This is a genomic window from Mycobacteriales bacterium, from assembly GCA_035533475.1.
Lineage (GTDB): Bacteria > Actinomycetota > Actinomycetes > DATLTS01 > DATLTS01 > DATLTS01.
Genome location: DATLTS010000025.1, coordinates 115343 through 171353, shown reverse-complemented (window position 1 = coordinate 171353; position 56011 = coordinate 115343). Strand labels below are relative to the sequence as shown.

61 protein-coding genes and 2 riboswitches (2 of these 63 cut by a window edge) are annotated in these 56011 nt (G+C 72.2%); of the genes, 32 read left to right on the top strand and 29 right to left on the bottom strand.

Features of this window, described 5'->3' with window-relative positions; all coding sequences use genetic code 11:
- The 4 genes in view from VNG13_05735 to VNG13_05720 are tightly spaced (at most 50 nt apart) and all read right to left on the bottom strand, a layout consistent with a single transcriptional unit that may run on beyond the window.
- Positions 1-548 carry the beginning of a cytochrome bc complex cytochrome b subunit gene (locus VNG13_05735; protein HVA60023.1) on the bottom strand. It extends 1081 nt beyond the left edge of the window, so 548 of the gene's 1629 nt are visible here — the first part of the coding sequence; the start codon lies at positions 546-548; its stop codon lies off the left edge, out of view.
- Complete coding sequence (locus VNG13_05730; GenBank protein HVA60022.1) at positions 545-1603, bottom strand: Rieske 2Fe-2S domain-containing protein; 1059 nt, start codon at positions 1601-1603, stop codon at positions 545-547. Before VNG13_05730 ends, VNG13_05735 begins: the two co-directional genes overlap by 4 nt.
- Positions 1600-2406 (bottom strand): cytochrome c, encoded by an 807-nt coding sequence (locus VNG13_05725; GenBank protein ID HVA60021.1) that lies wholly within the window; start codon positions 2404-2406, stop codon positions 1600-1602. Before VNG13_05725 ends, VNG13_05730 begins: the two co-directional genes overlap by 4 nt.
- A 50-nt stretch (positions 2407-2456) precedes the next feature.
- Positions 2457-2990 carry a heme-copper oxidase subunit III gene (locus tag VNG13_05720; protein HVA60020.1) on the bottom strand — a complete coding sequence of 178 codons (534 nt, stop codon included), beginning with the start codon at positions 2988-2990 and terminating at the stop codon, positions 2457-2459.
- 246 nt (positions 2991-3236) lie between these two features.
- On the opposite strand from VNG13_05720, the gene VNG13_05715 reads away from it, so the two are divergent.
- From VNG13_05715 to trpD, 3 genes are read left to right on the top strand one after another with little or no spacing between them, the layout of a single operon-like run.
- Entirely contained in the window at positions 3237-3416 is a 180-nt protein-coding gene (locus VNG13_05715) for a hypothetical protein (protein HVA60019.1), read from the top strand.
- A gap of 46 nt (positions 3417-3462) precedes the next feature.
- Positions 3463-3879 (top strand): hypothetical protein, encoded by a 417-nt coding sequence (locus tag VNG13_05710; protein HVA60018.1) that lies wholly within the window; start codon positions 3463-3465, stop codon positions 3877-3879.
- Between the two features lie 16 nt (positions 3880-3895).
- Positions 3896-4936, top strand: coding sequence for an anthranilate phosphoribosyltransferase (gene trpD, locus VNG13_05705; protein HVA60017.1), 1041 nt, complete (start codon positions 3896-3898; stop codon positions 4934-4936).
- A gap of 5 nt (positions 4937-4941) precedes the next feature.
- Here the strand turns inward: trpD and VNG13_05700 are convergent, their stop codons facing one another.
- From VNG13_05700 to VNG13_05690, 3 genes are read right to left on the bottom strand one after another with little or no spacing between them, the layout of a single operon-like run.
- Positions 4942-5223: an Lrp/AsnC ligand binding domain-containing protein gene (locus tag VNG13_05700; GenBank protein HVA60016.1), complete on the bottom strand. Its 282-nt coding sequence runs from the start codon at positions 5221-5223 to the stop codon at positions 4942-4944.
- Positions 5224-5248: 25 nt separating this feature from the next.
- Entirely contained in the window at positions 5249-5596 is a 348-nt protein-coding gene (locus tag VNG13_05695; GenBank protein ID HVA60015.1) for a hypothetical protein, read from the bottom strand.
- Between the two features lie 45 nt (positions 5597-5641).
- Positions 5642-7408: a DEDD exonuclease domain-containing protein gene (locus tag VNG13_05690; GenBank protein ID HVA60014.1), complete on the bottom strand. Its 1767-nt coding sequence runs from the start codon at positions 7406-7408 to the stop codon at positions 5642-5644.
- Positions 7409-7509: 101 nt separating this feature from the next.
- Between VNG13_05690 and VNG13_05685 the strand changes: the two genes are divergently transcribed.
- From VNG13_05685 to VNG13_05660, 6 genes are all read left to right on the top strand, one after another.
- Complete coding sequence (locus VNG13_05685; GenBank protein ID HVA60013.1) at positions 7510-9075, top strand: acyl-CoA carboxylase subunit beta; 1566 nt, start codon at positions 7510-7512, stop codon at positions 9073-9075.
- A 38-nt stretch (positions 9076-9113) separates the two neighbouring features.
- Positions 9114-9347, top strand: a complete 234-nt coding sequence (locus VNG13_05680; protein ID HVA60012.1) for a hypothetical protein — start codon at positions 9114-9116, stop codon at positions 9345-9347.
- A gap of 110 nt (positions 9348-9457) precedes the next feature.
- Complete coding sequence (locus VNG13_05675; GenBank protein HVA60011.1) at positions 9458-9649, top strand: hypothetical protein; 192 nt, start codon at positions 9458-9460, stop codon at positions 9647-9649.
- A 152-nt stretch (positions 9650-9801) separates the two neighbouring features.
- Positions 9802-9947: riboswitch (cyclic di-AMP (ydaO/yuaA leader) on the top strand.
- A gap of 83 nt (positions 9948-10030) precedes the next feature.
- A complete protein-coding gene (locus VNG13_05670; GenBank protein ID HVA60010.1) occupies positions 10031-10969 on the top strand; it encodes an NlpC/P60 family protein in 939 nt (312 codons plus the stop codon).
- A 52-nt stretch (positions 10970-11021) separates the two neighbouring features.
- Positions 11022-12203 (top strand): septation protein SepH, encoded by a 1182-nt coding sequence (sepH, locus tag VNG13_05665; GenBank protein ID HVA60009.1) that lies wholly within the window; start codon positions 11022-11024, stop codon positions 12201-12203.
- 52 nt (positions 12204-12255) lie between these two features.
- The gene (locus VNG13_05660) at positions 12256-13356 is read left to right on the top strand and encodes a glycosyltransferase family 4 protein (GenBank protein ID HVA60008.1); all 1101 of its coding nucleotides are present in this window, start codon (positions 12256-12258) and stop codon (positions 13354-13356) included.
- A gap of 3 nt (positions 13357-13359) precedes the next feature.
- Here the strand turns inward: VNG13_05660 and VNG13_05655 are convergent, their stop codons facing one another.
- The 3 genes from VNG13_05655 to VNG13_05645 are packed head-to-tail and all read right to left on the bottom strand — an operon-like array spanning position 13360 to position 17437.
- Positions 13360-14004 carry a response regulator transcription factor gene (locus VNG13_05655; GenBank protein HVA60007.1) on the bottom strand — a complete coding sequence of 215 codons (645 nt, stop codon included), beginning with the start codon at positions 14002-14004 and terminating at the stop codon, positions 13360-13362.
- A 2-nt stretch (positions 14005-14006) separates the two neighbouring features.
- Positions 14007-15650 carry a histidine kinase gene (locus VNG13_05650; GenBank protein HVA60006.1) on the bottom strand — a complete coding sequence of 548 codons (1644 nt, stop codon included), beginning with the start codon at positions 15648-15650 and terminating at the stop codon, positions 14007-14009.
- Positions 15647-17437 carry an AMP-dependent synthetase/ligase gene (locus tag VNG13_05645; GenBank protein HVA60005.1) on the bottom strand — a complete coding sequence of 597 codons (1791 nt, stop codon included), beginning with the start codon at positions 17435-17437 and terminating at the stop codon, positions 15647-15649. The genes VNG13_05650 and VNG13_05645 overlap by 4 nt, the downstream gene beginning before the upstream one ends.
- Positions 17438-17526: 89 nt before the next feature.
- On the opposite strand from VNG13_05645, the gene VNG13_05640 reads away from it, so the two are divergent.
- The 7 genes from VNG13_05640 (at position 17527) to VNG13_05610 (ending at position 22580) form a co-directional block, all read left to right on the top strand.
- Positions 17527-18087, top strand: a complete 561-nt coding sequence (locus VNG13_05640; protein ID HVA60004.1) for a hypothetical protein — start codon at positions 17527-17529, stop codon at positions 18085-18087.
- Between the two features lie 33 nt (positions 18088-18120).
- A complete protein-coding gene (locus VNG13_05635) occupies positions 18121-18888 on the top strand; it encodes a metallophosphoesterase (protein ID HVA60003.1) in 768 nt (255 codons plus the stop codon).
- 69 nt (positions 18889-18957) lie between these two features.
- Positions 18958-19389 carry an SRPBCC family protein gene (locus tag VNG13_05630; GenBank protein ID HVA60002.1) on the top strand — a complete coding sequence of 144 codons (432 nt, stop codon included), beginning with the start codon at positions 18958-18960 and terminating at the stop codon, positions 19387-19389.
- 26 nt (positions 19390-19415) lie between these two features.
- Entirely contained in the window at positions 19416-20606 is a 1191-nt protein-coding gene (locus VNG13_05625; protein HVA60001.1) for an ArsA family ATPase, read from the top strand.
- A complete protein-coding gene (locus VNG13_05620; protein HVA60000.1) occupies positions 20606-20902 on the top strand; it encodes a hypothetical protein in 297 nt (98 codons plus the stop codon). The genes VNG13_05625 and VNG13_05620 overlap by 1 nt, the downstream gene beginning before the upstream one ends.
- A 7-nt stretch (positions 20903-20909) precedes the next feature.
- Entirely contained in the window at positions 20910-21830 is a 921-nt protein-coding gene (locus VNG13_05615; GenBank protein ID HVA59999.1) for an ROK family glucokinase, read from the top strand.
- A 78-nt stretch (positions 21831-21908) separates the two neighbouring features.
- Entirely contained in the window at positions 21909-22580 is a 672-nt protein-coding gene (locus VNG13_05610) for an endonuclease/exonuclease/phosphatase family protein (GenBank protein ID HVA59998.1), read from the top strand.
- 19 nt (positions 22581-22599) lie between these two features.
- Here VNG13_05610 and VNG13_05605 read toward each other — a convergent pair whose 3' ends face one another.
- Genes VNG13_05605 through VNG13_05595 form a run of 3 tightly spaced genes read right to left on the bottom strand, consistent with a single transcriptional unit; the run spans position 22600 to position 25379 of the window.
- On the bottom strand, positions 22600-23835 hold the full coding sequence (locus VNG13_05605; protein HVA59997.1) for a TIGR00300 family protein: 1236 nt from the start codon (positions 23833-23835) through the stop codon (positions 22600-22602).
- Between the two features lie 4 nt (positions 23836-23839).
- Complete coding sequence (locus VNG13_05600; GenBank protein ID HVA59996.1) at positions 23840-24607, bottom strand: hypothetical protein; 768 nt, start codon at positions 24605-24607, stop codon at positions 23840-23842.
- 1 nt (position 24608) lies between these two features.
- Positions 24609-25379 (bottom strand): alpha/beta fold hydrolase, encoded by a 771-nt coding sequence (locus tag VNG13_05595; protein ID HVA59995.1) that lies wholly within the window; start codon positions 25377-25379, stop codon positions 24609-24611.
- Between the two features lie 174 nt (positions 25380-25553).
- Between VNG13_05595 and VNG13_05590 the strand changes: the two genes are divergently transcribed.
- Positions 25554-26297, top strand: coding sequence for a lysophospholipid acyltransferase family protein (locus VNG13_05590; GenBank protein HVA59994.1), 744 nt, complete (start codon positions 25554-25556; stop codon positions 26295-26297).
- A gap of 8 nt (positions 26298-26305) precedes the next feature.
- Here the strand turns inward: VNG13_05590 and VNG13_05585 are convergent, their stop codons facing one another.
- Positions 26306-27646: a 3-deoxy-7-phosphoheptulonate synthase class II gene (locus VNG13_05585; GenBank protein ID HVA59993.1), complete on the bottom strand. Its 1341-nt coding sequence runs from the start codon at positions 27644-27646 to the stop codon at positions 26306-26308.
- A gap of 25 nt (positions 27647-27671) precedes the next feature.
- Positions 27672-28697, bottom strand: coding sequence for a 6-phosphofructokinase (locus VNG13_05580; GenBank protein ID HVA59992.1), 1026 nt, complete (start codon positions 28695-28697; stop codon positions 27672-27674).
- Between the two features lie 76 nt (positions 28698-28773).
- On the opposite strand from VNG13_05580, the gene VNG13_05575 reads away from it, so the two are divergent.
- Both VNG13_05575 and glpK read left to right on the top strand, forming a co-directional pair.
- Positions 28774-29805, top strand: a complete 1032-nt coding sequence (locus VNG13_05575) for a septal ring lytic transglycosylase RlpA family protein (protein HVA59991.1) — start codon at positions 28774-28776, stop codon at positions 29803-29805.
- Between the two features lie 22 nt (positions 29806-29827).
- On the top strand, positions 29828-31300 hold the full coding sequence (gene glpK / locus VNG13_05570; GenBank protein HVA59990.1) for a glycerol kinase GlpK: 1473 nt from the start codon (positions 29828-29830) through the stop codon (positions 31298-31300).
- A gap of 6 nt (positions 31301-31306) precedes the next feature.
- Here glpK and VNG13_05565 read toward each other — a convergent pair whose 3' ends face one another.
- On the bottom strand, positions 31307-32668 hold the full coding sequence (locus VNG13_05565; protein ID HVA59989.1) for a hypothetical protein: 1362 nt from the start codon (positions 32666-32668) through the stop codon (positions 31307-31309).
- A gap of 29 nt (positions 32669-32697) precedes the next feature.
- Between VNG13_05565 and VNG13_05560 the strand changes: the two genes are divergently transcribed.
- Positions 32698-33771 carry a GntG family PLP-dependent aldolase gene (locus tag VNG13_05560; protein HVA59988.1) on the top strand — a complete coding sequence of 358 codons (1074 nt, stop codon included), beginning with the start codon at positions 32698-32700 and terminating at the stop codon, positions 33769-33771.
- A 4-nt stretch (positions 33772-33775) separates the two neighbouring features.
- Here the strand turns inward: VNG13_05560 and aroF are convergent, their stop codons facing one another.
- From aroF to VNG13_05545, 3 genes are all read right to left on the bottom strand, one after another.
- Complete coding sequence (gene aroF, locus VNG13_05555; GenBank protein ID HVA59987.1) at positions 33776-34789, bottom strand: 3-deoxy-7-phosphoheptulonate synthase; 1014 nt, start codon at positions 34787-34789, stop codon at positions 33776-33778.
- Between the two features lie 168 nt (positions 34790-34957).
- Positions 34958-36268: a type II CAAX endopeptidase family protein gene (locus VNG13_05550; GenBank protein HVA59986.1), complete on the bottom strand. Its 1311-nt coding sequence runs from the start codon at positions 36266-36268 to the stop codon at positions 34958-34960.
- A 59-nt stretch (positions 36269-36327) separates the two neighbouring features.
- Positions 36328-37230, bottom strand: coding sequence for a DMT family transporter (locus VNG13_05545; GenBank protein HVA59985.1), 903 nt, complete (start codon positions 37228-37230; stop codon positions 36328-36330).
- Positions 37231-37305: 75 nt separating this feature from the next.
- On the opposite strand from VNG13_05545, the gene VNG13_05540 reads away from it, so the two are divergent.
- Entirely contained in the window at positions 37306-37482 is a 177-nt protein-coding gene (locus VNG13_05540; protein HVA59984.1) for a hypothetical protein, read from the top strand.
- 10 nt (positions 37483-37492) lie between these two features.
- Here VNG13_05540 and VNG13_05535 read toward each other — a convergent pair whose 3' ends face one another.
- Positions 37493-37690 carry a hypothetical protein gene (locus VNG13_05535; GenBank protein ID HVA59983.1) on the bottom strand — a complete coding sequence of 66 codons (198 nt, stop codon included), beginning with the start codon at positions 37688-37690 and terminating at the stop codon, positions 37493-37495.
- 115 nt (positions 37691-37805) lie between these two features.
- Complete coding sequence (locus tag VNG13_05530; GenBank protein ID HVA59982.1) at positions 37806-38603, bottom strand: class I SAM-dependent methyltransferase; 798 nt, start codon at positions 38601-38603, stop codon at positions 37806-37808.
- A gap of 187 nt (positions 38604-38790) precedes the next feature.
- Here VNG13_05530 and VNG13_05525 point away from each other — a divergent pair, with 187 nt between their 5' ends.
- Complete coding sequence (locus VNG13_05525; GenBank protein ID HVA59981.1) at positions 38791-40209, top strand: EAL domain-containing protein; 1419 nt, start codon at positions 38791-38793, stop codon at positions 40207-40209.
- A 20-nt stretch (positions 40210-40229) separates the two neighbouring features.
- On the opposite strand, the gene VNG13_05520 is transcribed toward VNG13_05525, so the two are convergent.
- The 3 genes from VNG13_05520 to VNG13_05510 all read right to left on the bottom strand — a co-directional run bounded on the left by VNG13_05520 (position 40230) and on the right by VNG13_05510 (position 43952).
- Entirely contained in the window at positions 40230-41075 is an 846-nt protein-coding gene (locus VNG13_05520) for a deoxyribonuclease IV (GenBank protein HVA59980.1), read from the bottom strand.
- Between the two features lie 33 nt (positions 41076-41108).
- The gene (pknB, locus tag VNG13_05515) at positions 41109-42986 is read right to left on the bottom strand and encodes a Stk1 family PASTA domain-containing Ser/Thr kinase (protein HVA59979.1); all 1878 of its coding nucleotides are present in this window, start codon (positions 42984-42986) and stop codon (positions 41109-41111) included.
- Positions 42987-43061: 75 nt separating this feature from the next.
- The gene (locus VNG13_05510) at positions 43062-43952 is read right to left on the bottom strand and encodes a LysM peptidoglycan-binding domain-containing protein (GenBank protein ID HVA59978.1); all 891 of its coding nucleotides are present in this window, start codon (positions 43950-43952) and stop codon (positions 43062-43064) included.
- Between the two features lie 131 nt (positions 43953-44083).
- Here VNG13_05510 and VNG13_05505 point away from each other — a divergent pair, with 131 nt between their 5' ends.
- Complete coding sequence (locus VNG13_05505) at positions 44084-45100, top strand: NAD(P)-dependent oxidoreductase (GenBank protein ID HVA59977.1); 1017 nt, start codon at positions 44084-44086, stop codon at positions 45098-45100.
- On the opposite strand, the gene VNG13_05500 is transcribed toward VNG13_05505, so the two are convergent.
- The 3 genes from VNG13_05500 to thiO are packed head-to-tail and all read right to left on the bottom strand — an operon-like array spanning position 45097 to position 47224.
- A complete protein-coding gene (locus VNG13_05500) occupies positions 45097-45876 on the bottom strand; it encodes a thiazole synthase (GenBank protein HVA59976.1) in 780 nt (259 codons plus the stop codon). The genes VNG13_05505 and VNG13_05500 overlap by 4 nt on opposite strands.
- An 8-nt stretch (positions 45877-45884) precedes the next feature.
- Positions 45885-46085, bottom strand: coding sequence for a sulfur carrier protein ThiS (gene thiS / locus VNG13_05495; protein ID HVA59975.1), 201 nt, complete (start codon positions 46083-46085; stop codon positions 45885-45887).
- Positions 46082-47224, bottom strand: coding sequence for a glycine oxidase ThiO (gene thiO / locus VNG13_05490; GenBank protein ID HVA59974.1), 1143 nt, complete (start codon positions 47222-47224; stop codon positions 46082-46084). The genes thiS and thiO overlap by 4 nt, the downstream gene beginning before the upstream one ends.
- Positions 47225-47242: 18 nt before the next feature.
- Positions 47243-47355, bottom strand: a riboswitch (TPP riboswitch).
- A 37-nt stretch (positions 47356-47392) separates the two neighbouring features.
- Here thiO and VNG13_05485 point away from each other — a divergent pair.
- The 7 genes from VNG13_05485 (at position 47393) to metF (ending at position 54414) form a co-directional block, all read left to right on the top strand.
- On the top strand, positions 47393-49012 hold the full coding sequence (locus tag VNG13_05485) for a Gfo/Idh/MocA family oxidoreductase (protein HVA59973.1): 1620 nt from the start codon (positions 47393-47395) through the stop codon (positions 49010-49012).
- The gene (locus tag VNG13_05480) at positions 49009-49989 is read left to right on the top strand and encodes a Gfo/Idh/MocA family oxidoreductase (GenBank protein HVA59972.1); all 981 of its coding nucleotides are present in this window, start codon (positions 49009-49011) and stop codon (positions 49987-49989) included. Before VNG13_05485 ends, VNG13_05480 begins: the two co-directional genes overlap by 4 nt.
- A 12-nt stretch (positions 49990-50001) precedes the next feature.
- Entirely contained in the window at positions 50002-50346 is a 345-nt protein-coding gene (locus VNG13_05475) for an Rv2175c family DNA-binding protein (protein ID HVA59971.1), read from the top strand.
- 5 nt (positions 50347-50351) lie between these two features.
- The gene (gene thiE, locus VNG13_05470) at positions 50352-50984 is read left to right on the top strand and encodes a thiamine phosphate synthase (GenBank protein ID HVA59970.1); all 633 of its coding nucleotides are present in this window, start codon (positions 50352-50354) and stop codon (positions 50982-50984) included.
- 114 nt (positions 50985-51098) lie between these two features.
- A complete protein-coding gene (locus VNG13_05465; GenBank protein ID HVA59969.1) occupies positions 51099-52046 on the top strand; it encodes a polyprenyl synthetase family protein in 948 nt (315 codons plus the stop codon).
- Between the two features lie 53 nt (positions 52047-52099).
- The gene (locus VNG13_05460; protein ID HVA59968.1) at positions 52100-53338 is read left to right on the top strand and encodes an MFS transporter; all 1239 of its coding nucleotides are present in this window, start codon (positions 52100-52102) and stop codon (positions 53336-53338) included.
- A gap of 5 nt (positions 53339-53343) precedes the next feature.
- Positions 53344-54414: a methylenetetrahydrofolate reductase [NAD(P)H] gene (gene metF, locus VNG13_05455; protein ID HVA59967.1), complete on the top strand. Its 1071-nt coding sequence runs from the start codon at positions 53344-53346 to the stop codon at positions 54412-54414.
- Here metF and VNG13_05450 read toward each other — a convergent pair.
- Positions 54309-54785 (bottom strand): YbaK/EbsC family protein, encoded by a 477-nt coding sequence (locus VNG13_05450; GenBank protein ID HVA59966.1) that lies wholly within the window; start codon positions 54783-54785, stop codon positions 54309-54311. The genes metF and VNG13_05450 overlap by 106 nt on opposite strands.
- A complete protein-coding gene (locus tag VNG13_05445; GenBank protein HVA59965.1) occupies positions 54782-55432 on the bottom strand; it encodes a phosphatase PAP2 family protein in 651 nt (216 codons plus the stop codon). The genes VNG13_05450 and VNG13_05445 overlap by 4 nt, the downstream gene beginning before the upstream one ends.
- Positions 55433-55607: 175 nt before the next feature.
- On the opposite strand from VNG13_05445, the gene VNG13_05440 reads away from it, so the two are divergent.
- Both VNG13_05440 and VNG13_05435 read left to right on the top strand, forming a co-directional pair.
- Positions 55608-55883, top strand: coding sequence for a DUF6504 family protein (locus tag VNG13_05440; protein ID HVA59964.1), 276 nt, complete (start codon positions 55608-55610; stop codon positions 55881-55883).
- A gap of 12 nt (positions 55884-55895) precedes the next feature.
- Positions 55896-56011: the 5' end (the start) of an SAV_6107 family HEPN domain-containing protein gene (locus VNG13_05435; protein ID HVA59963.1), read on the top strand. Its footprint extends 301 nt past the window's final position; only the first 116 of its 417 coding nucleotides appear in the window; the start codon lies at positions 55896-55898; the stop codon falls past the right edge of the window.

Genomic DNA, 56011 nt, shown 5'->3' with positions numbered 1-56011 from the left:
AGCGGGATCGACTCGAGCACCGAGTAAGCGATCCGGATGCCCGTGCCGGAGAGCAGGTCGTCCGGCAGCGAGTATCCGGCGAACCCTTCCAGGATGGCCAGGGTCAGCAAACCGACACCGATCAGCCAGTTGATCTCCCGTGGCTTGCGGTAGGCGCCCGTGAAGTACACCCGCATGAGGTGCACGAAGATCGCGGATACGAAGATCAGGGCTGCCCAGTGGTGGATCTGCCGGATGATCAGGCCGGCCCGGACGTCGAAGCTGATGTGCAGCGTGGAGGCGTAGGCCTCGGACATCTTCAGCCCGCGAAGGGGCGCGTAGCTGCCGTTGTAGAACACCTCCTGGCTGCTGGCCCTGAAGAACAAGCTGAGGTAGGTGCCGGTGAGCAGCAGGATGACGAAGCTGTACAGGGCGATCTCGCCCAGCATGAAAGACCAGTGGTCCGGGAAGACCTTGTTGAGGTTGCGCCGGAGGAAGTTGGCGCTGCCGAAACGGTCGTCGACCACCCGCAAGGTCTTGCGGGTAGCGGTCTCCGCGGGCGAGGTCACCCGCGCTCCCAGAAGCTCGGTCCGCAGGGCTCGTGGAAGGGGCTCTGGGCCCGGAAGTAGCCGGCGGCGTCGAGCATGATCGGCAGCTGCGGCAGGGAGCGCGCCGCCGGCCCGAAGATGACCTTCGCGCCCTCGGTGGCGAGGAAGGTGGACTGGTGGCAGGGGCAGAGCATGTGATGCGTCTGCTCCTCGTACAGACCGATCGGGCATCCGGCGTGTGTGCAGATCTTCGAGTAGGCCACGTGGTCCGCGGCCGCCCACGACTCGCGGCCCGGCAGCGGCCGGTTCTCGCCGGGTCGTAGCCGGATCAGCAGGGTCGGGGTCAGTGCGTTGGCGTTCGTGTCGGTGCTGCCCTCGGGCATCACCGTGACGTACCCGCCCATCTCCAGGTCGCCGAGCATGATCGGTCGACCGGTGTTGATGTCGACCATCCGGTCGCCCGCCGTCCAGGCGGTCGTCCGCAGCGTGTCCTTCAGCGCCGGGCCCATGTCACGGAGAGCGACGATCGCCGGCAGCCCGAGGACGCCGAGCGCGAGCCCGGCGGAGCGCAGGACGAGGGGCCGGCGAGCGATGCCCATCGAGGTGGCGCCGTCGAGGACAACCTTCTCCGCCGCGAGCTCGTCCTCGGGCGTGGAGTGCATCGGCTCGCGCTCCTGGACGTACTTCACGTGCGGCATGAGCCGCTTCGCCCAGACGATGAACGCGGCCCCGGTCCCGCACAACGCCGCGCCCAGTGCGGCGCCCATGAGGAAGTTGACCCGGCGCAGGTGTGCCAGGTTGGCCCCGCTCACGCTGGTGAAAAACCAGATGGCACAGAAACCCAGCGAGCCGATCGCGGAGAGCAGGAACAGCGCCGCCACGATCCGTTCCCCGCGCTTGGCCTCGATCGGGTCGTCGTCGGTTCGCGAGTAGACGGTGACGTGCGCGAGCGGGTCGGGGGTTTGCGCCTCCGCCGCCCGGTTGGGCGCAGGCATGGGTGCCGCCGGCTCGGCGCGGCGGCCGATCCGGCGCAGCGGCCCCGGTCGGCGCACCGGTGGGGGCTGCTCGTCCGTCATGCCCGGGCCCCGATCCACACGGTGACCCCGACGAGGAGCCCGATCCCGGCGATCCAGCCGACCGCACCTTCCGGAATCGGCCCGATCCGACCGAGTCCGTTGCCCCCGGGGTTGGCCTCGTTCCGCGTGGTCATGAGGTAGTTGATGATCGAGAGCTTTTCGCGGCTGGAGAGTTGGCTGTTCGAGAACGGCGGCATCTGCTCCGGCCCGGTGAGCATGGCCTCGTAGATCTGGGTGGGCGTCGCCTGGCTGAGCGACGGTGCGTACGCCCCGTAGGTTAGGTCGCCCCCCGAGCCGATCGCGTTGTGACAGGCCGCGCAGTTCGTCCGGAACAGATCCCCACCGAGCGCCGGGTCCGTCGCCTGGTAGTTCAGGTCGCTGGGAATCGCCGGCCCGGGCGCTAGCGAGGCGACATAGGCGGCGAGCGCGTGGATCTGGTCCTGGCTGAACCGGGGCGGCTTGCGGGGCTCCTCGGCGGCCTGATGGGTGGCGGCGGGCATTCGGCCGGTCCCGACCTGGAAGTCGACCGCGGCCGCACCGACCCCGATGAGGCTCGGTGCGTTGCTTCCACCCTCCGCGTTGAGCCCGTGGCAGCTGGCGCAGCTCACTTCGTAGAGCTGACGCCCATAGCTAACGGTCTGCGCGCCGACACCGGGTAGGCGATTCGCGGCGTTCCCGCTGGGCGCGACCGCCGCGTAGAGGCCACCGAGGGCAGCGAGCGAGACGAGCAGGACCCCGTAGCTCGACAGCCGCCGGGACCGCCGGCCGCGGCCCGAAGCGTCTGCGGGCCGGCTGGACGTCACGGTCGGCTCCCCAGGTTCACGGGTCACGGCGGGCTCCCGACGGCTCGCGCTCAACGGATCAGGTAGATCGTGGTGAACAGTCCGATCCACACCACATCGACGAAGTGCCAGTAATACGAAACGACGATCGCGGTGGTGGCCTTCTCCGGGGTGAAACGTCCGAAACTGGTGCGCAGAAGGACGAAGACGAACGCGACCAGGCCGCCGAGCACATGCAGCCCGTGGAACCCGGTGGTCACGTAGTACACCGAGCCGTACGGGTGGCTGGCGAGCGAGAACTGGTTATGCACGAAGTATTCGTAGGCCTGGCCGCCGATGAACACCGACCCCATGAAGAACGTGACGATGAACCAGAAACGCAGGCCGGCAATGTCCCCACGCTCGGCCGCGAACACGCCCAGCTGGCAGGTGACGCTGGAGAGCACGAGGACGATCGTGAACGGGGCGGCGGCCTTGATATCGAGAACGACACCGTGCGCGGGCCACACCGTACTGACGCTGCGGACGGTGAAATACATCGCGAAAAGCGCGGCGAAGAACATCAACTCGCTGGACAGCCAGACGATGGTCCCGACGCTGGTCATGTTCGGGCGGGACAACGACCCGTGCGGGGGGGCGCCGTCGAGGGCGGCAGCGGTGGCCACGGCGTGCATTCAACCAGCCGCCGGTCGGGCCCGTGCCGCGACCCCCCGACGGAAGGTGCTCGGATTCGGCTCCGAATGATCGCGGACCGGACTGCGGAGCCCGAGGTCGGTGCCGGACGTCCGTTGACCTGCCCCGGTGCCGCTCCTAGGGTCGAGAGGGCGTACCGAGCCGGGACGGAGGGGCGGATGACCGTTGGCACCAGGCTGATCGGCTCGACGTCCAAGCCGGTCCCCAGGGCCGGCGACACCCGGCGTCGTTGCCCGGTGTGCCGCGAGCGGCTCTCCTCCTACAATCCCGGCCCGAATTGCTACGCGCACACCGCCGAGATCCCGTGGCGCGGCCCCGCGGTGAAACCCCGCTCCTAGACGTCGACCGGGCCGACCCTCCAGCCACGGTCGGTACCATGCCTCGGTGACCGAGGATCAGCCGGGCGGCGAGCAGCTCACCGTGCTCGTGTACAGCCACGATCCGGTCATCCGCGAGCAGGTGCGGCTAGCCGTCGGGCATCGTCCGGACCGGGCGCTGCCGCCGATCGCCTACATCGAGGAGGCGACCGGCGGCGGGGTCGTCGCCCGCTGCGATGCCGGCGGGATCGATCTCGCGATCCTCGACGGGGAGGCGTGGCCAACCGGCGGCATGGGGATCTGCCGGCAGTTGCGGGACGAGCTGGCGACGCCGCCGCCGGTTCTGCTGCTCACCGGCCGCCCGGACGACGCGTGGTTGGCCACCTGGTCGCGGGCCGAGGCAGCGGTCCCGCACCCGATCGACGCGGTCCGGCTGACCGCGGCGGTCACCGACCTGCTGCGGCGTTTTCCCGCCCGCCGCTGATTCGCCCGGGTCCCCTGTGCCCGGCTGGGCGGAACTGCTCGCGACCTTGATCGAGGGGCGCTCACTCGCGGCCACGGACACCACCTGGGCGATGCGCGAGATCATGAGCGGGGAGGCGACACCGGCCCAGGTCGCGGGGTTCGCGGTGGCCCTACGGGCCAAGGGCGAGACCGCCGAGGAGGTCGCCGGGCTCGTCGCGGCCATGCTCGCCGAGGTTGCTCCGCTCCGGGTGCCCGGTCCGGCCGTGGACACCTGCGGGACCGGCGGCGACCGTGCGCACACGGTGAACATCTCGACGATGGCGGCCGTGGTGGCCCGCGGCGCCGGCGCGACGGTGGTCAAGCACGGCAACCGGGCGGCTTCCTCCGCCTGCGGGTCCGCTGACCTGCTCGAGGCCCTGGGCGTCGTCGTCGACCTGGCGCCGGACGGCGTCGCGCGGTGCGTCGCCGAGACCGGCATCGGCTTCTGTTTCGCCCCGGTGTTTCACCCAGCGCTGCGGCACACGTCAGCGGCGCGCCGCGAGCTGGGTATCCCGACGGTGTTCAACTTCCTCGGGCCGTTGACCAATCCGGCGCTTCCGGGCGCGCAAGCCGTGGGGGTCTCGGATGCCCGGATGGCCGGCGTGGTGGCTGGGGTTCTCGCCGCCCGGGGGGTTGCGGCGCTGGTGTTCCGCGGCGAGGACGGTCTCGACGAGCTGACCACGACCACCTCGTCGCGGGTCTGGGTGGTGGCCGGCGGCGAGGTGGTCGAGGCGACGCTCGACCCCGCTCGGCTCGGGTTCGCCGCCCCGCCGCCCGGGGCTTTGACCGGGGGGAGCGCGGCGGACAACGCCGAGGTGGCGCGGGGCGTGTTCGGCGGGGCCAGGGGTCCGGTGCGCGACGCGGTCCTGCTCAACACGGCGGCCGCGCTCGTCGCCCTCGACGGCCCCCGGGTCGACAGCCTGCTCGAGCAGCTCGCCGACGGCGTGGCCCGGGCGACCGCCTCGGTCGACTCCGGGGCGGCGGCCGACGCGCTCGAACGGTGGGTCGCCGCCAGCCGCGACGCGGCCGACGCCTGAACCGGTCAGCCGTCGGAGCCGAGGGCGAAGGCGGCTTCGAGGTCGTGGCGACTGTAGGACCGGAAGGCGACGTGGGTTTCGGTGGAGGTGATGCCGGCCACCTTGTTGAGCCGGTCGGCGATCGCCTCGGCGAGCTCGTCGTGTTGCCGGACCCGGACCATGACGATGAGGTCGAACTCGCCGGTTACCGAGTACACCTCACTCACCGACGGCAGGGCGGAGATCGCTTCGGCCACCTCGGGGATCCGATCGACGGCGGCCTTGACGAGCACGATGGCGGTGATCATCGGTTCTCCTCGCGACGGACCGGCGTCACAGCAGCCGGCGCAGCTCTAGTAGGTCCCGGAAGCTCGCGTGTACGGCCACCCGGCCCCGGATCCACGCGCCGGGGAAGGCGGGCGGGTGCCGGCCGATCGCGACCAGGTCGTCGCTGGTCGCGGTGAAGCGGACGTGCGCCTGTTTCGCGTCCTCCATGGCGGCCGGTACCACTCCATGCAGACCGTCGCCATCCAAGCGGCCGACGTAGGCGAGGTCGAGGTCGGTGACGACTAGGGACAGCTGGCGCTCCGGGAGGTGGTTCCGGCGGACCTCCGGATCGAGCTGCTCCAACGCGTCGCAGAGCTGCCCGATCGCCCGTTCGCACTCCTTGCGCGTCGCCATCCCCGCCCACGCTACGACGCCGCCCGGTCTTCCGGTGCGGACTCCTCAGCGTTGCGGGCGGATCCGGCGACGGTCGGCGAGCGGATCCGCGGCTCCGGCCGCTCCGGCGAGCTGCTCCAGCCAGCCGCGCCAGCGCAGCGGGCCCTGGAGCGGGCACGCGTACACCCCGTCGAGCTGGACGAGCCGCGTCCCCGGCCGCTCCAGCCAGCTCAGGACACACTCCATCTCCTCGGCCGAGCCGTCGGCACCCGGCGGCCCGGCGGACGAGCCGTCACTCGTCCGTACCGCCGGGAGTGACGCGAGAAGCGCCGTCAAGTGCCGGGCCGGGGGTGACCCCGCGGGCGACGCATCCGCCGCGATCAGCCGGCCGGCCTCGACGACGGCGAAGTCGTAGCCGCCGTCGGCCGGTTGGGCGGCCACGAGCCGGCCCACGGCCAGCAGCCCGGTGAGCCGTTGCCGGCGGACGGCGGCGCGCAGGAAACAGGCGAGCCGGTCCCGGGCGGAGCCCGCTTCCTCGAAACGCTCGGCCGACACCAGCTCTCGGATCCGGGCCCGCGTGGCATCGATCACCGGCTCGGGGTCCGCGCGCATCGCGCCGGCGACCGCGTCGACGAGCGGCCGGTAGTCCTCGACCTCGAGCTCGCCGTCGCACGGCGCCGGGCACCGGCCGAGGTCGGCGAGGGCGCAGCGGGGGCGCGGGCGCCCCCGGGCGAGCCGAGGCGTGCAGCGGCGGAGCGGGAAGGTCTCGTGCACCGCGTCCCGGGCCAGCTCCGCGGCCCGGGCGGACGGAAATGGGCCGAGCCAGACCGTGTCCGTCGCCGGCGACCGGCGCAGGATGCTCAGCCGAGGGAACGGCTCGTCGGTGAGAACGAGGTAGCTGGCGCGCTCGGGGAAGCGCGAGCGCTTGTTGTACGGCGGTTTGTGTTCGGCGATCAGGCGCAGCTCCCGGACATCGGCCTCGAGACCGTGCGCGCAGGGCAGGTAGTCCACCCGCTCGGCGATCCCGACCATTTCCGCGATCCGGGCCCTGCGCTCGGAGCCGGCGAAGTAGCTGCGGACCCGGGTGGCCACGTCCCGGCTCTTGCCGACATAGAGGATGCGGCCCCGTCCGTCGCGGAACATGTAGACCCCGGGGGCATGCGGTAGGCCTTCGGCGAGCCGGCGCTTGCGTCGAAGGGCCGGCGTGACCAGCGAGGAGAAGGCGCGCAGCTCCTCGAGCGTGTGCACGCCGAGGCCGCCGAGCCGGGCGATCAGCCCGTGCAACACGTCGACCGTTGCCCGGGCGTCGTCGAGGGCCCGGTGGGTGGGGGTGGCGGAGGTCCGGAAGAGCCGGGCCAGCGTCGCGAGCCGGCAATCCGGCGCCTCGTCGCGGGTCAGTACCCGCCGGGCGAGCCGGGCAGTGTCGACCGAGTCGAAACCTGGCCAGGCCAGGTCGAGGCGGCTGCAACCGGCCCGGAGGAACCCGAGGTCGAACGGCGCGTTGTGTGCGACCAGAACCGACGTTCCGGCCCAGCCGAGAAAATCCGGGAGCACGGCGGCCAGTCCGGGCGCCGTGGCCACCATCGCCTCGGTGATCCCGGTGAGTACCGCGATGAATGGGGGGATCGAGGTCTGCGGGTTGACCAGGGTGTGGAACTCGCCGAGCGGTTCCCCGCCACGGACCTTCACCGCCCCGATCTCGGTGATCGCGGCGGCGGCCGGGGACCCGCCGGTCGTCTCGAGGTCGACGACGACGAAGGTGACGTCGACGAGCAGTGTGCCGAGATCGGCGAAACTGGCCTGCCGGGCGACCGTCTGCTGCCCCGTCGTCATGCCTGCCGACGCTAGGCCTCAGCACCGACATTTCCGGTCGGCGACACACCTGTCGCGACCCGGGTCACCGGGCCGAGGCCCGGGTCCGGACAATCTGGCCCATGACCGATGACACGCTCCGCCAGCGAGCCGAGCAGCTGGCGGGGATCCGGGCGGACTTCCTCGGCATGGGCGGCCCTGATCTCGTCGCCCGCCAGCACAGCCTGGGCAAGCTCACCGTCCGGGAACGGCTCGATCTGCTCTTCGATCCGGGCAGCTTCGTCGAGACCGGCCTGTACGCGCAGGCGGTCGACTCGCCGCAGTCACAGAACAAGCGCACCCCCGGCGACGGGTGTCTCACCGGAGTCGGCAAGGTCGACGGCCGGCTGGTATCCGTCGTCGCCTACGACTTCACCGTCCTTGCCGGTTCGATCGGCATGCACGGCGAGCGCAAGGCGGCTAGGGCCCGGGACTTCGCGGTCAAGCACGGCACTGCGATCGTCTACCTACTGGACTCCGCGGGGGCCCGGGTCACCGAGAGCGTCGGTGCGGCCTTCGCTGGGGCGGGCGACCTGTTCCGCGAGATGACGACGATGAGCGGGGTGATCCCGCAGGTGGCGGCGATGCTGGGCCCCTGCTCGGCGGGGACCGCTTACATCCCCGCGCTGTGCGACTTCGTGCCGATGGTGAAAGGCACCAGTTCGATGGCGCTCGCCGGGGTGCACCTGGTCCGGGCGGCCACCGGAGAGGAGGTCACCGAGGAGGAGATGGGCGGCTCGGGGGTGCACAACAAAATCTCCGGGGTCGCCGACCGGGAGTGCGCGGACGACGCCGAATGCCTGGCCGTCGTCCGCGAGTACCTGTCGTTCTTCCCCAGCCGGTACGGGGACGCCCCGCCGACGCAGCCGAGCGACGACCCGGTCGACCGCCGGGCGGAGGAGCTTTACGAGATCGTGCCGGCGAACCCGCGCCAGGCCTACGACATGCGCAAGGTCATCCGGCTGCTCGTCGACGACGGCCGCTTCTTTGCGATGAAGCCGGACTGGGCGAGATCGGTCCTCACCGGGTTCGCGCACATCGACGGTCGGCCGGTGGGGATCCTCGCCTCGCAGCCGATGGTCATGGCTGGTTCCCTCGGGATCGACGCCGCCGACAAGGCTGCCCGGTTCATCAACCTCTGCGACTCCTTCGACCTGCCGCTGGTGTTCCTCGTGGACGTGCCGGGCTTCGTGGTCGGCAAGGAGGTCGAACACAAGGGGATCATTCGGCACGGCGCGAAGATGCTGTTCAACGTCAGCGAAGCGACCGTACCCAAGATCACAGTCGTGCTACGCAAGGCGTATGGGGCGGGGTACTTCGTTATGGCTGGGAGGCAGTACGAGAGCGACCACCTGATTGCGTGGCCGTCCGCGGAATTCTCCGTCATGGGGCCCGAAGGCGCCGTGAACATCTTGTTCCGCAAGCAGTTGGCCGCGGCCGGGACGGAGTCCGAGCGGGAGGCGCTGCGCGCGGAACTCGTCGCCGGGGTACGCGCCCAGATCGATCCGATGCTCTCGGCGAAGATGGGGTTCGTCGACGACATCATCGACCCGGCTGACACCCGGCGGCACATCGCCACGGGCCTGGAGCTCGCGGCCCGCAAGCGCGTGCTGCGGCCGGCCCGCAAGCGCGGCGTCGTCCCCGTCTGACCCCACCCGCGCGTCGCGCAGACTCGGAGGAGCGTTCCGTGCCGATTCCGGTGCCCGGCGAGCACGAGCGTTGGCGGTGCACGCTGTGCGGCAACCTCACCCGCTTCGACGTCACCCGAACGACCCGGACCCGACAGTACGTTCACGTCGAGCTCTCCGGGCAGCCCACGGTCGAGGAGGAGCAGGTTCTCGCCGACCGGGTCGAGCACGTTCGTTGTCGCTGGTGCAACGCCGAGGACGTCGTCGAGGTGGTGACCCGGCCGGCGGAGTGAGCGCCGGGCCGCTCACCGGGAACTGTCACCGATGGCGGCTAGCGTCGGCCCGAGGCCGGTGGTGGCACCCGCCGCGCCGGTCCGCCGGCCGACTCGGAAGGAACCCTTCGATGATCATCGATTGCGACAGCTGCCAGGTTCGCGGCGCGGCTTGCGCCGACTGCGTGGTAGGCGTGCTCCTGGCCAGCCCACCAGGTGTATTGCAGGTCGACGACGACGAGCGGGCCGCACTGGACGTGCTCGCCGGGTCCGGGCTGGTGCCTCCGCTGCGGCTCGTGCTCCCGGATGCCGCAGCCGGGTGAGGTCCGGATCGGTCGGGGATATTGCCGGGGATATTGCCGGGGAGCGATGCCGGGGACATTGCCGGGCTGTGGATGGCGCATTTGCACCCCCGGTGCTTGGTCACTAAGGTCGCGGAGACCGCACGCCTCGATTCCCGCCCGCCGGGCGGGGGCGCGCGGTCACGCCGAATCTCGGCAGGGCGACCTGCCGGAGCCGGGGACCCACATCCCCTGGGGTGAATCGGTGCGCTCGCGCACCGTAGGGCGACCTTCCCGCCCGAACCCGTCAGCTCACCCGGTAGGCGTCGAGGAAGAAGGGGTGACGCCGCCGTGTCCTGGCGCCGATCGTCGCTTGCTGTCCGTCCACTTTCCGTTCTCTCCGCGCTGGCCTGCGCGGCGATGGTGGCAGCCGTCTTGCCGGCGACCGCCGGTGCCGCACCCGCCGCCTCGATTGGGCAGGTGCGTGCCCAGATTGCCGCGCTGACCGTCCAGGAGGAGCAGTTCACCGAGGCCTACGACCGGTCCCAGGTCGAGCTGGCGGCAGCCGAGCAGCGAGTTCGGGAGCTGCAAGACCGGGTGACCCGGCAGCTCGCGGCCACCACGAAGGCGCGTGCGGGCATCGCCGCCCTGGTCTCGGCCGCCTACCGGAGCGGCGGGTTCGGTCAGGAAATGTCGGTCCTCACCTCGAGCGATCCCGCGTCCTTCCTCACCCAGGCGTCAGACCTCGAACAGATCTCCCGCAACCAGACGGCGGCGCTGGACGCGTTCGTGTCGACCCTCGCCGAGCTCACCCAGGCCCAAGCCGATGTCCGCCACGCCACCGAGGTCCAGGCTTGGCAGACCCGGCAGATCGCGGCGGCCCGGGGGCGAATCGAGTCCACGATCACCGCGGAACGGGCGCTGCTGAGCCGGCTCACCGCCGCGCAGCAGGCGGCGGTCGCCCCGGTGGCGGCCTCGCGATCGGAGGCCCGAGCCCCACTCAGCTTCAACATCCCGGTCGACGGCCGGGCCGCGATCGCGGTCCGGTTCGCCTACGCCCAGATCGGTAAGCCCTACCAGTGGGGCGGATCCGGACCGGACAGCTACGACTGCTCCGGCCTGACCATGCAGGCCTGGGCGGCAGCCGGGGTGGCGCTCGACCACTACGCGGCCAGCCAGCAGTCCTCGACGACCCCCGTATCAGGCGGAAACCTCGAACCCGGAGACCTGATCTTTTTCGGCTATCCCGCCTATCACGTCGGCATCTACATCGGCAACGGGCAGATGATCAACGCGCTGCACTCCGGAACGAACGTCGAGATCGATTCGATAAGCGGGTACACGGACGCCGGTCGGCCGTAACCTGGCGTCCCGCACCGCGCACCGCCGGGGCGTGTCACGAGAGGGGACGGCCGTGCGCGACCTGCGGGTCCTCGGAGTGACAGCCGACGGGGAGCACGTCCTGCTCGGCGCTGGCGCCGGTCGACCGAGCCACCGGCTGGCGGTCGACGAGCGGCTCAGGGCGGCCATCCGGGGCGAGCTCGGACCGCCGGGCGAGTCGGCGGCGGAGAGCGCCCTCACCCCCCGGGAGATCCAGGCCCGGCTGCGCGCCGGCGGCAGCCCCGAGGAAATCGCCCGGGCGGCCGGGGTGCCGGTCACCCGGGTCCTGCGCTACGCCGGCCCCGTGCTCTCCGAGCGGGAGCGGGTGCTCGACGAGGCCTGGGCCGCGCGGATGGCCCGGGCTCGGCGGGGGCTCTCGGCCAGGCCGCTCGGCGAGGCGGTCGCCACCCATCTCGGGGCGGTCTCCGGACTGCGTGCCGAGACCATCCAATGGCGGGCCTGGCGCCGGGACGACAGCCGCTGGGTGGTCGAGGTTAGCTACATCTCCCGGGCCCGCCGTCGCCACGTGGAGTGGCTCTGGCACCCCGTCGAGCGTCATCTCGAACCGCTGGATGCGACGGCGACGTCGCTGGGCTACGTCGACGAACGCACCACGGCGGTGCGACCCGCCGCGAGTGAGCCGGTGCGCCGGCGCAAGGCGACGGGTCGGCCGAAGCGCGTTCCGGCCGGAAAAGCCGCGAAACCGACCCCCGGCCGCAAGCCCCGTACCGCGGTGCCGCCGCCGCCCAAGAGCGTCGGCCGGACCCGCGCACCTCGCAAGGCTGCCGCCCCGGCGGTGCCCCGGACCCGCGCACCTCGCAAGGCTGCCGCCCCGGCGGTGACCCGGACCCGCGCACCTCGCAAGGCTGCCGCCCCGGCGGTGACCCGAACCCGCAAGGCTGCCGCCCCGGCGGTGACCCGAACCCGCGCACCTCGCAAGGCCGCCGCCCCGGCGGTGACCCGAACCCGCAAGGCCGGGGCGGCGAAGAGCCCTCCCAGGACGGTCACGGCCGTCAAGGCGCCCGCCCGGGAGCCGGTAGGCGCGGTTGCGGCGGCCCCGGTGCCCGCGACACTGCCGCGGGCCCGGCCGGGCCCGGGGGCTACGGGCGGGCGCAAGGGACGGGCCACGGTGCCGTCCTGGGCGGACGTGCTGCTAGGCGGCCCGGCAGCGACCACGCAGGGCACCGCCCGGCAGCGGGCCGGCCGCGGATCGTGAGCCTCGCCACCGGCCGGCGGGACGGGGCGCCGGGCGGGTGAAGGCGCTCATCGTGAGCAACGATTTCCCGCCCCGACCGGGTGGCATCCAGGCCTACGTGCACGCCTACGCGACCCGCCTTCCCGACGTCGTCGTCTATGCATCGGACTGGCGAGGTGCCCGCGAGTTCGATGCGGCCCAGCCCTTTCCCGTGATCCGCGACAAGTCCAGCCTGTTGCTGCCGACCGGCCGGGTGGCGCGGCGGGCCCGGGAGATCGCCCGAGCCGAGGGGTGCGACGCCGCCTGGTTCGGGGCCGCGGCGCCGCTAGCCCTGCTCGCGGGTGGGTTGCGGCGGGCCGGCGTCCGCCGTTTCGTCGCTTCCACCCACGGACACGAGGTCGGCTGGGCGCTCGTGCCGGGCGGCCGTCAGGCGTTGCGCCGGATCGGCTCGACCGTCGATGTCGTTACCTACCTGGGCGAGTACACCCGGAGCCGGTTGGCCGGTGCGCTCGGGCCGGCGGCCCGGCTCGTCCAGCTGCCACCGGGGGTGGACCTGGGGGCCTTCCGACCGGAAGCCGGCGGCGAGGAGGTCCGGGTACGGCACGGGTTGGCTGGGCGTCCGGTGGTGGTCTGCGTCTCACGCCTGGTGCGACGCAAGGGCCAGGACATGCTGATCCGGGCGTTGCCGGGCATCCGCCGTCGCGTCGCGGGCACTGCGCTCCTTCTGGTCGGGGGCGGCCCGGACCGGGACCGGCTGGCCGGACTCGCCGAGCGGCACGGGGTCGCCCGTGACGTCGTGTTCACCGGGTCGGTGCCGTGGGCCGAACTGCCCGCTCACTACGCTGCCGGCCACGTGTTCGCCATGCCGTGCCGGACCCGGCGCGCCGGGCTCGAGGTCGAAGGCCTCGGGCTGGTGTTTCTCGAGGCGTCCGCGACCGGGCTGCCGGTCGTCGCCGGCCGCTCCGGCGGCTCTCCGGACGCGGTGCTCGACGGCCGCACCGGACATCTAGTCGACGGGCGCTCCCTCGACGAGGTCTCCGATCGCATCGTCGGCCTGCTGGCGAACCCGGCGCAGGCTCGGGCGATGGGTGAGGTCGGTCGAGAGTGGGTGCGGACGGATTGGCGTTGGGACGTTCTTACCGCCCGGCTCGAGGGGCTGCTCGCCGGATCCTGACGGTCAGGGCCGTTCTCCGCTCTCGGACCGGATCAGCCCCAACCGCATGGCGGTCATCAGCGCGGTGGCCCGGTTTCCGGCGCCGAGCTTCTCGTAGAGCTTGGAGATGTGGGTCTTCGCCGTGGACTCGCTGATGTAGAGCTGTCGGGCGATCTGCGCCACGGCGAGGCCGTCGGCCAGCAGCCTGAGGACCTGCTTCTCGCGCGGGCTGAGCTGCGGGCCACTCGGGGACAGGCGGCGGCGCATCGCGTCCGCGAGATCGGACGCGGTGAACGCCGACGGGGACGAGGCCGCGTGCCGGGCCGCCGCGACGACGTCTTCGGCGGGGGCGTCCTTCGCCACGAAGGCGGACGCGCCGGCTTCCAGGGCGCCGAACAGCTGCTCGTCGCCGGCGTACATCGTGAGAACCACGATCCCGCAGGTGGGGGAGAGCTCGCGCAGCTTCCGCGTCGCTTCTAGGCCATTGCCGTCCGGGAGCCGGAGGTCCATGATCACGACGTCCGGCTCGAGCGCGCTCGCCAGCTCCAGCCCCTCCGCGATCGTTCCCGCCTCGCCGACGACGGTGAAGCCCTGGTCGCGCTCGAACGCGTGGCGTAGGCCCTGCCGGATCAGGTCGTGGTCGTCGATGAGAAGCACGCTCGTCGCCATGGTCACCTCCCCGTGGGCGCCGCTCGCTGTTCGTCACCTACCGTAACGATTTCCGGCGCGACGCCGAGAACCACCTCGACCGACGTGCCGGTCGGCTGGCGACCGACGATCGACAGCCGGGCGCGAAGCCGCGCGGCTCGCTCCCGCATGATCTCGAGTCCGAAGCTGTCGTCCCGGCCCGGGCTGAGCCCGGCGCCGTCGTCGTCGACCCGCAGCCGGGCGTGCGGTGGATCCACCGTGCAGTCGACCCAGAGGTTTCGTGCGTTGGCGTGCTTGCGGGCATTGGTGATGGCCTCCTGGGCGATCCGGAGTAGCTCGGCCTCGACGTCTGCGGGCAGCCGGACCGGCCCTTCGTCCAGGGACAGGTGAACGGTGAACGGACTACTAGCCCCTACGGCCCGCACGTACTCGGATAGTGCGGCGCCGAGTCCGCCGTGCTGCTCGACGTCGCTGCGCAGGTCGAAGATGGACAGCCGCAACTCGCTGATGATCCGACTGACCTCGCGGCGCAGCTCGCGCAGATGGGCTTCCAACTCGGTGCCGCGGGCCTCGGCGGTCAGTCCGTCGACGAAGTAGCCGATCGAGGCCAGCTCCTGGGCGATGCCGTCGTGGATCTCGCGGGCCAGCCGGCGCCGTTCCTCTACCGTGGCGAATTCGCGGATCTCGTCGAAAAGCATGGCCGCGCTCAATCGAAGCGACGCGTCCGCGACGATGGGCTCGATGGTGCGGACGAGCGTCGCCGGGTACGCCCCACTAGCGCCGATCTCTACGGCGACCAAGCCGAATGTGCGCAACCCGAGCCGGAGCGGTAGCACGAGGGCGCTGCCGGGCCGGCCGGCGCTCAGTTGACTACCCACGACCTGGGGCTGCTGGGACAGCCAGGCATCGGCGAATGGGTTCTCGCCGCCCAGGTCCGGCCGCCAGTCGAGCGGCTCACCGCGATCACCGCGGTGAGCGAGTTGGAGTACGTGCTCGCCGCGGGACCGGACGAACACCGCGGCCCGGTCGTATCGAGCGACTGCGCCGATGCCGGTGAGCAGACCGTCGGCGAGGGTCAAGGTGTCCAGACCGACGGACAGCTGCCGGGCTACGGTCCGGAGCTGGGCCAGCAGCCGATAGGCCGTCACGTATGAGTTCTGTGGCTCCGCGCCAGGGGGTTGGAGCAGCCGCTGGATCCAGGCGGCGACCAGGACCAGCGCAACGGCCATCAGGCACCATTCGGCTCCGGTCGCCGCGTATCCGGACAGCTGGTCACGCTGGTCGGCCACTATCCGCCCGACCGCGAGCACCGCGATCGCGACGCCGGCGGGGGCCAGCGCGGCCTCCACCTCGTCGCTGAGGCCACCGACGAAGGCGGGTGCGAGCAGGTAGGGGAACAGCGGGCTGGTCGATCCACCGGTTGCGACGATGCCCACGGCCGCGATCGCTGACTCGGCGAGGCGCCCTGCCCGGCCGGCCCGCCGCCCGCTCGGGCCGAGCGTGACTGCGGCGGCGGCGACCGCGAGGGCGGCGACCCAGAGGTAGCCGCTCAGCAGGTCGCCGTGCGCGGCGTTGAGGACGCCACAGAGGACTAGCAACCCCCCCCGGGTGAGGACGCTGAGCCGCCGGGTCGGCCCGGTGGTCGGGGTGAGGAGGTCGTCGCTCACCTGCTGTAGAGCGCCTCGATGTCCTCCGCGAACTCCTTGGTCACAACGGCGCGTTTCACCTTCAGGCTCGGGGTGAGCTGACCGCCCTCCTCGGTGAAATCGACACCGAGGATCCGGAAGGTGCGGATCGCCTCGGCCCGGGACACGGCCTTGTTCGCCTCGTCGATGGCACCCTGGATTTCGGCGCGGAGCGCTTCGTCGTCCGCCAGGTCGGAGACGGTTGCGCTCTCCGGCTTCCCATTCCGGGACTTCCACGCCGGCAATGCCTCTTCATCGATGGTCACCAGGCAGGCGATGAACGGGCGCTGGTCACCGACCACCATCGCCTGGCTGATCAGCGGGTGGGCTCGCAGGCGGTCCTCGAGCACAGCCGGGGCCACGTTCTTGCCACCGGCGGTGACGATCAGATCCTTCTTGCGCCCGGTGATCGTGAGGAACCCTTCGGAGTCGAGTTCGCCGAGGTCTCCGGTACGGAACCAGCCGTCGGCGAGTGCCTCCCCGGTCGCATCCGCGTTGTGCCAGTAACCGGTGAACACGTTGTCGCCCTTGAGCAGGATCTCCCCGTCGTCGGCGATCCGCACCGACGCCCCGGGGATCGGCCGTCCCACCGTGCCGACCTTGATCGCGTCCGGCAGGTTGAGCGTCGCTCCAGCGGTGGTCTCGGTCAGCCCGTAGCCCTCGAGAACGGTGACCCCGATGCCTCGGAAGAAATGGCCGAGGCGGGTGCCGAGCGGGGCGCCACCGGACACCGCGTATTCCACCCGCCCACCGAGGGCCTCGCGCAATTTGCTGTACACGAGCCGATCGAAAAGTGCGTGCTGACCGCGTACCAGCGGCCCTGCGCCACCGCGCTCGATCCCCTCGCTGTAGGCGATCGCTACCCGCTCAGCACGATCGAAGATCGCGCCCTTGCCGCTGGCGTGCGCCTTCTGCTTGGCGGTGTTGTAGACCTTCTCGAAGACCCGGGGCACCGAAAGAATGAACGTCGGCTTGAACAAGGCGAAGTCCGACATCAGGTTCTTGATGTCGTGGGTATGACCCATCCGGACCCGGTTCTCCACGCAGCCGACCTGGATGATTCGGGCGAAGACATGAGCGAGGGGAAGAAACAGCAGCGTCGAGCCGTCGCTGCCGAACAACTCGTCGAGCCCTTCGGTGGTGGTAGTCGCGTCGAAGAGGAAATTGCGGTGGGTCAGCTCGCAGCCCTTTGGGCGTCCGGTCGTGCCAGAGGTGTAGATGATCGTGGCGGTGCTGGCCGCGTTCAGCGTGCGGCGGCGCTCGTCGATCTCCGCCGAGCTGATCGACTTTCCGCCCTCGACCAGCTGCTCGAGGCCGCCGCCCTCGATGGTCCAGGTTCGGACGACGTTCGGCAGGGAGGCAGACACCGACGCGAACGTCTTCTGGTGGGATTCGCCCTCGAGAAAGACGGCGGTCGCCTCCGAGTCCGAGAGTATCCACTGGACCTGCTCCGCCGAGGACGTCTCGTAGATCGGCACGGTGACCGCGCCCGCTGTCCAGATCGCGTAGTCGATCAGGGTCCATTCGAATCGGGTGGCGGACATCAGGCCGACGCGTTCGCCCGGTTGGACACCGCTCGCGATCAACCCGGCCGCCAGGCTCCGCACCTGTTCGGCGAAGTCCTTCGCGCTGATCGGTTGCCAGCTCCCAGACACCTTGCGGGCGAAGCTCACCGCATCGGGGTGTTCCGCCGCGTTGCGGAACACCGCATCGGTCAGGTTGGCGTCTTCCGGGATCTTGATGGTCACCGGAACCGATACTTCGACCACTGGTCAGCTCCTCGCGCAGCCGGATGCGGCGGATCGTACGCGACCAGCCGACTCTTCAGCGACCGGCCGGATCTGCCGAGGAGACACCCGTGAGCACCCAGCGTTGTCCGAGCTGCGCCGCCACCGTCCCCGAAGGGGCGGACTGGTGTTCGTTGTGCTACGCCGTGCTGCGCCAACCAGCCCTGGTCACCGTGCCGTCCTCGCCCGGGCTGGGCAGCGGCGACCCAGCCGGGCGCAACGCGGAGACCGGGCTCGCGACGATAGATCCGTTGACCGGCCCACTTGCCCTGCTCGACCCGACGCCGGGCGAGTCGACCGCGCGAATCCGCAGCGCGGCAGCCCCGACAGCCCCGCTAGCCCCGGCAGCCCCTACAGGCGCCGCGGGCCTCGAGCCCGGGCCGGAGCCGGAGGTGGCCAACTGGCCCTGCCTCGGGTGTGGCGAGCTCGTGAGCTTCGATCTCGACGTCTGCCCGGGCTGCGCTCGACCCTTCCTTGCCATGGAGCCGGGCTACGTACAGGTCGGCGGGCGCCGGCTGCCGGACCTGCGTGGGATCAGCGACGCCAACAAGATCATGCTCATGATCGGCGGCATGCTCTGCTGCACCGCTGTGCTGGTGGCCCTGTTCTACATAGTCGGCTCGGTCGTCTGACCCGGTCGGGCGCCGCCCACTACCCTCGAACGGGTGCGGCTCCACGTCGTTTCCGATGTCCACGGCAGTGTCGAGGCGCTGGCCCGTGCCGGCGACGGGGCGGATGCCCTGGTGTGTCTCGGCGACCTCGTGCTGTTCCTCGACTACGACGACCATCGCCAGGGCATCTTCGCCGACCTGTTCGGCTCGGATGCCGCGTCGCGCCTGATCGCCTTGCGCACCGCGCGGCGCTTCGAAGATGCGCGGGCGTTCTCCGCAGGCCTGTGGGCCCGCTTCGGTGCCGACCGCGGGAGCGTCATCGAGGAGGCGATCTTTCGTCAGTACGAGCGGCTCTTCGAGGTTCTCCCGACACCCACCTACCTGACCTACGGAAACGTGGACGTGCCGGCGATGTGGCCGCGGTTCCTTCGTGACGGCTTGCATGTCCTCGACGGGCAGGCCGTCGAGATCGGGGGCCGGAGGTTCGGGTTCGTCGGCGGCGGCCTGCGGACGCCGATGCGGACGCCCTACGAGATCGACGAGGACGTCTTCGACGCGAAGGTCGCGGCGATCGGCGATGTGGACGTGCTGTGCAGCCACATACCGCCGGCTATCCCGGAGTTGCTCTACGACGTCGTGGGCCGACGGATGGAACGGGGGAGCGCGGCCTTGCTAGCCCTGGTTCGGCGAAGCCAGCCGGAATTCATGCTGTTCGGTCATGTGCACAACCCACTGGCCGGGCGAACCCGGGTCGGTCGCACCGAGTGCGTGAACGTCGGACATTTCCGCGGTCGTGGCACGCCGTACGTGCTCCAGTGGTAGCCAAACGTGCCCCGGTCGGAGCCAGGCCGGCGAGGTAGCCTGCGGCCTCGAAGATCGAGGAGGTCTGTGATGGTCGACCGGGCCACTGCCAGCATCACGATCGACGCGACGCGGGACGAGGTTCTGGCGGTGATCGCGGACTTCGACGCCTATCCCCAGTGGGCGGGTGGCATCAAGCGCGCGCAGATTCTCGAGACCGGCGAAGATGGCCGCGCCACCCTGGTCGCTTTCGGCCTCGACGCCGGCATCATCAAGGACGAGTACACCCTGGCCTACGACTGGGACGAGTCCGGGGTGAGCTGGCATCTGATCGAGGCCAAGGCGCAGAAACACCAGGAGGGCAGCTACCGGCTCGCCACCGGCGCCGGCGGTCGCACCGAGGTGGTGTACGAACTGGAGATCGAGACCTCCATGCCGATTCCCGGTCTGATCAAGCGCAAGGCGCAGGGCACCATCATGGACACCGCCCTCAAGGGCCTCAAGAAGCGGGTGGAAAGGTAACCGGCCGCCGCCGGTAGCCTTTCCGGGTGCGCGTCGTCCTCTTCACCGGCAAAGGTGGCGTGGGGAAGACCACGACCGCGGCCGCGACCGCGACGCTGGCCGCGGCGCGGGGGCGCAAGACCCTGGTGCTGTCGACCGACCCGGCGCATTCGCTCGGCGACGCGTTCGGCAGCCCGCTCGGTCCGGAGCCCACCGAGCTCGATACCGGCCTGTACGGCCAGCAGGTCGATACCCAGCTCCGGTTCGAGAAGGCCTGGCGTGAGGTGCAGGCCTATCTGCGCACTGTGCTCGACGCCGCGGGGGTCGACCCGATCGAGGCGGAGGAGCTCACCGTTCTTCCCGGCGCGGACGAGGTTCTCGCCCTGCTCGAAGTCCGGGCCCAGGTGCGATCCGGGATCTGGGACTTGGTCGTCGTCGACTGCGCGCCCACCGCCGAGACCTTGAGGTTGCTGGCTCTTCCGGAGGCGCTGTCGTGGTACGTCGAGCGGGTCTTCCCGGTCCAGCGCCGGATGCTCCGCTCACTTCGCCCGGTTCTCACCCGGGCGGCAGGGGTTCCTCTCCCGCAGGACCGCGTCTTCGCGGCACTCGAGCGGCTTCATCAGGAACTGAGCGAGGTCCGCCAGGTGCTCACCGACCCGGCGTCGGCGTCGGTTCGCCTGGTCCTGACGCCGGAGGCGGTGGTCCTCGCTGAGGCCCGACGGACGTTGACGAGCGTGAGCCTCTACGGCTACCGGGTGGACGCGGTCATCGTCAACCGGGTGTTCCCGGACGACGACGGTGCCGATCCGTGGCGGGCCGGTTGGGTGGCCGCACAGGCCGGGCAGCTCGCCGAGGTGGCGGCCTCGTTCGCCCCCCTGCCGATCTACCGGACTCCCTATCGGCGGTCCGAGCCGGTTGGCCTGCCGGAGTTGGCGGCCATGGCCGCGGAGACCTACCGCGACGCCGATGCCTTCGCCCTGCCGAGGGGACCCGAGCCGCTGCGGGTCGAGCGGGACGGTGACGAGTTCGACCTGGTCGTCGAGCTGCCGCACGCCGGCCGCGACGACGTCGATCTCGCGCGCAGCGGCGACGACCTGGTGATTACGGTGGGGGGCCGGCGCCGGCTGTTTGCGCTGCCGAGCGCGCTGCGCAGGTGCCTGGTGACTGGCGCGACCATGCTCGACGGGCACCTGCGGGTGCGCTTTCAGCCGGATCCGTCGTTGTGGACGTCCCCATAGTGAGCGAGACCGGAACGCTTGCGGAGGAGGCCGTTCGCCTCATCGAGGCCCTTCAGACCTGGGCCCGGGGGGCGACTTCCGGCCAAGGTTGCGACCGGATCGCGAACGGTGCCCCGGAGTGCCGGCTCTGCCCGGTCTGCCTGCTCCTCGGGGCGGTCCGCGGCGCGCAACCCCAGACTTTCGAGTATCTGCTCGACGCAGCCGAATCGATCACAGCCGCCCTGCGGAGCGCCCTGGAGGTGCACGCCGCCGCTTCGCATTCTGGCCGCGGCGTCGAGCGCATCGACATCGGTTGATTGCCGCGTGGCTCTGACCATCGGGATCGACATCGGCGGCACGAAGGTGGCCGGCGGGGTCGTCGATGACGCCGGAGCGGTGCTGGCGCTGGTGCGACGCCCGACGCCCAGCCTGTCCCCGTCAGACATCGTCATAACGATCGCCTCGGTCGTGGACGAACTGCGTTCCGGACACGCGGTCGAGGCGGTGGGGATCGGTGCCGCCGGGTTCGTCGACGCCGAGCGTTCGACGGTGCGGTTCGCCCCCAACCTCGCCTGGCGCGACGAGCCGCTGCGGGACAACATCCGGGACCGGGTCGGCTTGCCGGTGGTGGTCGAGAACGACGCGAACGCGATGGCCTGGGGGGAATACCGGTTCGGCGCCGGACGCGGTGAGGCGTGCCTGCTCGCGTTGACGATCGGCACCGGAATCGGCGGGGGCGTCGTGTGGGATGGGCGTCTTTATCGCGGTGGCTTCGGCATCGCCGGGGAGTTCGGTCACCTGCGGGTCGTCCCGGATGGCCGGCCCTGCGGCTGCGGCAACCGGGGCTGCTGGGAGCAATACTGCAGTGGCCCGGCCCTGCTGCGCGAGGCCATCGCCCGGCACATCACCGAGCTCGCCGGTGGGGATCTCGAGACGCTGGGCGGCCCGGCGATCACCCGGGCCGCCCTGGAAGGCGACCCGACCGCGACCGAGTGCGTCACCGAGCTCGGCCGATGGCTGGGCCAGGGCTTGGCGGACCTGGCCGCCGCGTTCGACCCGACCTGCTTCGTCATCGGTGGCGGGGTGGCCGAGGCCGGGGAGCTGCTTCTGGCGACGGCACGCCGGACGTTCGAGTCGGTACTGACCGGGAGCGGGCACCGGCCGTTGGCCCGGATCTGCGCGGCCGAATTGGGGACCGAGGCGGGGCTCGTCGGGGCGGCCGATCTCGCCCGGCGTCGGGGATAGGGCCGTGATCGCCCTGGCTGATGCGCGCGCGGCGTTCGATGGCCGGTCCGGCCCGGCGATGACGGCAGGGCGTTGACGATGCGTGTCCTCAGCTACAACGTGCGCTCGCTCCGCGACGACCCGCAGGCCGTGGCCCGGGTCATCCGGTCCTGCGAACCCGACGTCGTCTGCATCCAGGAAGCCCCGCGATTCCTGCGCTGGCGGTCCAAGTGCGCCGCGCTGGCCCGGGAGTCCGGCCTGCTCGTGGTGACCGGGGGCCGGACCGCGGGAGGCGTGCTGCTGCTGGCCAGTCTGCGGACCCGGGTGCTGGGGACCCGGGACCTGCGCCTGCCCAGACAACAGGGTCTGCACCAGCGCGGGCTCGCGATCGGCGTGCTCGAGCTCGATGGCGGCACCTGGACCGTGGCCTCGATGCACCTCGGCTTGGACCCCGTCGAACGACGCCGGCACGTCGCGGAGATCTTCGCCGTCGTGGCCGATCACCCGACACCGCTCGTCCTCGCGGGTGACGTGAACGAGGAGGCCGGCGAGCCGGCCTGGGCGGCCCTGTCCGCACGGCTCCAGGACGCGTACGCGGTCGCCGGCACCGGGCCGGGCGAGACGTCGAGCGCGCGCCGCCCGACCCGGCGGATCGACGCGGTCTTCGCCGACCCTGGGGTGGAGGTCGTCTCGTGCTCGGTCCCCGTCATCGGGGGCCGCGAGCTGGCCACCGACCACCTGCCGGTGCTCGCCGAACTGCGTCAGCGCTGACCGGACCGCGAAAGCGCGGTCACCGACCGCCGAAATCGGCTACGAGTTCCCGGGCCAGCTGCTCGAGGAACAGACCGACGTCCGTAACGATCCCGGCGGCCTGCGCGGAGCCGCGGTCGGCGAGCTTCGTCACCGTGGCCGGGTTGATGTCCACGCAGACCAGGGGGACCGACGCGGGGAGCAGGTTGCCGGTCGCAATCGAGTGCAGCATCGTGGCCACCATGAGGGCGAAGCCGACGCCTGGCAGCTGGGCGCGCATCGCCCGCTGGCCGGCGATGACGTCGGTGTAGACGTCCGGTAGCGGTCCGTCGTCGCGGACCGAGCCGACGAGGACGAACGGCTTGGCGGCGCGGACGACCGCGTGCATCACCCCGCTGGTCAGCACGCCCGACTCGACGGCGGCCGCGATCGATCCGCAGCGTCGGATCGTGTTGATCGCGCGGATGTGATGTTCGTGGCCGTGTTCGACGCCCTTGCCTTTGGCCAGGTCCACGCCGAGCGAGGTTCCGAACAGCGCCGACTCGATGTCGTGCGTGGCGAGGGCGTTGCCCGCGAACAGCACGTCGAGGTAACCCGACTCGACGAGCGCGACCATCGCCGGGGACGCCCCGGTGTGCACCACGGCCGGTCCAGCCACCCAGAGGATCCGGCCGCCCTGGCTCTTCGTGTCGCGCATCTGGTCGGCGATCTGCCGGACGAGCAGCGCCTGGGGCTTCTCGCTGGAGATCGCCGAGGACATGAACTCGAAGCTGTCGTCCGCAACGGCGGAGTGTTCACGTGGTGGCAGGACCACCCGGACCCCGCGCGCGCCGCAGACGATCTGGTCGGCTTCCCGCACATCGCTGACCGGAACCGTGTGCACCCGTCCGCCAGTCACGACGAGTCCGCAGTCCATCTCCGGGGACTCCACTTGGATCCAATGGCCGTTGACCCGGACCAGGGTTTCCAGGTTCGTCGTCGAGTAGAAGTCGTCGGGGAACACGCCGTCCCGCGGCGCCGGGGAACAGGTGGCCTCGCCGGGGTCGACCGCATTGACCCCATGGGTTTGCAGACGCATGAGCAGTCGGGCCAGGGTCTCCTCCGAGCTGGCCGAGAGCTCGACGCGGACATAGGACGTGTCGGCGTGAGTCTTGCCCACGTCGAGTCGTCCGATCGTGTAGTCGCATCCGTAGTCCAGGACGTCGTCGAGGATGCGCGCCAGGACTCCGGTGTCCATCAGGTGACCGGAGATCTCGACGGTCTCGGAGATGCTCACCGGGTCAGACGACGGCGCCGTCGTCGTCGTCGTCGGTGGGACGTGAGTCACGCATCCGCACGATCAGGCTGAGGAATCCGGCGATCACGACGACGACGGCGATGCTCGCGAGGCCGCCGCTCAGCGGTCGGCCGAGGAATGCCGGGATGATGAGCAGGCCACCGCCCCCGATCATCCCGAGTAGTGCCCAGAGCGTCGCGGGGCTCGGTCGCGGCAGGGGAGGCGGGTCCGGCGGGACGAAATGCTCGTCCAGGGGGTCCTCCGGCGGGGACCAGGTCCGAAAGGGGACCGGGGTCAGCGGCGCAGCCACGGGCGGCGGCTCTTCCCCTACGTCCTCCGCGGCCGGCCAGCTCCGCGGGCCCGGCCCAGTCGGCTGGGACAGGGCGGCGACCAGATCGATCCAGCGCTCCTCGTCGCTCTGCGCGTTGCCGGGCCCCGGGGGGCCGGCGGGCCCGGGCGGCGGCTCGGCGGTCGGGGTGGCGACCCGGGCCTCGTCCGGGACCTCGGCTGACAGCACGTCCCGGGCCGGGTCTATCGCGGTGCTGTCGACGAAGAGTCGGTCGGTGGGCCGGCTGGGTAGGCGCATCTCGAAGTACGCGCCGGACGCGCCCGGGGTCGGCTGGACGTAGGCGGCGATCCCGACGGCCTCGAGTTGGCCGAGCAGCTCCTCGGCGACCCGCGGATCGAGATCGGCGATCGGGGTGTACCGGCTGGCCCGTAGCCCGTTGCTCCGGGCCGCCGGTCGGCCCGTCTCGTCGATGCCGTCGGGCATGTCAGCCGGCCGGCCGGGTGGCGACTTGGTCGCGAACGAATGCCAGGCTCTCGGTGAAGATCGTCTCCGCGTCGTTGTCCAGAGTGGCGACGTGGTAGCTGTTGTCGAGCACGAGACGCCGGCGGTCGGACGAGGAGATGCCGGCCCAGACCACCTCGCCGTTCTTCGGCTCGACGACGTGGTCGTCCCGGCTGGTGATCAGCAGCAGGGGCAGCGTGACCGAGGCGAGGTCGGCGCGGACCAGCCGCCACAACCGGGACAGGGAGTAGGCGCCCCGGAGCGGCGTCCGGTCGTAGGCGAGCTCGACGCTGCCCGGCTTCTTGATATCGCTGGCGATCCCCGGAAAGGACGGAACGAGCAATCGGAAAAGCGGCAGGAGCTTGGCGTCCTTGCGCAAAGTGAGAACGGAGGGGTTGACGACGACCACGCCGGCAAGATCGGCACCGCGCCGCTCGGCCAGCCGCAGCACGACGGTGCCGCCCATGGACAGGCCCATGGCGAACACGGCGGCGCAGCGCTCGTGCAGTTCGTCCAGCCCGCGCTCGGCCTCCCCGTACCAGTCCTCCCAGGTGGTTCGGTTCAGGTCGGACCACTTGGTGCCGTGGCCGGGAAGCCGCGGCAGGCGCACCGTCAGCCCGGCCGCCGCGAGGTACTCGGCCCATGGCCGCAGGCTCTGCGGTGTGCCCGTGAAACCGTGGACGAGCAGCACACCCACCGGTTCGCCATCGGCCGAGAACGGCTCGGCGCCTGGCATGATCCCGGTTCCCGGCACTGGTCCTCCCATCCACCCGGGCCGCCCGCGCCGGCCGCGTCCGGCCGATCGTCGCATGTCGCGCACGGTCCCGCGACGGTAGGCTGCAGCGAACCCGGCCGGAGGGCCGGAAGTCGCCCTGGAGCGCCCGGGGGGACCCAGGTCGCGGTGGCGCGGCAGCGGCGGGAGGCGACGGTGGGCTACTGGATCGTCAAGGCGATCTTGACCCCGATCCTGCGCCTGCTGTTCCGTCCCTGGGTGGAGGGGCTGGAGAACGTTCCGACCGACGGACCGGTGATCCTCGCCAGCAACCACCTGTCCTTCTCGGACTCCATCTTCCTGCCGCTCGTCGTACCGCGCCGGATCACGTTCCTCGCCAAGTCGGACTACTTCACCGGACGATCGGTGCGCGGCCGGCTCACCGCGTCGTTCTTCCGCGGGGTCGGTCAGGTCCCCGTCGACCGCAGCGGCGGCCGCGCCAGTGACGCGGCGCTGCGCACCGCGCTGCGGATCCTGGCCAAGGACGAGCTGCTCGGCATCTATCCGGAGGGCACCCGCTCCCCCGACGGGCGTCTGTACCGCGGCAAGACCGGCGTCGCGCGGATGGCGCTCGAGGCGGGGGTGCCGGTCATCCCGGTCGCGATGATCGACACCTTCGAAGTCCAGCCGCCGGGCAAGGTGATCCCGAAGATCAGACGGATCGGGGTGCGCATCGGCGAGCCGCTGGACTTCTCCCGTTACCGGGGATTGGCCAGCGACCGCTTCGTCCTGCGGTCAGTCACCGACGAGATCATGTACGAGCTCATGCTGCTCTCCGGGCAGGAGTACGTCGACCAGTACGCCACCAAGGCGAAGGCGGAACTCGAGGAAGCCCGCACCGCCGCGGGCGAAGCGCCCGTCGCCGACACTCCGGTGACGGCGGGCCGCAAGGCGAGCTGACCGCGAGGTCAACGTCGACGCAGCATCTCCGACACGAGGAACGCAAGTTCGAGCGACTGCCCGGTGTTGAGCCGGGGGTCGCAAGCCGACTCGTAACGCCCCGCGAGATCGGCGTGGTCGATCTCCTCGGCGCCGCCGAGACACTCCGTGACGTCCTCACCGGTGAGCTCCACATGCAGGCCACCCGGGTGGGTGCCGAGGGCGTGGTGCACCTCGAAGAAACCGAGAACCTCGTCGACCACGTCGTCGAAATGCCGCGTCTTGTACCCGCTCGGGGATTCGACGGTGTTGCCGTGCATGGGATCGCATACCCAGACCACGGGGGCGCCGCTCGCCGTCACCTTCTGCACCAACGGCGGAAGCACGTCGCGCACCCGGCCGGCACCGAGGCGGGTGATCAGGGTGATCCGCCCCGGTACCCGGTCCGGGTCGAGCCGGTCGAGCAGGGCGAGCGCGTCGTCGGCTGTTGCCGCGGGTCCGAGCTTCACCGCGATCGGATTTGCTAGCCGGGAGACGAAATCGACGTGCGCACCGTCGAGCGCTCGGGTTCGCTCGCCGATCCACACCAGGTGCGCGGAGAGGTCGTAGGCGGCCGATCGCTCGAGGTCGGTGCGGGTGAGCGGTCGCTCGTAGTCGAGGAGGAGCGCCTCGTGGCTGGCGTAGAGCTCGACCCCGTGCGCGCTCGCCTCCTGGTCGAGATCGACCCCGCACGCCCGCATGAACGCGAGTGCGCGATCGATCTCGTCGGCGAGCACCTCATAGCGCTCCCCGGCGGGGGAGCGTCGGACGAAATCGCGATTCCAGCCGTGCACCCGCCGCAGGTCGGCGAAACCACCGGTCGCGTAGGCGCGGAGCAGGTTGAGGGTCGCGCCCGAGCAGTGGTAGGCCCGGAGCATCCGCCGGGGATCCGGAACCCGGGCGGCGGCCGACGCGGCCAGTTCGTTCACCGCGTCCCCGCGGTAGGAGGGCAGCCCGGTCGCCGCTTCGATCGTCGCCGACCGGGGTTTCGCGTACTGGCCGGCGATGCGCCCGACCTTGACCACCGGCAGGCTCGCGCCGTAGGTGAGGACGACCGCCATCTGGAGCAGGGTCTTGAGCTTGTCCCGAAGATTTTCCGCGGTCGACGTCGCGAACGTCTCCGCGCAGTCCCCGCCCTGGAGGAGGAACGCCTCGCCACGGGACACGGCAGCGAGGCGCTCGCGGAGCGTGTCGCACTCCTCGGCCACAACGAGCCCCGGTAGCCGGGACAGCTCCGTCGTGACGGCGGCGAGCTCGGCGGGATCCGGCCAGTCCGGCTGCTGCGCAGCCGGCAATGCCCGCCAAGCGTCCAGGTCCGGGTCCGGGTCCACCCGTTCAGGGTAGGTGGCCGCCGGGCTAGCCGAAGAAGACCCGGGCTTCCGCGTAGAGCTCCGCCGGCACGAGCTTGAGTTCGCGAGTGGCCTCGGCGAGCTCGACGAGCTCGATCTGCGTCCCCTTCAGCGCGGTCATCGTCCCGTAGCTGCCGGCGCGTACGGCGGAGATGGCGTGCAGCCCGAACCGGGTGGCCAGCCAACGGTCGAAGGCGGTGGGCGTACCGCCGCGCTGGACGTGGCCGAGCACCGTTGTGCGGGCCTCCTTCCCGGTGCGGTGGCTGATTTCCGCCTCCAGCCGCTGCCCGATCCCGCCGAGCCGGACGTGACCGAACGCGTCGATATCCCCGGCGGTCGTCGCCATCGTGCCTTCCCTCGGCACCGCCCCCTCGGCCACGACGACGATCGGCGCGTAGCGGGTGCGGAATCGGTGCTCGATCCAGCCGGCGACCTCGTCGACGTCGAACGGAGCCTCCGGAATGAGGATGACGTTCGCGCCCCCGGCCAGGCCGGAGTGCAGCGCGATCCACCCGGCGTTGCGGCCCATCACCTCGACGATGAGCGCCCGGTGATGGGACTCGGCGGTGGTATGCAGCCGGTCGATCGCCTCGGTGGCGATGTTCACGGCCGTGTCGAAGCCGAACGTGTAGTCGGTCGCGGACAGGTCGTTGTCGATTGTCTTCGGCACCCCGACGACGGGTACCCCTTCGAGGGAGAGCCGGTGCGCGACGCCGAGCGTGTCCTCGCCGCCGATCGCGATCAGCGCGTCTATCCCGAGCCGGTCGAGGTTGGAACGCAGGCGCGCCGGACCACCTTCGAGCGCGTACGGGTTGGTCCGCGACGACCCGAGGATCGTGCCTCCGCGGGGCAGGATGCCCCGCACCTCGGGGACGCCGAGCGGCACGTGGTCGGCTTCCAGCGGCCCGCGCCATCCGTCCCGGAACCCGACGAACTCGTATCCGAAGTCCTGGACTCCTTTGCGGACCACGGCGCGGATAACCGCGTTCAACCCCGGGCAGTCCCCGCCTCCGGTCAGCACACCGATCCGCACGAGACCCTCCTTAGCTCTGCGGCTGGGAGCGTAGCCGCCGGTCAAGCCGGAGCCTGGATCCGCCGACGTCCCCCAGGTGGGACTGATCACGCGGGCCGTCGTGGCCGGCGCAACCGCCGCGGGACTCGCGCTGGGGCCGGCGGCGGGAGCGCACGCCGCCGGCCCCCCGCCGGCCCCACCGGCCGGCCAGCCGGTCACGGTCGGTGACCTCGCGTCGCTTTCCGCCCAGGTCGGGGCTCTTCGGGTGCAGGCCGACCAGGCCGCCGGTCTGCTGGAGGTCGCGGTCGCCCGGTCCGAGTCCCTCCGGGTGTCCTACGATCGGCTGCTCGCAGCCCGGGCCGCGCTCCAGGACCGGCTCAACGCGGAGATCCGACGGGTCTACGAGGCCGATCAGCCCGATCCGTTCAGTGCCCTGATCGCGGGTCTCGCCCCCACCGACGTCCAGGTCCTTGCCCTGTCCGCGCAGAATCAGGTGGCGGTCGACGACTCGCTGGTCGCGGAGGTCGACCGGGCCGATTCGGCGGTCGGTCAGCTCCGGGTGCGCCTCGAAGCCCTGCGCCGTCAGCTGCTCGGGCCGGCGATGGCCGCCGAGTCCGCGGTCGAGAAGGCGATCGCGGTCCTCGACGAGGAGCAGGCGGTGTACGGCGTGCAGCAGGCCGCCGCCCGGGCGGCCCTGGCGCAGCTCTCCGCCCAGGTGACCAACTCGGTTGCGATCGAGGTCGGGCCATCCGGCCTGGCCGTCGAGCGTGCTGAGGCCCCGGTGCTCGCCGTTCTCGATGCCGCTGGACCGGGGATTCCCGCCGGCTACGCCCCGAGCGGCGCGGTGATCACCGGCGTCGCGTCCTGGTACGGACCCGGTTTCGTCGGAAGTCTGACCGCCTCCGGTGCGCCGTACGACCCGGAGAAGCTGACCTGCGCGATGCTCACTGTCCCGCTCGAGACGGTCGTGCACGTGACCGCCAACGGGCGCGCGGTCAACTGCCTCGTCGATGACCGCGGGCCGTACGTCGCCGGGCGGGTCATCGACATGTCGCGCGCCGGGTCGCGCGCGCTCGGCTACGACGGCCTGGCCCAGGTGCAGATCACCGTGCTGACCCCGACCGGCTGACCCTGCCATAGGGTTTCGCGCCGTGAGCGTGCTCGCCATCGACGCCGGCACGACCGGTGTCACCGCGCTGCTCGTCGCTCCCGACGGCGGGGTGGTGGCCAGGGGGTACCGGGAGTTCCCGCAGCATTTCCCCCGGCCCGGTTGGGTGGAGCACGACCCCGAGCAGATCTGGCAGGCCGTGCTCGCCGCCTGCCGGGAGGCCGTCGAGGCCGGCCCCCACCCGCCGGTAGCGGTGGGGATCACCAACCAGCGGGAGACCGCGGTCGTGTGGGACCGCGGCTCGCTCGCGGCGCCTCGGCCGGCGGTGGTCTGGCAGGACCGGCGGAGCACCGACGTGTGCCGAGGGTTGCAGGAGGCGGGACACGAGGCGCGGGTGGCGCAGCTCACCGGTCTGCGGCTGGACCCGTACTTCACCGCCACGAAGCTCGCGTGGCTCGCCGAGCACGACCCAGCGACCTGGTCCGGGGTCCGCGACGGGCGGTTCGCCCTGGGCACCGTGGACAGCTACCTCGTCGCCCGGCTCACCGCCGGCCGGGTCCACGCGACCGATCCGTCCAACGCCTCCCGGACGTTGCTCTACGGGCTCGAGGCCAACGACTGGTCGGATGAGCTTCTCGACCTGTTCGGCGTCCCGCGCGCCGCGTTGCCACAGATCCGGCCGTCCTCCGGTGATTTCGGGCGGACCGATCCGGAAGCCTTTCTCGGCCTCGACCTGCCGATCGCCGGGGTCGCCGGCGATCAGCAGGCCGCCCTGTTCGGGCAGGCCTGTTTCACCGAGGGCAGGTCGAAATGCACGTACGGGACCGGGTCGTTCGTCCTGGTCAACACCGGTCGGACGATCGCCCGCTCCCCGGCCGGGCTGCTCACGACCGTCGCCTGGGACCTCGGGGACGGTCCCCGCTACGCGCTCGAGGGGGCCATCTTCGCCACCGGGGCCGCGGTGCAATGGCTGCGCGACGGGCTGCGCATCATCGACGCCGCGGCCGACAGCGACGCCCTGGCCCGCAGCGTTCCAGACAGCGGCGGCGTGGTCTTCGTCCCCGCCCTGACCGGTCTCGGTGCGCCGCACTGGGACCCGGAGGCGCGTGGGACGTTGTTCGGGCTGACCCGGGGCACAACCCGGGCGCACGTGGTGCGGGCCACCCTGGAGGCGATCGCCTACCAGGTTCGGGACGTGGTGGACGTCATGGTGCGAGACGCCGGCCTGCCGGTTCCGGAGCTGACGGTCGACGGGGGCGCCGCCGCCAACGATCTGCTCTGCGGCCTGCAAGCCACCACGCTTCAGATCCCGGTGTCCCGGCCGAAGATGCTCGAGACGACCGGTCTGGGCGCGGCGTTCCTGGCGGGCCTCGCCACCGGGGTGTGGGGGTCGACCGACGAACTCGGCCAGACCTGGCAGCTCGATCGTCGTTTCGATCCCGGGGCGCCCGAGGACGCCGGGTACCGGCGTTGGCAGGCGGCGGTCCGCCGGGCCGGCGGCTGGGCCCGGTCCTAGCCCCCGTCACAGGGTCCGGTTGAAGCGTTGGCTGGCGGTCCGGCCGGATCCGGTGGCGCGGACCGTGCAGGTCGAGGGGAGAAGCCCCGGGTCCCCGGTCGCCGTCACGGTCGCGGTGAACGCGCCGTTCGAGTCCGCGCTCACCGTGCTCACCGAACGGGTCACCCCGGTGTGGTCGATGAATGAGACGGTGACCGGGCTGTTCGGCGACCATCCGTCGCCGGTCACGCTGACCACGGTCCCGTTCGGCCCGCTGGTCGGGCTGATCGTGATCGCGGCCGGTCCGTTGGGACGCGGGGAGCTGGTCGGGGGTCTGGGCGGTCCCGAGGTGGCCGGGCCCTGCCCGGCCGGCGGGGTCGAGGGGGCCGGCCCGGGGCTGCGGTCAGCGCTCGCGCTGGGCCGGTGGCTGGGCGTGCCGGACGGGGTGGGACTCGACGTGGCGGCGGCACCCGGCGAGGAACCGAATCCCGCCGCCGGTGGGGTTGCCGAGGGTCGGGTGGCGTAGGCGACGATCACCCCTAGTGCCAGCGCGAGTGCGATGCTGCCGGCGATCATGCCGGCCGACATCGTTCGTGGTCGCGCCGCCTCCTCCCGGGCGAGTGCGATCTCCTCCGCGCTCGGCAACTGCCCGGCGGCCCGCTTGCCGACCTCGGCCAGCAGTTCGTCCCGATCCTCGTCCGACAAGGCGAGTACCGGCAGGCCGGCGGCGAGTCGACGGCCCGTGGTCGCCGCGGCCACGATGGCGGAGCACGCCGCGCAGGTCGCGACGTGGCGGCGCAGCGAGTTCGCTTGGACGCTCGGCAGGGAGCCGTCGGCCAGCCGGCCGAGAGCGCCCAGGGTGACGGCCGGCCGGGCCGCATGGTCGCCCAGGTCGGGCACCGGTGCGCCGGCACCGGCCAGTGCGAGCCGGCCCCGGGTCACCGTTGCCGAGGCCACGTCCTCGGTGGCGGATAGCGCCACGCCGACGCTGGTCGACGGCAGGTCGTAGGCGTCCCGGAGCAGAACGGCGATCCGCTCGCGCGTCGGGAGCCGATCGAGGGTCGCGCTCAGCTCCGTCTCGTCGGTGGTTCCGGCGAGCACCCCGGTGGGCTGCGAGCGGGCCCGGCCGGGCGTCGTCGGCGCCTGCTCCGCCACCCGCCGGGCCAGCCGCAATGCCCGGTCGACCCACCATCCGACCAGGTCCGAGACCCTCGACGGGTCGTTCGCCAGCGCCCCGGCGAGCTCGACGGCGCTGATCTGGGTGATCTCGGCAGCCGCGTCCGGTGGGCATCCGGTCCGGCGCAGCAGGTCGTGCACCCGATCCGCATAGCTGCGGACGACGGCGACGTAGTCCTGCGCCGAGACCAGCGCAGTCGAACGGTCCGCCACGCGGATACTTTAGGTGGCCGGATCATCGCGTGGACGAGTTCAGGGGAGGTGCCGTGGTCGCCGACGTCGTCGACCTGCGTTCCGACACCGTGACCCGACCGACGCCGGAGATGCGGGCCGCCATGGCGGCCGCGGAGGTCGGCGACGACGTCTACGCGGAGGACCCGACGGTCGCGGCCCTGGAAGCCGAGGTCGCCGGGTTGTTCGGCAAGCCCGCCGCGCTGTTCGTGCCGAGCGGGACGATGGGCAACCAACTCTGCCTGCGGCTGCTCGTCGCCCCCGGTGAGGAGCTGCTATGCGACACCGACGCGCATGTGGTCACCTACGAAGGCGCTGGCGCGGCGATGCACGGCGGCATTCAGACCCGGACCCTGCCCGCGGTGCGCGGTCGTCTCGACCCCGAGCTGGTCGGTGCGCAGCTGCGCCCGGACGGCTACTTCATGGTCCCCACGCGGGCGCTGGCGATCGAACAGACGCACAATCGGGGCGGCGGAGCGGTGTACCCGCTGGACCGACTCGAGGCGCTCCGGGCGCTGACCACCGAGCACCGGGTCGCGCTGCATTGCGACGGGGCGCGGATCTGGAATGCGGCGGTCGCGTCACGGGTGCCCTACGCGACTTACGGGGCCCTGTTCGACACGCTGTCGGTGTGCCTGTCCAAGGGTCTGGGCGCTCCGGTCGGATCGGTGGCCGTGTTCAGCGATGCCGGCGTGCTCCCCAGGGCCAGGACCCTGCGCCGGGCGCTCGGCGGGGGCATGCGCCAAGCCGGCGTCCTTGCCGCCGCCGGTCGCTACGCACTGGCCCATCACCTCGACCGGCTCGCGGACGACCACGCCCGCGCCCGGCGGCTAGCCGATCGGATCGCCGACGCCGCCCCCGAGGTCGTGGCCCCCGCCGACGTCGAAACGAACATCGTGACGATCGACCTCACCCGGCACCCGGTGGACGCGGCCCGACTCGGTGATCGGTGCCGGGCCGAGGGTGTGCTGATCTCCGTGTTCGGACCGCGCCGGGTCCGGCTGGTCACCCACCTGGATGTGGACGACGCCGGTACGAACCGGGCCGCGGACGTCATCTGCCGGACCCTTCGTTCGGCCGACTGACGAGTTACGTCGCCGCCGCGATCCGGCGGCCGGAAAGCGGTGCCAGCGCACGAACCGCTTCGCCGAGGTCGAACAGGTCCGGTTCGGCAAGGGCCTGGGCGCCGTCGCAACGCGCGGCCTCCGGCTCGGGGTGAATGTCGACCATGACCGCGTCCGCGCCGATCGCGATCGCCGCTCGGGCCAGCGGGACCACAAGGTCTCGGCGGCCACCTGCGTGCGACGGATCCACCACGACCGGCAGGTGGGACAGGGCGTGCACGACGGGTACCGCGCTGATGTCGAGGGTGTTCCGGGTCGCCGGCTCGAAGGTCCGGATGCCCCGCTCGCAGAGCACGATGTCGAGGTTTCCGCGCTGGGCCACGTACTCGGCCGCCATGAGCCACTCCTCGATCGTGGCTTGCAGGCCGCGCTTGATCATCACCGGCTTGGCCACCGCGCCGACCGCCTGGAGCAGCGCGAAGTTCTGCATATTGCGGGTGCCGATCTGGAGCATGTCGGCATACCCGGCAACCAGGTCGACGTCGTGCGCGTCGACCACTTCGGTGACGACCGGCAGGCCGGTCGCCGCGCGGACCGCGGCGAGGATCCGGAGCCCCTCTTCGCCGAGGCCCTGGAACGCGTAGGGGGACGTCCTGGGCTTGAACGCGCCTCCCCTGAGCAGGGCGGCGCCCGCCCGCCGGGCCATCTCGGCCGCCGCGAGGGTCTGCTCGAAGCTCTCGACGGCGCACGGCCCGGCGATCAGCGTGAACGTGGCCGGACCGATCGGGACGCCGCCCACCAGGATCGTCGACCGCTGCGGATGGTGATCGCGACTGACCAGCTTGTACGGCGTGGAGATCCGAACCACGTCGCTCACGCCGGGCAGCGCCTGAAGGTTCAACGTCTCGAACTGGGAGACGTCGCCGACCAGGCCGATGATGGTCCGGTGGATACCGCGGCTGACGAACGCGGCACCGCCCGCCGCCTCGACGCTGCGCACGACGACGTCGATCGCGTCCTGCGGCGCGTCGGGACTCATGACGACGACCATGTCCGTCGCTCCCTGGACGCCGAGACCCGGGTCTCGTTTGCTCGGTGGTCTTGGCAGATCGGCCGAAGCGGCGGGTCCGCGCCCGATCGGCGCGGGCCGGTACCGGATCTGGCGGCCTGCGGCGCACGATAGCGCAGCGCGGGGCCGGACCCCCGGTCAGGCGATGCGTACGGACCGGAGGATGTCGGGGGCGTCGGCTTCCGCCCGGACATTTCCCTCGGTCGCAACGGTGATCACGTACATCGTGCCGGGCTCGGGCAGGTAGACGATCTGCAAGGGGTGGCCGCCCAGGCTGGAAGTGACGTCGAGTGCGACACCCGCCGGCAGATCGAGCTGTTCCGCGCCGGCTAGGTCCGCCGACTCCAGAATCGGGTTGGACCCCCGACTCTGCTCGAGCCTGGCCAGGATGTCCCCGGGACTGGGCTGCGCATTTCCGTCCGGCTCCACGGCGATGCCCAGGGCGGCGCCGGACGGCCCGGTGAGTTCGAGGCCGACCTGCGGTGACGACACCTCGGACCAGCCGGCGGGCGCCTGCAGGGTGAGCCCATCGACCGAGTAGGAATGGGCCGGACCGAGGACCCCGGCAATGGCGATCGCGGTGAGGACGCCGTTGAAGGTGGCGTGCGCGGCGATCGATGCGAACAGGCCGCGCCGCCAGTACAGCAGGCCGAACAGCACCCCCATCAGGGCGTAGTAGCGCAACGCCGTCGGGTTGAGGTGCCACGCGGCGAAGGCGAACGCCGAGGCCGCGATCGCCGCGGCGGTGCCGCGCGGGCGAAGCGACTCGGCGAACACCCCGCGGAACAGGGTCTCCTCGACCAGCGGCGCCGCGACCACCGTGATGAGCACGGCGGCGAGGATCCGGGAGACGCTGCCGTCGCTGACGAGCTGGGTGATCCGGGGATCGGTGGTGACGTGCCCGGTGATCGCACTGGTCAAGATGAGGAGCAGACCAACCGCAGCCCCGCCGCAGGCCACCCCGAGCAGGACCCCCCGCCAGGGCGGTCCGCAACGCCAGCGCAGTCGATGACCGGTCCGGTGCAGATAAACCAGCACGGCGGAGCCGACCAGCGCGTAGAGCAGGACGGTCAGGACGATGCCGTAGCGCATCGCCGCGTCGGACTCGAGCCGGTTTCTCGAGTCGAGCAGCGGCATGACGACTTCGAGGAGCAGGGCCCCGAGCAGGATCGCTCCCACCACCAGGACGGTCGTCCACCCGATGCGCGAGCGGGCGGGGTCGGGACCGCCGGGGGGTCGCCCCGGGACCGGAACGGCGCGCGGCGGCGCGGCGGGCGGTGCTTCGAGCAGCGCCACCGGACTCGTGGCCGGATAGCCGGACGTGCCCCGCCGCTCGGTCAGGGGCGCGGCGATCGATGCCCGCGGCGGCCCGACCGGGGCGAAGCACTGCCCGCACCAGGCTGCCCTGCTCGGCAGCTTGGCACGGCAGGTTTGGCAGCGGTCCTCCACCCCCGACCGATCGGCGCGTTGGCGGATCCGGTTGATCGGCCGGACGGCCTAAGTCGGCCTCAGATCTCCAACCGGCGGATCTGTTCGCCCGCGAACCGTCGGGGGCGCGCTTCCACGAGGAGCATGGCGATGAGGACGAGCCCGGCCCCGGCCAGCTGACGCCAGCCGAGCTGGTCACCGGCCAGGGCGACGCCGAAGATGCCGGCGAACACCGGCTCCGTGGTCATCACCACCGCAGCTCGGGTCGGGGAGAGCAGGGACTGGGCCCAGGTCTGGACGACGAAGGCCAGGGCGGTGGCAGCCAGTGCGGTGAGCGCGAGCGCCCCCCAGACGCCGGCGTCGGGCGGCGGCCGCAGCCCGACGGCACCGCCGGCGAGTAGCGCCGCGACCGCGCCGAGCGCGGCTACCGTGGCGAGCTGGACCACGGCGAGTGCCACCGGGTTTCTTCCCGCCGACCACTCGCCGAGCCCGACGATGTGGATGGCGAAGGCGAGCGCGCACCCGAGCGTCAGCAGCTCGCCGGTACCGACCGCGAAGCCGCGAAGCGCCAGCAGGCCCAGGCCCACGGTCGCGACGACGACGGCCAGCCACGCCATCGGCCCGACCGGGCGACGGAGCAGGATGCCGGCGCCGAGCGGTGTGAAGACCACGAACATCCCGGTGATGAAGCCAGACACCGAGGCCGGCGTGGAGCGCAGGCCGTAGGTCTGCAACAGGTAGCCGGCACCCAGGGCGAGCCCGAGCAGTACGCCATCGCGACGCCCCACCGCGCCGAGCTGGCGGACCGCGTTCGGGCGCAGCGCCACCATGGCCACCGCGGCCAGCGCGAAGCGCCAGGCCAGGAAGTCCGCCACGGACATCCGCGCGATCGCGTCCTTGACCACCACGAAGGTGGCGCCCCAGATAGCGCAGACTGCGAGCAGCGCGAGCACCGCAAGGACGCGATTGGCCCGCAGACTCACCCCAGGGAGCGTAGAGGTGCTTCACCCGCCCGGCGCCATGCCGTCCCGGCGGCGCGACGGTAAACTTATCGGATCATGTCGGCGCCGCTGTCTCTCCCGCTGGACTTCCGTCGCATCCCGCTCGGCTCCCTGTACGAAGACCGGCTGGTCGAGGATTTGCTGCTTTTGGTCCAGGTTGTGCGAGCGTGCCGGGACGACGACGTCGACCAGCTGATCCGGCTGGGCGTCGTGGGGCACCGCAGTTCGGGCTGACCCCGGCCCGTCAGTGGCTGGGCTGGGGTACCCGGCAGGAGATCTTCGGGTTGACCCCGACGTAATTGAGCGGGCCGGCGAGCACGGTCGCGGCGATCGTGCCGGCACGGGCGCAGTTCGTGGCCGTCCCGCTGAAGTAGTGGCGCTGGCCGGCGGCGATCGCCCCGATGACGAGCCAGATGACGAGCAGTGCCGCACCGATCCGCATCTGTCGCCTCCTTACGGTGACCCTTGCGATGTCCCCCTTCGGGCGGGGTTGAACCCCGATCTGGCCGGCGAGCCTCCCTTGAGTTGGCCGCGGACGTGCCCGGGAGCTGCCGCGGCTAGCGCGAGATGAGGTAGTAGCGGGACCGGACGCCACCGTGATCGGTCACGACCTCGCTGGTCCAAACGGTTCGCCCACCCGCCGCGGCCGCAACCGCCGTCACCCGGTCGTCGGGGAGGGCGGTCATCGGCATCGGTGGGGTCCACCCCAGTCGCCGGTAGAGGAAGCCGGCTGGGATGCCGAGCCGGCGGAGGCTGGCCGTGCCGCGATGGCGCAACGCCAAACGTTCCCGTGGCGTGACCCGCGGTGCCGGCGGTGGGACGTAACACGGAAGCTGCAGCATGACGACGCCGCCGGGACGGAGCACCCGAAGAAACTCGCGCAGATAAGTCTCGATGGCGGGTACGGACGCCAGGTGTTGGAGCACGAAGAGGCTGCAGACCACGTCCATGCTCGCGGTGTCGAACCCGCGGAGGTCGGTGCCGGTGTGCACGGCGAACTCGCAGCCCGCCACGTCCTGGTTCCATCGCCTGGCCTGCTCGATCATCGGGGCGGCGATGTCCAGCCCGACTACGACCCGCACGTACCGGGCCAAGGCCCGGGTCAGCCGGCCGACCCCGCAACCGAAATCGAGTCCAGATTCGCGGCGCTGCGGAAGCCCGTGCCCGGCGGCGCGGGCCCACAGCTCGTCGATGGCCTCGCGGCCGGTGGTGAAGAACACTTCCGGGTCCCAGCCGCCGAACCGAAGCGACGGCTCGGTGAGCACCGACCACAGCGGGTCGACCCGGGCCCAGTCCTCCCAGGCGCGACGGTCTTTCCCGCCCACAATGCCTTCCCCCTCGCCGACCAAGACCATCGATCGGCGCAGTCTGGCACGGGCCGATGTCCCCGGGCGGAGCCCGATCGGCCGGCTCGGCAAATGGGTGAACGGGCGGCGAGACGGACGAACCGCCCGCGTCCCGGCGGCCGCGGGCGTAGCGTGATCGCAAGTTCCGCTGTCCCCCAGCGGGCGGGAAGGGTGCGTGCGCACATCCGATGCCCCGATGCCGAGCGCCGCTCGCCGGTCCTCGGCTGCTGAGCGACGCCGGCTCGGCGTCACCCGCGCCATCCGGCAGGTGCTGACGACCGGCGGCCTTGCGCTCGTCTACCAGCCGGTTGTCAACCTGCACACTGGGCGCTTCGCTGGTGTGGAGGCGTTGCTCCGCTGCCCGGCCAGCCCGCTCGGTGAGCTCTCACCGGCTGACTTCATCCCGGTTACCGAGACCAGCGCGCTGATCCATGACGTAGGGCGGTGGGTTCTCGACGCCGCGATCCGGGACACCACCGGGTGGCCGTCGGGTGGCCCCGACCGGCCGGACATCGTCGTGGCCGTGAACGTCAGCCCGCGTCAGCTGCTCCACCCGGGCTTCGGCGCCCAGGTCTCCGCAGTGCTGGCCGAGTACGGGCTGGACCCGCAGCGGCTCTGCCTCGAGGTCACCGAGACGGCCCTCGTCGACGTCGTCGAGCCGATCGTGCGGGCACTGCGGGATCTGCGGCAGCGAGGGGTTCGGCTGGCCATCGATGATTTCGGGAGCGGTCACGCCTCCCTGACCTACCTGGCCCGCTTCCCGGTCGACGATGTCAAGATCGACCAGACGTTCATCCGGGACCTGGCGACCGATCGGCGCTCGCTGGTCATCGTCCAGTCGGTCGCCGCGATGGCCCACGCCCTGGGGATGACGGTGACCGCCGAGGGCGTCGAGACGCTGGAGCAGCTGGAGGCGCTGCTCGACGCCGGTGTCGACGCCGCCCAGGGATTCCTGTTCGCCCCGGCTGCCCAGTCCGACGCGGCGCACCAGCTCGTCGCGAACACCATTCCGTGGCCGGTGGAGCTGGCGGGTCGCCGGACCCGCCAGGTTCGGGCGCCCGAACCGACGCCGGTCGACCCCGCCCGGCGCTATCGACTGCTCATCGACGTTGCCCGCGACATCACCGCGGCGCCGGACCTCGACGCGGTCCTGCGGCTGAGCTTCGAAGCCCTGCGCCGGCTGCTCCGCTTTACCGGCGGATCGATCCAGCTGCTCGACGCGGGAATGCTCGCCCTCGCCGCGACCGACCCGCCGGCCACCACAGAGGCCCTGGGGGCCCGGGTGCCGATCGGCCAAGGCGTGGGTGGCCTCATCGCCGCGACCGGCGAGCCCCGCTACATCCCCGACATCACCGTCGACGCGGACGTGCCGGCGAGTCGTCGGGCGGCGACGGTCTCCGGAGGCGTCCGTTCGTATTTCGCCGCCCCGCTGATCGCGGGTGGGCGGATCATCGGGGTACTGCAGATCGACTCGGTCGCGGTCGACGCTTTCTCCGTCGAGGACCAGACGTTGGTGCTGGCGTTCGCGCCGATCGTCGCGGCGAGCGTCACCCAGGTGACCGTGGGTCGCATCGCCCGGACGCCGACCCCACGGCGGCCGGTCGGCTCGGCGTGACCGGTCCTCGCGCCGGCGGGTCAGCGGTCGCGGAGCAGCTTGAGCAGGGCTATGTCTTGACTCTGGCCGGCACCGCTGCCGGGCGTTTCGACGACGACCGGCACCCCGGAGGTGGCCGGGTGACGGAACAGTTCCGCGAACGGCTCGGCCCCGATCGTCCCCGCGCCGATGTTCGCGTGCCGGTCCCGACGCGAGCCCAGCGGGTCTCGCGAGTCGTTGGCGTGCACCAGCTGAAGCCGCCCCCGCCCGATCGTCTTCACCAGGGCGTTGAGCAGCTGTCGAACCCCGCCGGGGGTGGCCAGGTCATGGCCGGCGGCGAACGCGTGGCACGTGTCGAGGCACACGCCGAGCCGGGGGTGGTCTTCGAGTGCCGCGAAGACGGGCCCGAGTTCCGCCACCGTGGACGCGACCGACTGACCGCTACCGGCGGTCGGCTCGATTAGCACCATCGGGCCCTCGCCGACGCCGTCGAGCACCGGGAGCAGGCCGGCGCGCAGCCGCTCGAGCCCGATCTGCCGGCTGTCGGTATCCACCGCGGATCCGGCGTGCACGACCACGCCCCGGGCCCCGAGTCGCCGCCCGCGGTCGAGCGAGTGCCGCAGCGTGATGCTCGAACGTTCCCGGGTGGCCTCGCTCGGGGAAGCCAGGTTGACCAGGTACGGGGCGTGGACGAACACCGGGATCCGGGCGTCGGTGCAGGCGGCACGGAACGCCTCGTCACGATCTGGCTCGCCGGCCGACAGGGCCCAGCCGCGAGGGTTCGACACGAAGACCTGGACGGCCTCGGCCCCGACCTCACGGGCGTAACCGAGTCCGAGCCCACCGGGCACGTGGGCGCCGACCGGTGAGGGCTTGCGGGGCGGCATGGCACAGCCTTCCCGCCGGTCCGGCCGGCACTTCTAGAACGCGTAGAGCAGGACCGTAGCCCCGTGGCGGGCCGGCGTGCCACCGGACGGGTTCTGCGACAACACGTCGCCCGGTCCGCCGGGGAACTCGCTGACGCTCGCGACGAATCCGTCCCGCTCGAGCAACGCGACCGCGGCGTCCACCGGCATGCCGACCACGTTGGGAACCGGGAAGGTCTGCGCACCGCGGGAGATCGTGAGCGCGATGGTCGAGCCGGGGGGCACGAGCGTGCCAGCCGCCGGACTTTCCGCCATGACCGCGCCCTTCGGGACGGTGTCGCTGTATGCCGAGTTCGGCGTCGTGAAGACGAAGCCGGCCTGGGTGAGAACCTGGGTGGCTTGCTCGAGCGGCTCTCCCCGGACGTTCGGTACGGCCACCGGCTGCGGTCCCTTGCTGACCAGCAGCGTCACCGCGCTGCCGTGCCGAAGGACGGTGCCCGCGGCCGGTCGGGTGCCGATGACGCGCCCGGCCCGGATCGCGGGGTCGTAGACCGCGCTGGTCTGGCCCACCACGAGCTTGACCGCGGCGAGGGCGATGGCGGCCTGGGCGGGCGTCTCGTTGGTCACGGTCGGGACGGGGTGCGCCTCGACGCCGAGCGAGAGGTCGACCGTGACGAGCCCGCCGCGCCGCACGCTGCGGTTTGGCAGCGGGGACTGGGTGGCGACCGCTCCGCGCCGGACGGCGTCGCTGTACACGGCCGGTCCCTGCCGCAGGTGCAGGCCCTCGTGGGAGGCCACCGCGCTGGCCTGCGCCCAGGTGTCGTCGAGCAGGCCGGGCGTGTTGACGTAGCGACCGGCACCGAACCACCAGCCCAGCGCCCCGGCAAGCACGGCCGCGATAGCGAGCGGGATGACGACGAACGGCCACCGGCGCCGCCGCGCCGGCACCGGTGCGGCCGGGGCCGGCCCGAGGACCCGGGTGGCGCCATCCGGCACCACGGCGGTCGTCGCCCCGAGGCCGGTCGTCGGGTTGGCGTAATCGGTCGTGGGGGCGGCACTGGGAAGCGGCACCCGATCCGTGCACCCCAGCTCGTCGCGCACGGAGGCCACGGCGACGAGCAGCGCACCGGCGTCGACCGGGCGACGGAACGGGTCACGTGCGGTTGCCCGCAGCACGAGTTCGTCGACCGCTTGGGGGACCGTGGGTTCGATGGTGGACGGCGCCGGCACGTCCTCGTGAACGTGGCGGTAGGCGACGGCCAGTGGGGTTTCCCCCTCGAACGCCGCCCTCCCGGTCAGCATCTCGAACAGCATGACGCCGGCTGCGTAGACGTCGGAGCGGGCGTCCGCGGTTCCGTGCTCAACCTGTTCGGGCGCCAGGTAGGCGACGGTTCCGATCAGCACCCCGGCGGTTCCGGTGAGGGTTGCTTCGGCGACCGCCCGGGCCAGCCCGAAGTCGGCCACCTTCACCCGACCGTCCGGCGCGATCAGGACGTTCTCCGGCTTGACGTCGCGGTGAACGAGCCCGGCGTCGTGCGCCGCCGCGAGTGCGGCGAGCACGGGCTCGGCGACCGCCAGGGCCGCGCCGTGGCGGAGCCGGCCCTGCTCGCGCAGCAGGTCGCGCAGGGTGTGCCCGGCGACGTATTCCATGACCAGGAACACGCAGTCGCCGTCGGCGCCCTGGTCGTAGACCGCGACGACGTTCGGGTGCGACAGGCGGGCGGCGGCATGCGCCTCGCGGATGAATCGGGCGACGAACTCCCGGTCGTCGGCGAGGGCGGCGTGCATGACCTTCACGGCGACCGTTCGCTCGAGGCGGGTGTCCGTGGCCGCGTAGACGCTAGCCATCCCGCCGCGGGCGATCCGTGTCTCGATCCGGTAGCGACCGTCGAGGACCCGCCCGACGAGGCGGTCGGTCAGGGTGGTGTCCATCAGCGCGAGTCTACGTTCCGACCAGGATCGCCCCGTGTCGCCGCGCTGGCCCGAATCCCCGCGGCGGGCCGCAGATCACAGCTGCGCGGCGAACCGATGGCGGAGCGCGAGCACGTCCGCGACGTAGCGACGGGTATCCGGGTACGCCCCGTGTGTCCGCACCGAACCGAGGCCCTGGTAGTAGCCGGCCACGGCCTCCGGCAGGCGCGCGTCGCGGGTCAGCAGGCCCAGCAGCGCCACCCCGGCCACGATGTTGTCCGCAGTGTTGTAGATGTCGAGCCGACGGTGCACGAGGTAGGCCGAGACGAATGCCGCGGTCGACGGGAGGACCTGCATCGCGCCGACCGCGTCCGCGCTGGAGACGACGTCCTGGTTGAAGCCGGACTCCTGCCAGGAGATGGCCAGCGCCAGCGCGGGGTCGACGCCGTAGTGCCGGGCGGTCCGGATGATCAGGGCCCGGACCGCCCCGCGCGGCAGGCCCCCGGTGGGGGCGACGAGGCGGCGCCGCGGCGGCGGCCCGCCGACGCGTTCGATCCGCGGGATGTAGAGCGTCTGGCCGAGTTGCACGATGAGTGAGGACGGCAGGTGGTTGTGCCGCGCGATCGACCGCGGGTCGGCGTGGAATCGCGCGGCGATGGCGTCGAGGCTGTCCCCTTCGACGACCCGGTACGGCACCCAACGCAGCACCGAGTGCGGCCCTTGGTGTGGCGCCGGTCCGCCCGGGACGAGCAACTGCTGGCCGGCGTAGATGAGGTCACCGTTGCCCGGCAGGTGGTTGAGCGCGATGAGCTCCGCCACGGTGGTGTGGTAGCGGGCGGCGAGGGTGCTCAGTGTGTCGCCCCAGTGGATCCGGATCGGGATCCACCCGGGCGCGCTGACCATGACCACCGCCGCCACGAGGACCGGCGTCGCCACCGAGGCGATGCCGGTTCGGATTCGGCGGCCGGGTCGGCGCCCCAGCGGCATGGCCGGTGCCCACCTTCCGAGAGAAGAAAGAGGCAGGATAGTCCTTCTGTGACCAATGTGACAAGAGTGACGAAAGCCGGGAGCGGGCACCACGGTCAGCGACGGGGGCGGTGGTAGGCGAGGATGTCGGCGTGCCAGGCCCCGAACCCGCCGACCCGTCGCGTTGGCGGCTGCTCGCCCTGCCCCCGCTCCCGGTCGAGATGCTCGAGTCGCTGCTCGCCGACTTGCCGGTCGCGGTATCGGTGCCGGATACCCGCGACCGCGGGGGTCTGCACGCGGCGCTCCCCGGTGCCGAGATCGTGGTCGGGGACTGGACCGGCACGTTCCGGTTGGCCGACGCCGAAGCCGAGATCGCCGGGCAGCTCGCTTTCGTGCAGCAGCCGAGCGTGGGCGTCGAGACGATCGACCTCGCCGCCTTCGGCCGGCGCGGGGTGCCGGTGTCGAACGTCGCCGGCACGAACTCCATCGCAGTGGCGGAGTGGTGCATCGCGGCGACGCTCGCCGTGCTGCGGTGCCTGGGTTGGGCCGATTCGCAGGTGCGGGCGGGATCCTGGCCAAACCTCGACGTCGCGGGTCGGGGAAGCATGGAACTGGCCGGCCGGCGGGTCGGCATCCTCGGCTTCGGACCGATCGGGCGGGCTTGCGCGGAGCGCTTCGCGGCCTTCGGCTGCCCGGTCGCGTACTGGTCGCGGAGCCGGCGGGGACCGGCGGAAAGTGCGGGGGCGGTCTACCTCGAGTTCGCGGAGCTACTCGCCACGTCGGACGTGCTGGTCGTGGTCGTCGCATTCGGGCCGGAAACCGCGGGGGTGCTCGACGCCCGCCGGCTGGCGCTGCTTCCCAGCGGTGCGATCCTCGTCAATGCGGCCCGCGGCGGCATCGTCGACGAGCCGGCCCTGGCGGCGGCGGTGGAGCGCGGATCGCTCGCTGGTGCGGCCGTCGACGTCTACGACACCGAGCCGTTGCCGGAATCCTCGCCGCTGCGCGGCAACGAACGGATCCTGCTCTCCCCGCACGCCGCCGGGTCCACGCAGCAGTCCCTGGCCCGCATCGTCTCGGTCCTGCACGACAACATCGAAAGGGCCGTACTCGGCGAGCCCGTCCACTTTCTCTGCAACGACGCCGCTCCCCTCGTCCGCCGCCGCTCCTAGTCGGCCCGCAGGTCCGCTCGTCCCCACGTCGGGGACGAGGCCTCGGCGTGGAACCGGCGCGGGATCCGCCCGGCCCGGAACGCCAACCGGCCGGCCTCGACCGCGCGGGCCATTGCCTCGGCCATCCGGCCCGGATCCTGCGCCCTCGTGACTGCGGAGGCGACGAGGACCGCGTCGCAGCCGAGCTCCATGGCGAGGGCGGCGTCCGATGCGGTTCCGATTCCGGCGTCCAGCACCACCGGCACCCCGGCGGCCGCCACGATCATCGCGATGTTGTGCGGGTTGGCGATGCCGAGGCCGCTCCCGATCGGCGAGCCCAACGGCATCACCGCCGCGCAGCCGATCTGCTCGAGCCGCTTGGCGATGACCGGGTCGTCGTTCGTGTACGGCAGTACGACGAAACCCTCGTCGACCAGACGCTCGGCGGCTTCGAGCAACTCGACCGGATCGGGGAGCAGGCTTCGATCGTCGGCGATGACCTCGAGCTTCACCCAGTCGGTGCCGAGTGCTTCGCGCGCCAGCCGGGCGGTCTGTATCGCCTCCGTAGCGGTGAAACAGCCAGCGGTGTTCGGCAGCACCCGAACCCCGCGGGCCGCGGCCACGTCGAGTACCGAACCGCGGGCGAACGGATCCACCCGGCGCAGCGCGACCGTCGTCAGCGCCGTGCCGGAGGCGGCGAGCGCAGCGTCGAGGGCCTCCAGGCTCGAAGCGCCGCCGGTTCCGAGGATGAGCCGGGAGGTGATCGTCTCGCCGGCGATAACGAGCGGATCGTCCATGGCTGTCCTCAGCCCCCCTGGACCGCGGTGAGGACTTCGACCCGGTCGCCCGCGGCCAGCGCGGTCGCGGCCCAGGCGGCCCGGGGCAGCACCTCCCCGTTGAGCGCGACCGCCGTCCCCGCGGCCGGCGCTCCCAGGCCGGCGACGACCGCGGCCACCGGGGTGCCGGCGGCGAGCCGGTGCTCCACACCGTTGAGCAGGATCGTCATCCGGTCACCGCGGCGGGGCTGAAGCGGTTGGCGTCGAACGCGGCGACGACGTTGGGCAGCGTGCCGTCCACGACGTAGGAGGCCACCGCGTCCGCGGTGATCGGGGTCAGCAGCACCCCGTTGCGGTAATGGCCGGTCGCGACGACGAGGCCGGCCGGGCCGGCCGGCCCGATGAGGGGCGCGTTGTCCGGCGTTCCCGGCCGCAACCCGGCGCTGGCCTCGACCAGCTCGGCCTCGGCGACACCCGGCACGCACGCGATCGCGTCGCGTAGCAGCGCGTGTACGGCGCCGGCCTGCACGACGGTGTCGAAGCCCATCTCTTCCGCCGTGGCGCCGACCACGATTTCCCCGCTCGCCCGCGGGACGAGGTACACCGAGGTGCCGCCGACCAGCCCCCGCACGCTGCGTTGCAGCAGCGGCCGCCCGGGTGGTGTCGCGAGCCGGAGGATCTGGCCCTTCACCGGGCGCACCGGGATGCACCCGGGCGGCAGGCCGCCCAGCTGGCCGGACCACGGCCCGGCCGCGAGCACGACGGTGCCGCCCGCCACATGGCCGTCGGCCAGGTCGACCCCGGTGACCGTGTCGCCGGCCAGGCTCAGCGCCCGGGCGGGTTCGCGGCGGATCGCCACGCCGGCCAGCTCGAGCGCCCGGGTCAGGGCGGCGGCCAGCCGGCGGTTGTCCACCTGATGGTCACCGCGCGCCAGCAGCGCGCCCCGGACGCCGGGGGCGAGCGTCGGCTCGAGGCTGCGCGCCTCGCGTCCGGACAGCAGCTCGACGTCCAGCCCGAGCCGGCGCTGGAACGCGTGCAGGTCGGTGAGGACCGCCCGGTCACCGGGATCGAAACCGACCGACAGGGTGCCGCACCGGCGGTAGCCGACGTCGATCCCGGTGTCCTGCTCGAGTTCGGCGACGAAATCCGGGTAGCCCGCGGCTGCGGCCAGGGTGAGCCGCAGCAGTCGCTCTTCGCCGTAGTGGACCTCGGTGACCGGGGCGAGCATCCCCGCCGCCGCCCGGGACGCCCCGCTGGCCGGGGCCGGGTCGACGACGACCACCGCGCGGCCCCGTCCGGCCAGGCGCCAGGCGCAGGCCAGCCCGATCAGTCCGCCGCCGATGACGACGACGTCGGCATGCCGGCCCATCCGGGGACTCCTCACGACGCGGCGATCGACGACCCTCCCTGCGCCGGCATTACCCGGATCAGGTCTGACGGTCGGGGGCTCGCAAGCCCGCCCTCTCAGCCCGATGGCACCGGGCTCCCGTGCGACTCCCAGCCTACGCTCGCCGGGGGGCCGATTACTGTTGGCGTGATGGATCGTCTCGCCCTGGTCGCCGACCTCGCCGACCCGCAGCTGCGCGCCGCCGTCGAGGGTCTCGCCGACCGGCTCCGGGCCGCCGGGCACCGCGTCCTGGCCTGGCCGGCCGATGCGGAGCTCACGCTGGTGTTCTGTGACCGCCCGCTCGGGGCCTCGCTCGAGGCGGCGCTCGCCGACCGGGCGGCCAGTGGGCATCCGGTGCTCCTCGCCGGTCCGACGGTGGACGGGCTGTCCGACTCCTCCGTGCTGCTCGAGCGGGCCGGGCTGCACCTCGGCGGCCGCACGCCGGCGCACGAGGTCCGGGTCACGCCGGGCCCGGCCGGGACCGAGCTGTGCCGGCGTCTCCCCGGCGAGCTGCTGGTGACCGAGGGCCTGCTCGTGGTGGACAAGACCCTCGACGACGTCGACGTGCTGCTCGCCGCGCACCTCGGGTTGCATGCGACGCCGATCCTGACCTTGCGCGCAACGGTCGGAGTCTGCTCGATCGGCACCGTCGCCGCGACCGTGGCCGATCCGGGCTTCCAGCTGCTGGTGCACCGCTGGGTGCGCCAAGCGCTCGGCCGCGACGAGCGGGCGCCGATCCGGGTCGGGATGCTCGGTTTCGGCGCGATCGCGGCGGAGCACGTTCGGGCCCTGCGGACCGTGGCCGGTCTCGAGCTCAGCGTGATCTGCGACAGCAACCCGGCGCGCCTCGACGCCGCCCGGGGGCACGCGGCGGTATGCGGGTCGGCGGACGAGCTGCTGGACCGGCCCGACGTCGACCTGGTAGTCGTCTCGACCCCCCCGGACAGCCACGCCGACTGGGCGATCCGGGCGCTCGAGTCCGGGCGGCACGTCGTCGTCGAGAAGCCGTTCTCGATCAGCGTCGCGGACGCCGACGCGGTGATCTGCGCCGCCGAACGCGCCGGCCGCGCCGTGACCGTGTACCAGAACCGCCGATGGGACCGGGACTACCTCGCGCTCAAGCGGGTGCTCCGTTCCGGGCGGATCGGGGCGGTGTTCCATTACGAGTCGTTCGTCGGCGGGTACGGCCACCCGTGCAACTACTGGCACTCCGACGCCCGGGTCAGCGGAGGCGCGATCTACGACTGGGGATCGCACTACCTCGACTGGATGCTCGACCTGTTTCCCGGCCCGATCGACTTCGTCACCGCCACCGAGCACAAGCGGCACTGGCTCGACGTCACGAACGCGGACCACTCCCGGGTCGGCGTCCGCTTCGCGGACGGGTTGGACGCGGAGTTCGTCCACTCCCACCTCGCCGCCGCGGTCAAGCCGAAGTGGTACGTGCTCGGCACCGGCGGCGCGGTCGTCGGCTCGTGGCGGGCCGAGCGGGTGCTCGGGCGGGACGCTCTCGGCAACCTCGACGAAGACCCGTTGACACTGGCCGAGAGCCCGGCCGACCTCGCGGTGCACGAGCCGGACGGTTCGCGGGCCACGGTCGCCCTGCCCACCGTGGCGCCGGCGCCGTTCCACACCGAGCTCGCCGAGTGGCTGCTCACCGGTTGGCCGATGTCGGTGACGGCGCCCGGGTCCCGGCGGGGCGTCGCGGTGATGGCGGCGGCGACCGCGTCGGCGCGGGCGGGTGGCCGGCCGGTGACTCCGGTCGAGTGAGCCCCCCCGAACCGGTCCGCTGGGGGTTCCTGGGCGCCGGATGGATCGCGGCCCGGGCGCTGGCGGGCGCCGTGCGCGCGGCCGGTGGGGCGGAGCTGTTCGCCGTCGCCGCCCGGGACGAATCGCGGGCCCGAGCCCTGCGCCCGCGCCGGGTGCACCGCAGCTACGCCGAGCTGCTCGCCGAGCCCGCGGTCGAGGCCGTCTACATCTGCCTGGCCAACGACGCGCACTGCCCGGTGACGGTGGCGGCGTTGGAGGCCGGCAAGCACGTGCTGTGCGAGAAGCCGCTAGGCCTCACCGCCGCCGAAGTCGACCGGATGTCCGCCGCGTCGACCGCCGCGGGACGGCTGCTGGTCGAGGCCTCCTGGTACCGGTGGCACCCGCGGATCCGGCTGGCCCAGCGGCTGCTCGCCGACGGCGTCCTCGGCGAGGTGCGCCGGGTGAGCGCCGGCTTCGGCTTCGCCGGCGTTCCGGACGGCAACTACCGGCTGGACCCGGCCCGGGGTGGGGGGGCCCTGTACGACGTGGGTTGCTATGCGGTGTCCGCGGCGCTCTGGGCGTTCGGCTGGGCACCGGTACGCGACGTCGTCGCGCGCGCCCGGTTCGGCCCGACCGGGGTCGATCTCGCGACCGAGGCCGTGCTTACGTTCGACGCCGGGGTGGCCGAGGTCCGGGCCGGACTCGACGAGGCCGCCGGGCAGTGGATCCGCATCGAGGGCGACTCGGGTCGGATCGAACTGCGCGACGCGCCCTTCACGTCGTGGCGCCACGACGTCACCGAGCTTTCGGTGTCCAGCGAGGCCGGCACCGAGCGGATCGGCGTCCCGGCTGTCGACGCCTACCGCCTGATGGTCGAAGACGTGTCCGCCGCGATCCGCGGCGGTCCGGCCCCGCTGGTGACCCTCGCCGAGTCCCGGGCGGTGGCCGCGGTCCTCGACCGGTGCCGGGAGTCCGTGACGGGCGGAACCCGGGTCTGACACCCTGGCGGCGTGGACGATCTGGTCGACGGGTGGCTCACCCTGCCGGACGTCGCCGAACAGGTCGGCGAGCCGATCACTCGAGTGCGGCAGTGGATCCGGGACGGTCGCCTGGTCGCGCTCCGGTGCGGCGACCCGGCCGTGCTGCGCGTGCCGGCGTCGTTCATCCGGGACGGCACCGTGCTCCCCGCGCTGCCCGGCACGCTCAGCCTGCTGCGGGACTGCGGCTACGGAGCCGAGGAAGCGGTTCGCTGGTTGTTCACGGTCGATCCGACGCTGCCCGGAACCCCGGTCGAGGCGCTGGCCGCCGGGCGGCGGCGCGAGGTGCGCCGCCGGGCGCAGGCCCTGGCCTTTTGACCGGCGTGGGTCGCGACCGGTTGGCCGACGCCCGGCTGTACCTGTGCACCGGCGCGCGGCGCCGCGAGGGCGACCTGGCCGACTTCCTCGACGCGGTTCTCACCGGCGGGGTGGACGTGGTGCAACTCCGCGAGAAGGGGCTCGAGGCAAGCGAGGAGATCGCCCTGTGCGAAGTGGTGGCCGACGCCGCGCACCGGCACGGCGCGCTGGTCGCGGTGAACGACCGGGCGGACATCGCCCGGGTCGTGCGCCCGGACATCCTCCATCTGGGCCAGGGCGACCTCCCGGTCGCCGCCGCCCGGGAAATGCTCGGCGACGAGATCCTGCTCGGCTTGTCCACGCATGATCCGGGCCAGGTGGACGCGGCCGCGGCGCGCGCCGACCTGGACTACTTCTGCGCCGGCCCCACCTGGCCCACACCCACCAAGCCCGGACGTCCCGCGGCCGGGCTCGGGCTGGTCCGGCACGCGGCACTCCGTGGCGGGATGCCGTGGTTCGCCATCGGCGGCATCGACGCGACGACGCTGGATCGGGTGCTCGACGCCGGCGCTCGCCGGGTCGTCGTCGTCCGCGCCCTCACCGAGGCGCCCGACCCGGAGGCGGCGGCCCGCGGGCTGGCCGCCCGGCTCCGCGGTTGACCTGCGGATACCGGCCGGACAGGATCCGCATGTGGTGATGCACGGGTGACGCCCCCGTCGCCGCAGGCGGTCAGCCGGGCAAGAACCCTCGTTGAGCCGCATATTCGTTCCGCCGTGGACCGGCTCGTTCCGCCATTGCGGCTGGTGGCCGACTACCACTTCGGGTGGGTCGACGCCGACGGGGCGGACCGGGGCGGCGGCGGCGGCAAACTGCTCCGGCCCGCGCTGGTGTTGCTTTCGGCCGCTGCCGCGGACGGTCCGATCGAGCGGGCGGTGCCGGCCGCGGTCGCGGTGGAGCTGGTGCACAACTTCTCCCTGCTCCACGACGACCTCATGGATGGCGACGCGGAACGGCGCCACCGGCCGACCGCCTGGGCGGTGTTCGGGATCCCGCATGCCGTGCTGGCCGGCGATGCCCTGCTGGCGCTGGCCACCGACCTGCTGCTCGAGGCATCCGCTCCGGGGGAGCGCTGGGAACTGCGCTCGCTGACGGCCGCGGTCCAACAGCTCATCGGCGGCCAGATCGAGGACGTTCGCTTCGAGCGGCGACTCGACGTCACGGTCACCGAATGGCTCGCGATGGCGGCCGGGAAGACCTCGGCGCTGCTCGCCTGCGCCGCTTCGATCGGCGCGATCGCCGTCGGCGGTCCGGGGGCGCTCGCCGCGGCGCTCGCCGACTTCGGCGCACATCTCGGCCTGGCCTTCCAGCTCGTCGACGATCTGCTCGGGATCTGGGGGAGCCCGCGGGTGACCGGCAAGCCGGTGCTCGCCGACCTGCGGGCGAACAAGAAGAGCGCCCCGATCGTGGCCGCGCTGCGCGCCGAGTCCCCGCATGCCACCCGGCTGGCCGAGCTGCTCGCCCCGGGTGGCCTCCGCGACGAGGAGGACGTGGTGCTCGCGGCCAAACTCGTGGAAGCGGCCGGTGGTCGCGAGTGGGCGGTTCGCGAGGCGGAGCGCCAACTCGCCGAGGCCCTGGCCAGCCTCGACCGGGTCACCCTGCCCGCGGCGGTTCGGGACGATCTCGTCGAGCTGGCCCGGTTCGTCACGGCCCGGGAGAGCTGAGGCCCTGCCCGAAGCGCGGATTGGCGCTGGACAGGTGCCGGAGGATGGCAGGTGTGAGCCTGCGCCGGTACGCCGTGCTGCTGCGGACCAGGCCGATCGGCTACCTGATGACCACCTCGGTCGTGGCCCGGTTGCCGTCCGGGATGACCTCACTGGCGATCGTGCTGATCGTCACCCGCACCGGGTCCTACACGCGGGCCGGCGCGGTGGCCTCCGCCTTCGTCGCCGGCGCCGCCCTCGCCGGCCCGCTCATGGGTCGGGCCGTCGACCGGTTCGGTCGCTACCGGGTGCTCCGGCCGGCCGCGTTGGCACAGGCGGCGCTGATCGGGACGCTGGCCTCGCTCGACCAACCGCTGGCGATGGCCGCCTGCGCCCTGTGCGCGGGGCTGGCCTCGCCGCCGATCATCTCCTCCACCCGGTCGCTGTGGGGTCAGATCCTGCCGCCGGACCTGCGGGCCGGGGTGTTCGCCCTGGAGGCCACCATGGCGGAGTTGCCGTTCACGGTCGGCCCGTCCCTGGTCGCGTTGCTGACCGCGGTGTCCAGCCCGCGGGTCGCGCTGGTGACCAGTGGGGTCTTCATGGCCGTCGGCGTGCTGGCCTTCACCGCGCATCCGGCCACCCGGCTCCCGCCGGTCCGCCGGACGGCGGCCGTGACCGGGCACCGGCCACCCGTCCCGGCGACCATGCTGGCCGTCGCGGGGCTCGTCATCGCGGCGTTCGCGGTGTTCGAGCTGTCCACCGTCGCATTCACCTCGGCGCATCGCGCCGCCGCCGCCGCCGGCGTCGAGCTCACCGTGTGGAGCCTCGGCTCGATGGCCGGCGGTCTGCTCTGGGGGACCCGAGCGGCCCGGTCGATCCGTCCGGTCGGCCGGCTGGCCGCGCTGACGGCGGCGCTGAGCGTGGGAACGGCGCTGCCGGCGTTGGCCACCGGGCTGGTGCCCCTGGGCGCCCTGGTCTTCCTCGCCGGGGTGGTGATCGCGCCCACCTTCGGCGCCCTCTACGCGCTGGTCGCCGCCGCTGCGCCGGCCGGCCGGCAGACCGAGGCGTTCGGCTGGTTGAGCTCGGCGTTCCTCATCGGGGGGGCGGCCGGGTCCGCGGCCGGGGGCGCCGCCGTGCAGGTGCTCGGACCTCGGTCCGGTTACCTGGTGGCCGCCGCGGTGATCGGCGTCGCCTGCGGCCTGCTCGTGGTCCGGGCATCCGGCACGGAGCCCGCGGCCGACTCGCCCGCGGCCGAGGGCCCGGAACCGACGCTCGCGGCCGGCGCCCCGGGCGAAATCGCCCGGTTACCCTGACCGGTATGGCCTCCCCGTCGACGCCGTCCGCGCGTGCGCCGGCCGCCCGGGCACCCACCATCCGCGACCTGCTCGCCCGCGGCGCTCGGTCGTACTCGTTCGAGTTCTTCCCGCCGAAGACCGAGGACGGGGAACGTCAGCTGTGGCAGGCGTTGCGGGAGCTCGAGGCGCTGCGCCCCACGTTCGTCTCGGTGACCTACGGTGCCGGCGGATCGACCCGGGACACGACGGTGCGGGTCATCGAGCGGATCGCGGCGGAGACCACGCTGACCCCGGTGGGCCATCTCACCGCGGTCGACCATTCGGTTGCCGAGCTTCGGCACGTGATCGGCCAGTACGCCGGCGCCGGCGTTCGCAACGTCCTGGCCCTGCGCGGCGACCCGCCCGGCGATCCGCAGGGGGAGTGGACCCGCCATCCGGACGGCTTCGAGTACGCCGCCGATCTGGTCCGGCTGGTTCGCGCCTCGGGTGATTTCTGCGTCGGGGTCGCCGCCTTCCCGGAGAAGCATCCGCGCTCGCCCGACCACGACAGCGACGTCCGCTACTTCATCGAGAAGTGCCGGGCCGGCGCCGACTTCGCGATCACCCAGATGTTCTTCCGCGCCGACGACTACCTGCGGTTGCGCGATCGGGTGGCCGCGGCCGGCTGTGACATCCCGATCCTTCCCGGGATCATGCCGGTGACCAACGTCGGTCAGATCGAGCGCTTCGCGCAACTGTCCGGGGCGGTGTTCCCAGTCGACCTCGCCGAGCGGCTGCATGCCGTCGAGGACGACGCGGGCGCGGTCCGGGCAATCGGTGTCGAGGTTGCCAGCGTGCTGTCGCAACGGTTGTTGGCCGAGGGTGCGCCCGGCCTGCACTTCATCACCCTCAACCGGTCGACCGCCACCCGGGAGATCTACCGGCAGCTCGGGCTGGCCGGTCGGGAAGCCGGTCGGGAAGCCGGTCGGGAAGCCGGTCGGGAAGCCGGTCAGTCCACCTCGGCCGGCCGCCCGCCGGTGAGGCGCAGCAACTCGTCGAAGGTCGTCGAGAACACGGTGTCCGGTGTCCCGCCGGCGGCCCACACGACCGGATAGGCGGCGAGCGCCGTGTCGACCAGGGTTCGCAACGGCGCCGGATGACCGACCGGCGCGACACCGCCGATCGGGAATCCGGTGGCCGTGCGGACCAGCTCCGGGGTCGCCCGCTCGATCTTCGCCGCGCCGAGCACCTCGGCCAGCCGGCCGACGTCGGCGCGGTGCGCGCCGCTGGTGAGGACGAGAACCGGTTCGCCGTCGGCGGCGAAGACGAGGGAATTGGCGATCTGCCCGACGCCGACGCCGAGGGCCGCGGCCGCCTCGACCGCGGTGCGGGTCGATTCGGCCAGCCGGCGGACCTGCGCCGCCGAGCCGGCCGCGGCCAGCGCCTGCTGGACGCGCACCGTGTTGGGGTGGGCCGACTCGCTCACGGCTCGGGACGCGGGGCCGGCGCCGGCGCGGACTGGACGAGCAGTCGCAACGGGGTCGTGGCGAGCCGGCTGGTGAGCCCGCGGAGCGGCGGGACGATCGCGAGGTAGCCGAGCCCGGCTACGGCGCCGCCCAACAGGAATCCCGCGACGACGTCACCGGGGTAGTGCGCGCCGACGTAGACCCGGGAGAAGCCGAGGAGCAGCCCGAGGAGCAACGCGACGAGTCCGTAGCGCCGGTCGAACAGGAACAGGCCGACGATGAAGGCGCCGGCCATCGTGGCGTGGTCGCTGGGGAAGGAAAAGTCGTGGGCCTTGGCCACCAGGACCTCGACGCCCGGCAGCACCGCGTACGGCCGGGCCTCGGCCACCGCGTGGGACACGATCTGGTTCAGGCCCAGGGCGATGACGACGGCACCGCCGGCCCACACGACCGCGGCGACCGTGGCCGGCGCCTCGGGCCGGGATCGGGCCAACCACCAGCCGAGCACGGTGAGCAGGGCGAGCGCCAGCAGGCCACCGTAGAGGGCGTAGGCCGACATGAAGCCATGGGCCCACGACGAGTGCCGGGCGATGTCGTTGAGGTCCAGGTACCAGGTCGTGTTCAGGTGGGCGGGAGGGGCGGGCTGGGTTCCGGACGCGATACCCACAGGTGCTCCTTGATTCGTTGACGAACCGGCCACCCCGGGTTAGTGTTCCACCAGATTCGAACATATGTTCGAGTCTGGTGGGTCTCCCGGTTTCGCCACGACGGGCGCTTCCGGGCCAGTCTCCCCGATCCGCGGGCGGGGGGCGGACCCGACCTGGGACAGATCGGAGGATCGGGTGAGCCGCAGGTATGCCGAGCCGGTCGAGGTAAGCCGAGGCGACGTGGCGCCGACCGAGTTCCGCTGGCGAGGCCGGCGCTATCTCGTCCGCGCGGTTCTCGACCACTGGAGGGAAGTCGGCCGCTGGTGGCGCCAACCGCGAGCGGTGCGGATCGACGACCGGGAGCGGGAGTTCTGGCGCGTCGAGGCCGGCGCCGACCGCGGCACCGGTGTGTTCGACCTGTGCTTCGACTGGTCGGTGGGCGGCTGGACCGTTGCCCGCATCCACGACTGAGAGGGGAGTGCCGTGACCATTCCGCAGGCCCCGCCGCGAGCCGCCGCGCGGACCTTGCTCGCCGCGGCGCGCGCCGGGCTCGCCGAGGCAGCGCGGGAGCCGGGACCGGCCCAGCGCTACGCCGGTGC

Bases quoted from the DNA above. Each gene is read 5' to 3' on its own strand.
- VNG13_05715 (HVA60019.1), top strand. From the start codon at position 3,237: ATGACCGTTGGCACCAGGCTGATCGGCTCGACGTCCAAGCCGGTCCCC.
- thiO (HVA59974.1), bottom strand. From the start codon at position 47,224: ATGGGCCGGCATGCCGACGTCGTCGTCATCGGCGGCGGACTGATCGGG.
- VNG13_05675 (HVA60011.1), top strand. From the start codon at position 9,458: ATGATCATCGATTGCGACAGCTGCCAGGTTCGCGGCGCGGCTTGCGCC.
- VNG13_05520 (HVA59980.1), bottom strand. From the start codon at position 41,075: ATGCCGCCCCGCAAGCCCTCACCGGTCGGCGCCCACGTGCCCGGTGGG.
- VNG13_05695 (HVA60015.1), bottom strand. From the start codon at position 5,596: ATGGCGACGCGCAAGGAGTGCGAACGGGCGATCGGGCAGCTCTGCGAC.
- thiS (HVA59975.1), bottom strand. From the start codon at position 46,085: ATGACGATCCTGCTCAACGGTGTGGAGCACCGGCTCGCCGCCGGCACC.
- VNG13_05500 (HVA59976.1), bottom strand. From the start codon at position 45,876: ATGGACGATCCGCTCGTTATCGCCGGCGAGACGATCACCTCCCGGCTC.
- VNG13_05600 (HVA59996.1), bottom strand. From the start codon at position 24,607: ATGCCCGACGGCATCGACGAGACGGGCCGACCGGCGGCCCGGAGCAAC.
- VNG13_05540 (HVA59984.1), top strand. From the start codon at position 37,306: ATGTCGGCGCCGCTGTCTCTCCCGCTGGACTTCCGTCGCATCCCGCTC.
- VNG13_05485 (HVA59973.1), top strand. From the start codon at position 47,393: ATGGATCGTCTCGCCCTGGTCGCCGACCTCGCCGACCCGCAGCTGCGC.
- VNG13_05685 (HVA60013.1), top strand. From the start codon at position 7,510: ATGACCGATGACACGCTCCGCCAGCGAGCCGAGCAGCTGGCGGGGATC.
- VNG13_05720 (HVA60020.1), bottom strand. From the start codon at position 2,990: ATGACCAGCGTCGGGACCATCGTCTGGCTGTCCAGCGAGTTGATGTTC.
- VNG13_05690 (HVA60014.1), bottom strand. From the start codon at position 7,408: ATGACGACGGGGCAGCAGACGGTCGCCCGGCAGGCCAGTTTCGCCGAT.
- metF (HVA59967.1), top strand. From the start codon at position 53,344: ATGGCCTCCCCGTCGACGCCGTCCGCGCGTGCGCCGGCCGCCCGGGCA.
- pknB (HVA59979.1), bottom strand. From the start codon at position 42,986: ATGGACACCACCCTGACCGACCGCCTCGTCGGGCGGGTCCTCGACGGT.
- VNG13_05530 (HVA59982.1), bottom strand. From the start codon at position 38,603: ATGGTCTTGGTCGGCGAGGGGGAAGGCATTGTGGGCGGGAAAGACCGT.
- VNG13_05535 (HVA59983.1), bottom strand. From the start codon at position 37,690: ATGCGGATCGGTGCGGCACTGCTCGTCATCTGGCTCGTCATCGGGGCG.
- VNG13_05655 (HVA60007.1), bottom strand. From the start codon at position 14,004: ATGGCGACGAGCGTGCTTCTCATCGACGACCACGACCTGATCCGGCAG.
- VNG13_05630 (HVA60002.1), top strand. From the start codon at position 18,958: ATGGTCGACCGGGCCACTGCCAGCATCACGATCGACGCGACGCGGGAC.
- aroF (HVA59987.1), bottom strand. From the start codon at position 34,789: ATGAGTCCCGACGCGCCGCAGGACGCGATCGACGTCGTCGTGCGCAGC.
- VNG13_05700 (HVA60016.1), bottom strand. From the start codon at position 5,223: ATGATCACCGCCATCGTGCTCGTCAAGGCCGCCGTCGATCGGATCCCC.
- VNG13_05525 (HVA59981.1), top strand. From the start codon at position 38,791: ATGCCGAGCGCCGCTCGCCGGTCCTCGGCTGCTGAGCGACGCCGGCTC.
- VNG13_05730 (HVA60022.1), bottom strand. From the start codon at position 1,603: ATGACGGACGAGCAGCCCCCACCGGTGCGCCGACCGGGGCCGCTGCGC.
- VNG13_05610 (HVA59998.1), top strand. From the start codon at position 21,909: ATGCGTGTCCTCAGCTACAACGTGCGCTCGCTCCGCGACGACCCGCAG.
- VNG13_05510 (HVA59978.1), bottom strand. From the start codon at position 43,952: ATGCCGCTGGGGCGCCGACCCGGCCGCCGAATCCGAACCGGCATCGCC.